We start from the raw sequence: 57671 nt of genomic DNA on the forward strand, positions 1-57671 counted from the left end.
AATCCCCTTACCCCGACCATTTTTGTAAGCTTGAAAGTGCCTGGACCGAAGAGTAAACCTTCAAGTCCGGGCTTTTTTTTGTCTGCTGCTTTTGTCTTTCTTGATCCACCGCTTGCGCCGCCGTCAGTCATACCTGCTTCTCCGAGCCAACACGAAACTTGCGGGAGCAGCCGGAGGCACGAGGGTCGCGAGGGTGGTGGATTAGGCGACTTACCCGGTGGCAGGGTGCACCGCCTGTCACCCATCACTGCCTCCAGGACGCTTCGATCTGGGTTTTCAGGTCACTGGGGATAGGGGCGAAGTCCAGCGCGCGAGCCTGTTCCTGACCGCTTTCCAGGGTCCAGCGAAAGAAGTCCTGCACCGTTTTCTGCTGGTTGGGGTTCTTGGGCTGTTTGTACATCACGATGAATGTCGCGGCGGTCACGGGGTAAGCGTTTTCGCCTGGGGCGTTGAGCATCGAGACGTCAAAGTCCTTGGCGTTCTTCCAGTCTGCGGTAGCCGCTGCGGCCTGAAACGACTCGGTACTCGGTGCCACGAACTTGCCCGCGGCGTTCTGTAACAGTCCGAAATTCATACCTTGCTGCTTGATGTAGGCGAACTCGACATAGCCGATCGAGTTCGGCATTTTTTTCACGTACGATGCCACCCCCTCGCTGCCTTTACTGCCGATGCCGACTGGCCACTTAACCGACGTCCCTGCGCCGACTTTGCCTTTCCATTCTGCGCTGACAGTGGACAGGTAGCTGGCCCAATTGAAGGTCGTGCCTGAATCGTCCGAGCGATACACGACGTTGATGGCACTGTCCGGCAGTTTCAAATCGGTGTTAAGCGCTGTCAGGGCCGGGTCGTTCCACTTCTTGATGTTGCCCAAATAGATGCCGGCCAACACCGAACCCGTCAGCTTCAGCGTTCCAGTTTTGATCGACGCTACATTGATGACGGGAACGACCCCACCGATCACCGATGGGAATTGCTGCAGGCCCAACTTCTCCAGTTCGGCTGAATGGATCGGCATGTCTGTTGCGCCGAAATCCACGGCGCCATCTTTGATCTGAGCGACACCCGCGCCTGAACCCACGCTTTGGTAATTCACTTTCACGCCGGTTTTCTGATCGTAATCGGTGGCCCACTTGAACAGGACCGGATAGATGAACGTGGAACCGGCGCCCGTGACTTCCTGGGCTGCAACAGCGCTGGCGGACAGGGACAGATTGAGCGCAATGCCTAGACCGCTGGCCAGCATCATTCGGGACAGTTGAAACATGGATGACTTCCTGTGATCGAGCGACATCGGGTGTGATGTCTTAATGGGATCACAGTAATCAGCACATTTTTATGACAAGGCGTTGCCGGAAGCCGCTGTCCGCGCGGGATGCGCATTCCCATGACCCGGTATAGACTCCAGACAGTCTTTTCTGGGGCGGCGGAATTTATGAAAGCGTCAGTTTCTCCGTATGAAAAAGAGCGCCTCGAGGCGCTGCACAGTCTGGAAATACTCGATACGCCCGCCGAAGCTTCTCTTGATCGGATCACTCGGCTGGTGGCAAGGGTGCTCGATGTGCCCATCGCCCTTGTGTCGTTGGTGGATGACGATCGGCAGTGGTTCAAGTCCCGCCAGGGTCTGGACGCGACGGAAACGCCGCGAGAACTAGCCTTCTGCGCCCATGCCATTTTGCAGGCCACGCCGCTGGTGGTTCCGGATGCGGCCGAAGACGAACGCTTCCGCGACAACCAGATGGTCACTGGTGCCCCTCATATTCGCTTTTATGCCGGCGTACCCATTCGCACCAGCAAAGGCTTCGCGCTCGGTACGCTGTGCGCCATCGATGAACGACCCCGGCAACTGACGCAAGACGAACTGGAGATCTTGCGTGAGCTGGCTGACATCGTCAGTCGTGAAATGCAGTTGCGGGAAAATCTGATGCTGGCGCGTTTGCAAAAGAACCGTTCTGACGCGCTGATGAGAGCCAGCGAAGCCGGGTATCGGTCGATGTTTGAGCTGGCCTCAGTGGGGATCGCACTGGTGGCCCCCGACGGCGGCTGGATCAGCGTCAACTCGGCCTTGTGCGAGATCATTGGCTACACGCCCGATGAGCTCAAAGACCTGACGTTTCAGGACATCACCCATCCGGACGACCTGAACACCGACATCGAATTGCTCACCCAACTGATCGACAACAAAATCGATCGCTATCAGCTGGAAAAGCGCTACCTGCGCAAGAACGGTCAGCCGGTCTGGATCAACCTTAGCGTCACCAAAAAGCTGTCTGAAGACGGGGATCTCGAGTATTTCATCTCCATCATCGAGAACATTCAGTCACGTAAAGAGCTAGAGCAGGAGGCGCGCCATGATGCGCTCACCGGCTTGTTCAACCGCCGTGCGCTGGACGCCATTCTGCCGATTGCCCAAGCACGCTCGGACCGATCAGGCTTGCAACTGGCGCTGATGTTCATCGACCTGGATGGCTTCAAGGCTGTGAACGACACCTTCGGCCACGACGCGGGCGACGATCTGCTGCGGGCCGTCGCGACGCGCTTGCAAAGCTGCGTACGTCGTACCGACAGCCTGATACGCCTGGCGGGCGATGAATTCATCGTGATTCTCGAAGGCATCGTGCCGGGCGTTGACGAGGCGAGGGAGGTGGCGAAGAAGCTGATCGCCGCGATTGCTGAGCCGATCATCCTCAAAGGTGGCGTGATTCGCACCAATGCCAGCGCCGGGTTTTCGATGTACGAACCCGGCTCCGGCAAAGCCCCCGACGAACTGATGCGCGAAGCAGACCGCTGGATGTACAAGGCCAAACATTCGGGGAAAGGGCAGGTGATGCCGTAAGTCGGTATGTGCTCGTCCGAGGTATGGAGCAGTGCCGCATCGCGCTACCTCGGCAAGCCTATGCCTTCGGCAGAAGCGCGTCCGCCGCATATGCGCGGCGGACCCTGGACCAACATCAGTGCAGCTTCATCCTTGGCTCGGTTCCGCGTCCGATTCGGCTGCCGAGCATCAGCATCGCCGTGCGGAACATTCCGTACAACGCCATCTGGTGCATGCGGTACAGCGAGACATAAAACATCCGCGCCAGCCAGCCCTCCAGCATCACGCTGCCCGTGAGGTTGCCCATCAGATTGCCCACTGCTGAAAACTTCGACAGCGAAATCAGCGAGCCGTAATCCTTGTAACGGTACTCCGGCAGCTCGCCACCTTCTATGCGCAGCCTCAACGATTTCACCAACAACGATGCCTGCTGGTGTGCTGCTTGAGCGCGTGGCGGCACGTTTCGGTCCGAGCCTTTTTGCGGACAGGCCGCACAGTCGCCGAACGCAAAAATATTGTCGTCGCGGGTGGTTTGCAGCGTCGGGCGCACCTGCAGCTGATTGATCCGGTTGGTCTCAAGCCCCGCAATGCCCTCCAGAAACGCGGGAGCGCGAATCCCTGCCGCCCATACCTTCAACGTCGCAGGAATGACCTGGCCGGTTGCGGTCACCAGACCTTCCGCCGTCACTTCACTGACGGCTGAGTTGGTCAGTACGGTGACGCCCAGTTTCTCAAGGGTTTTATGCACCGGGCCGCCGATACGCTCGGGCAACGCGGGCAATACGCGAGGGCCTGCTTCGATCACGGTGATGCGCAGGTTTTCCGGCTTGATCTGCCCGAGGCCATACGCTGCCAACTCGTGGGCCGCGTTGTGCAGCTCGGCGGCGAGTTCAACCCCCGTCGCGCCCGCGCCGACGATGGCCACGTTGATTTCTTCGGTGGCTGCGAGCTCAGTGGCGTGGGCGCGCAGATAGCGGTTCAGCAACTGCTGGTGAAAGCGTTCGGCCTGCTTGCGCGTGTCCAGAAACAGGCAGTGCTCGGCCGCACCTTTGGTGCCGAAATCGTTGGTCGTGCTGCCGACAGAAATCACCAGCGAGTCGTAACCCAGACTGCGCGCCGGGACCAATTCGTTGCCGTTTTCGTCCAGAGTGGCAGCGAGGTGGATCTGTTTGTTCTCGCGATCCAGGCCTTGCATCCGACCCAACTGAAACTGGAAGTGGTTCCACTTGGCCTGCGCCACGTAGTTCAGCTCGTCCTCGTAGGAATTGAGCGAACCGGCGGCGACTTCGTGCAGCAACGGTTTCCAGATGTGAGTCAGATTGGCGTCCACCAGCGTGACGCTGGCCGTGCCTTTCTTGCCGAGGGTTTTACCCAGACGGGTAGCCAGTTCCAGACCACCGGCGCCTCCGCCGACGATCACAATACGATGAGTCATGGGGATATCTCATAAGGCTTAAGGAATTCTCAAATGGGGTTATCCGCGCGAGCGCCAGGCAGCTCATAGCGACAGACAGCTCAGTAAATGGCTCGACCGGCCCAACCCGATTACCACGACGAGCACCACCCCAAGGAGCAGCCAAGGCCCAAAGGCCGGCGCTCGACTTGATGCTGAGGCGCTTCACGGTACTGTTCGACATGTGTCTGGTCGTCGGGGTTCAGGTGACGGTTCATAAAGCCTCGTCATGACGTTGACCGACGTCATTCGACGGCGGCCTGCAGTGCGGTAACTTCGCCGAGGGCCGCAGCCCTCAACGGTGATCAACGAGCAATGCCGCTTTGTAACATTCATGCGGACATTGCGCCATCACAGGCTGATCCCCACATCGAACACCACGCTACGCCCGAGGTTCGTGCGCAGGAAATCAGGCGCATCGGGGTGCGCGAACAGCACGCGGGCGAAGGTCGGGCCGACCAACGAGAGCGACCGCCAGCCCTGGCGCAAATATTCGGTGGGGGGAGGGAAGTGGCTGTTCAGGTCCAGCACCTCGCGCTTGAGGCTGGCGAACGCGATGATGTCCAACTCGCCCAGGTCCAACCCGCGCTCCCGATAGTTGTGGGCTTTTTTGCGCAGCGTCGGTGCCAGACGACGCAGCAACTCAGAGGCAGGAATGCGCTTGGGCTTGGCTTCGCGCCGCACCAGTTGACTCAGCGAAAACGCACTGCGCCGCCGTTGCAACTCCTCGCGCCACTCATCATTGAGCCGCCGCCCCTCGTCGAGCACGAAAAACACCTCAAAACACGCATCGCGAAACAATACGTCGGGCGGTTCCTGCCCGGCCGGCAGAAAGTCGTCAGCACGGTGGGGAATGTTCAGGCCTTGCAGCAAGCGTTGGCACACCCAACGCTCACGTTCCCATTTACGCGCATTGGACAGGAACGCATTGGCCTGCTCGGCCTGTATCGTCAGTAGACGGAGGTAATCGGAGTCGTCCATGGGGGAGAGCTTAGCGCTCTGGTGTGAAGATGAAACGTCCGGTGGAACATAAAGTTGAAGGCTCTGGTTCTGGCTTTCGATTCTGGCCGAACGCCGTGGGATCAAGCGTGCTCCCGCGCCCTCTGCACAGAAGCCTATCGCGTGCGCCTAAAATCAGGATTACACATCCCGCTGTTTCCTGAATTGCCCCGGCGGCATCCCATGGGCGTGACGAAACCGCCGTGAAAAGTACGCCTTGTCTGCAAACCCGCACAGTCGCGCAACTTCACCGACGGGTTTGCTGCCGTTGAGCAACAAGGTGCGTGCCAGGTGCATGCGGCGTTCTAGCACCAGTTCGCTGAAGGTCTTGCCGACCTCTTTGCGTAACCAGTGGGTCAGGTAATTGGGTGAAAGGAACGCGGCTGACGCGGCTTTTTTCAGGCTCAGGTCGGGGTCGCCGAGGTTTTTGCGCACGTATTCGGACATGCGCGCCAGTGCGTCGCGCCGGCTGCGCTCGGCGGCGTTATCGTCGGCCAGCAGTTTGATGGGCTCGGCGTAGAGCGCGCAGACCGTACCGATCAATTGCAGCAAACACCCCTTGAGGATTTCCCGCGTGCCGAATTGGCGGTTCTGGTCCAGCGTACGCATGCGGTCAAGCAGGTGCTGAATCTGCACGAAGTGATCAGCGTCGAGAGTGAAGTCCAGATGCTCTTGAAATCGAAACGGCGACAGCTCGGGCGCCAGTGCAATCGCCACGTCTTCGAGGTCCAGCGGATCGCATTGCAACTGGGGCAGCAGAAACGTCTGAGCAAAGTTGATCAGCAGAAAATTGCCTTCGGGCGGGTGCGGAATCAGGTGCAGTTTGTGCGGCAGGATGAACGCCAGCGTGTTGCGTGGAAACGGCCGGACGACGCCGCCAATGTGCTGCACCGTGTCGCCTCCCAGATTGATCTGAATCTGGAAATACTCGTGCCGGTGAGGCGCGGTTTCCGGCTTGCCTTCAGTCTTGCCCCGGATGTAGAAATCCGGCCGCTCGCTGCGTTGCTGCATGCCGAAAGTGGGGATGCGATTAGCAGAGTCCATCGTGGTAGTCCTCAATCGTCTGCCATCATTGTCAGTTGTCATACGACAGCATTCAAAATCTTTCTGTTCATGAACCCGGATATTTTTGTCCAAAAAAAGCCTTCCGCATCAGGCAAAAAAAACCGCTCTATCTCAAGGGTTTCGTCAGTCTTCGCACGAAAGTTTTTGGTCGCGGGCGCTCACTTTTTTTTGGACATTTCATTACGCGGGCGCTCTGAAATCCAAAAACGTTCTAAGCCGCGTCTTGTTTAAAACATGTCGTACGATAACTTAGGAAGCGCGCTTCATCACTCGATTCCAATAAAAACAATGAGGAATTCTCATGTCGAGCAACCCTGATATTCAGGCGATCGATGCTGCCGTGGCCGCGCCGATGGCCGCCGCTCCCGCACGTCCCACCTCCCATCGGCGCTGGTTCATGCTCTCGCTGTTGTTGATCGCGACGATCATCAACTACGTGGACCGGGTCAACATTTCCATCGCTGCGCCCTTCATGGCCAAGGACCTGGGACTCGATAAAGTCCAGATGGGCCTGATCTTCTCCGCGTTTGCCTGGACTTACGCTTTCGCGCTGGTACCGGCCGGTTTCATCGCCGACCGCTTCGGCTCCCGACTGACGTACGGCGTCTCACTGATCTCCTGGTCTGCCGTCACTGTTTGCCAAGGGTTGGCAGGCGGTTTCACATCGCTGTTCGGCCTGCGACTGGTGATCGGCGCCATGGAAGCCCCGGCGTTCCCGGCCAACAGTCGTGCCGTCACGGTCTGGTTCCCGGCCCGGGAAAGGGGCATGGCCAGCAGCATCTACGTCTGTGGTCAGTATCTGGGAACAGCGCTGTTCACCGGCCTGCTGCTATGGCTGGCGACGACCTACGACTGGCGTCACGTGTTCTACAGCACCGGTATCGTCGGGATTCTTTTTGGCATCGCCTGGTTGTACCTCTACCGCGATCCGCTGAGCTGCAAAAAAGTCAGCAAGCAGGAACTGGAGTACATCGAAGCGGGCGGCGGCCTGGTCAAAAGCAGCCAGGACAAAAATAAATTCAAATGGGCGCAGATCGCCGAGCTGTTTCAGTACCGGCAAGTGTGGGCCATTTGCATTGGCAAATTCGCCAACACCTCGGTGCTGTATTTCTTCCTGACCTGGTTCCCGACGTACCTGATCGAAGAGCGTCATCTGACCATGGTGAAAGTCGGGATCTTCGCAATTCTGCCCTTCATTGGCGCAACGGTCGGCGTGCTGTTGGCAGGCATCGTTTCCGACTGGCTGATTCGCCGCGGTGTCTCGCTGTCCTTTGCCCGCAAGCTGCCATTGGTAGTGGGTTCGGCGCTCGGCATGTCGATCATGCTGGTGAACTTCACCGACTCCAACACCGTGTGCATCGTGCTGTTGACCGTCGCGTTCTTCGCCCAGGGCATCGCGTCCGCTTCGTGGGCGGCGGTCTCCGAAATCGCGCCTAAAGAGCTGATCGGCCTGACCGGTGGCGTCACTAGCTTGGCGGCAAATATCGGTGGCATCGTGACGCCGATCGTCATCGGCCAGATCCTTCACGTGACAGGTGGTTTCGCCTGGGCGTTCTGGTTCATCGGCGGTCTGGCGTGCATGGGCTCTCTGTCTTACTCGCTCTTGCTGGGCCGCATTTATCGCATCCAACTCAAGGCTCGGTAAGCGTTACGAATGTGTGTGTGACCTTCTGCCGATCTGGGCAAAGGCGTACGTGAGTGCGCCTTTTTTATGCCCGCGACATTGAGGGTTTTAGTCCAGCGCTAACACGGTTTTGTCCAACTTTCAGGCGTTTCGATCCCGTAGTCTCTGGTTAAAACGGTAATCCCTGTAGCAGTGAGCTTGCTCGCTAAAGCGGCGTAGAGGTCGATGCATGTGGACACAGTCAGATGGCATCGCGAGCAAGTTCACTCCTGCAGGGCGTCATGAAAACCGACGATCACCCCCTCCGGGCCCAAGGGAATTTCCATGAACAACTTTGTCTTTGACCCCCCGCGTATTCACAGCCTGCCTGTGAGCGGTAGCGACGCGCGCTTTCCTGTCGCCCGCGTGTTCTGCCTGGGCCGCAATTATTACTGGGGCGACACCCTCAACGCCGTGCGCGAAGTCCCGGCATTCTTCATGAAGCCCGCGACGTCGGTAATCGACGCCGTCGGTGAGCTGGATTTTCCGACCCAGACCGAGCAGTTCTGTCACGAAATCGAACTGGTGGTCGCCGTCGGCAAAGACGGCTTCGAGATCAGCGAGGCGCAGGCTCTGGACCACGTCTGGGGCTATGCCGCAGGCCTGGACCTGACCCGGCGCGATCTGCAAATGGCGGCCAAAGCGGTCGGCAACCCGTGGGAGCCTGCGAAGGCGTTCGACGGTTCTGCGCCGATCACGCCGATCAAGCCCGCCACTGCTGACGGCCATCCGACACAGGGCGCGATCTGGCTCAGGGTCAACGGCGTCGAACGTCAGCGCTCGGACCTCGACAGCCAGATCTGGTCAGTGAGCGAAATCATCAGCCAGCTTTCCCATTCCGTCGGCCTGCGCGCCGGAGATTTGATCATGACCGGCACACCGCCTGGCGTCGCAGCGCTTCAGACGGGGGACGTGATCAACGCGGGCATCACCGGCATCGGCGAACTGGAAATGCGCGTCGGCAGCCGTCGCTGACTGACCCGCGCCACACGCAATCAGACACGCAACAGGAGAACAATAATGACTGAACAATCCCTCGCAAAAATCGCTTTGGTCACCGGCGCAGGCAGTGGCATCGGTCGCGCCGTGGCACTGGGGCTGCTGGAAGACGGCTACAAGGTCGTCGTCACCGGACGCCGCATCGAACCGCTGGAAGAACTCGTGGCCCTCGCCCGCGAGCAGGGCGGCGAAGCGCTGGCGGTCTCCACCGACGTGCGCGATCCGGCCAGCGTCGACACGCTGTTCGCGACCATTGACGAGGTTTACGGCCGACTCGACGTTGTCTTCAACAACGCGGGTGTCAACGCTCCTGCGGTGCCGATGGACGAGTTGCCGGTCGAGAAATGGCTGAGCGTGATCGACACCAACGTCACCGGCGTTTTCCTCTGCAGCCGTGGCGCGTTCGGCTTGATGCGCAAGCAGTCGCCGCAAGGGGGCCGGATCATCAACAACGGTTCGATTTCCGCCCATGTGCCGCGGCCGTTCACCGCGCCGTACACGGCCAGCAAACACGCGGTGTTGGGCCTCACCAAGAGCCTCGCGCTGGATGGCCGCGAATTCAACATCGCTTGCAGCCAGATCGACATCGGCAACGCATTGACCGAGCTGTCGGTGCGCATGACCAAGGGCGTGCGCCAGGCCAATGGCTCGATAGCGGTAGAGCCGATGATCGACGTCAAACACATCGCCGACGCCGTGCGCTACATCTCGGCGCTGCCACTGTCGGCCAACGTGCTGAACATGACCGTCATGGCGACCAACATGCCTTTCGTGGGCCGTGGTTGATCCTTTTTGCCTTCTGATGCAAGCGAGACTTCGATGAAACCTGAAATCCTGCAACTGAGCCCGATCCTCATCCCCGACATCAACGCGCGGTTGAATGCGCTCTACACCGTGCGCCCGTATTTTCAACAAACCGACAAGGCGGCGTACCTGGCCAAGCACGGCGCTCACATCCGCGGCGTTGTCACGGGCGGACATACGGGCATCACGCGGGCGGTGATGGAGCAACTGCCCAAGGTCGAGGTGATCGCGGTCAATGGCGTTGGAACCGATGCCGTCGATCTGGCGTACGCCCGTGATCGCGGCATTCGCGTGACTGCAACGATTGGCGCGCTGACCGAAGACGTCGCGGACCTCGCCATCGGCCTGTTGATCTCGGCCTGTCGCGGGTTGGGAACAGGCGACCGCTACGTGCGTTCCGGCGAGTGGGCCAGAACCGCTACGCCACTGGTGCCGTTGCCTTTGGCGCGTCAGTTCAGCGGCATGCGCGTGGGCATCGTGGGGCTGGGGCGGGTCGGGCGTGCCGTGGCCACCCGAGCCGCGGCGTTCGGGTGCCCGATCCGCTACACCGACCTCAATGCAATGAGCGACGTGCCTTACACCTTCGTCAGCGATCTGGTGGAGCTGGCCCGTCAAAGCGACGCACTGATCGTCGCAGCGGCAGCCGACAAAGCCAAAGGCATCATCAACGCCCGGGTGCTGGAAGCGTTGGGCGCGCAGGGGTATCTGATCAACGTCGCGCGGGGCAGCCTGGTCAACGAGCCAGACCTCGTCGCCGCCTTGCAATCGGGATTAATCGCTGGCGCCGGGCTGGACGTGTTCGTCGATGAGCCAAACGTGCCCGACGTGTTGTTCGGGCTGGAAACCGTCATCCTCCAACCCCATCGCGCCAGCGCCACCGTGCAGACGCGTACCAAGATGGGCGAGATGGTATTGGCGAGTCTGGCGGCAGTTCTGGAGGGTAAGGAGCCGGTTGGCGCCGTCGCATAGATTTTGCCGACTCCGCTGGTCATTCCGGAGCCGGCTTGCTGGCGAAATCGGTGCATGAGTCATCTCAACTGTCACTGGCTCGCCGCATTCGCCAACACGCCGGCCCCGACGCCCTTCGGGCAGAATCAAAACCTCGCCGACCCCAACGCCAGTTCCGCGACCAGAAAATCAATGAACGCCCGAGTTTTCAATGGCACTCGGCGCGCCGAGGGGTACACCGCATTCACCGAAATCGCCGGGGCCTGCCAGTCGGTCAACACCGCCTGCAAGCGCCCCTCCGCCACGGCTCGTTCGACGATGAAGTTGGGCAACAACGCGATGCCCATTCCCCCCACCGCCGCCTGAGCCAGAATGTCGCCATTGTTCGCGTGCAACGGCCCACTGACCGTGACACGTTGCGTCTCTTTGCCGTTGCACAGTTGCAGGCTGATCCCGCTTTGCAGGTAGCCGTAACTGAGAAAAGGGTGATTCGCCAGGTCTTTCGGCGTCTGCGGCGCGCCATGTTTGGCGAGGTATCCAGGCGACGCGACCATCAGCCGAGGCGCGGGCGCCAGCGATCGCGCCACCAGCGAGGAGTCCGGCAGACTGGCGATGCGGATCGTCACGTCAAAGCCGCCTTTCACCGGGTCGACCTGTTGATCGCTGAGCACCACCTGCAACTCGACATTCGGGTGCAGCGCATTGAACCGCGGAATCAACGGCCCCAGCCGACTCAGTCCGAACGACATCGGCGCGTTGACCCGCAACACCCCGCGAATCTCGCCCATGCCCGTGCGCGCCCGTTGTTCGGCTTCGTCCAAAGCCGCAATGACATCGCGACAGGCGTCGTAGTACTCCGCCCCGGCTTCAGTCAGATGCAGGCTGCGCGTTGTGCGTTGCAGCAACTGCACGCCAATCGCCTCTTCCAGCGCCTGAATCTGTTTGCTGACTTTCGAGCGCGGTACGTCCAGCGCGCGGGCAGCTGCAGCGAACCCGTTAGCACCTACGGTGGCAACAAACGCGCGCATGCATTCGATGCGATCCATGAGCGTTCCTATTTTGGAAACAATGAGTCTCAATTCTAAGGGATTGTCCCGATACCGCCCAGTCCGTAGATTGGCCCCCAAGCCAGCAAGCAAACAGCGCAACGCGCTCTAGCGGCTAACCCTACGACCCTTATCGAATCCAGAGGAACATGCCATGTCTATCCGCGAACTGCTGAACCCGACCAATGCTGCACTGATTCTGATCGACCACCAGCCTCAGATGGCCTTCGGCGTGCAGTCGATCGATCGCCAAACCTTGAAGAACAACACCGTGGGCCTGGCCAAAGCCGCCAAAATCTTCAACGTGCCAACGATCTACACCTCGGTCGAAACCCAGAGCTTCAGTGGTTACATTTGGCCAGAACTGCTGGCCGTGCACCCGGACCAACAGCCTATCGAGCGCACCTCGATGAACTCCTGGGAAGACAAGAAACTGGTCGACGCCGTCAAAGCGACCGGTCGCAAGAAGCTGATCATCGCCGCCCTTTGGACCGAGGTCTGCCTGAACTTCCCAACCCTCGACGCACTGGCGGAAGGCTACGAGGTTTACATCGTCACCGATGCTTCGGGCGGCACCACCAAAGAAGCCCACGACATGTCTGTGCAACGCATGATTCAGGCAGGCGCGGTCCCAGTGACCTGGCAACAAGTGCTGCTCGAATTCCAACGCGATTGGGCACACAAAGAGACTTACGAAGCGGTCATGCAACTGGTGCTCGAACACAGCGGCGCCTACGGCATGGGTGTCGACTACGCCTACACCATGGTCCACGGCGCACCACAGCGTCAGGTGAGCTAACTCACACGGTTTGGTGAAGCTTCCTACCCGATGGCGCGAATGAACCTGCGCCATCGTCACAGTGGTGGTGTCCAGCTTGGAGCCGATTCTGTAGGAGGCGCCGGAGGCACGACGACAGCGATCTGGTCCACGGCGCACCACAGCGTCAGGTGAGCTAACTCACACGGTTTGGCAAAGCTTCCCACCCGATGGCGCGAATGAACCTGCGCCATCGTGGCAGTGGTGGTGTCCAGCTTGGAGCCGATTCTGTAGGAGACGCCGGAGGCACGACGGCAGCGATCTGGCGCGAAGCGGCAGCAAATCCAGCGAATACGCTGCCTCTGACACCCCTGCGATCAATGCTGCTTCGGCTCGAATTCTCCGGAAAACAACTCATCCTCCGCGTCCGGCGCCACTGGAATCGCATGCTCTTCCGACGCCCACGCGCCCAGATCGATCAGTTTGCAGCGGTCAGAACAGAACGGTCGAAATTTGCTCTCGGGCGTCCATTCGACAGGCGCCCCGCAGGTTGGACAATCGACGGTCATTGGTTGGCTCATCATTGGCCTCCACGCAAAGTCAGGTAAAAGTGATGCAGTCGCTCGACCTCGCTTCTCAGCCAGATCGGGTCGCGGTCGTTGACGATCACATCGTCTGCCCGACTCAGTCGCTCCTCGCGACTCGCCTGCGCCTTGAGGATCGCCCGGACCTGCGCCTCGTTGGTCTTGTCGCGAAGCACTGTGCGCTCGATCTGCACCGCCTCCGGCACATCGATCACCAACACACGTTGCACCATCTGATGCTGCGTTGTTTCAAGCAACAGCGGCGACACCAGAATCGCGTAGGGCGACTCAGCGCGGGCCAGGTATTGGCGGATTTCCTCACGAATCAACGGGTGTAGGAGCCCTTCGAGCCAGACCCGCTGCTGAGGGTCATTGAAAATCAGCTCTCGCAACGCGCCACGGTTCAGCGTGCCATCGGCCTGCAGCACACCTTCACCGAAATGCTCGGCAATCTGCGCCAGGGCAGGGCGCCCAGGCTCAACCACCCAACGCGCGGCATTATCGGCATCCACCAAATGAACGCCCAGATCGACGAAACACTGCGCCGCCGCACTCTTGCCGCTGCCAATGCCACCCGTCAGGCCTAGGATCCAGGGGGTTGCAGGTTGCTGCGTGTGAGGAGAGGTCATCTGAAGCCAGCGATCTGCAAATATGAAGTCGTTATTTGATCACCCCAGAGCAAGGCGATCCACCCCGCAATCGCCAGATACGGCCCGAACGGGATCGGCGTACTCGTCTCGACATTGCGCAAACGCAGCAAAATCAGGCCTAACACCGCGCCGACAATCGACGACAACAAAATCGTCAACGGCAAAATCTGCCAGCCACCCCAAGCGCCCAGCATCGACAGCAACTTGAAATCGCCATAACCCATGCCTTCCTTGCCCGTGATCAGCTTGAACAGCCAAAACACCCCCCACAACACCAAATACCCCGCCACCGCGCCCCACAGCGCATCGGAAAGCGAAGCGAAAAGCCCGAACGCATTGACGATCAACCCCAACCACAGCAGCGGCAACACAATTGCATCCGGCAGTAATTGGTGATCGGCGTCGATCAAACTCATCGCCAACAACCCCCAACTTAACACCAACACTGCGCCCGCCTGCCAACCGAAACCGAAATGCCAGGCGACATACGCCGACATTACCCCGCACGTCAGCTCGACCAGCGGATAGCGTTTGCTGATCGGCGCCTTGCAGCTCGAACACTTCCCGCCCAAAACCAGGTAGCTAATGACCGGCAGATTCTCCCATGCGCGGATCTTGTGCGAACAATGCGGGCATCGGGAGCGGGGGAGGAGGAGGTTGAAGGTTTCCGGCGTGGGTTCTGGAGGGAGCTCCAGCACTTCACGGGCCTGGGTTTTCCAGTCGCGCAGCATCATTTTTGGGAGACGGTAAACGACGACGTTGAGGAAACTGCCGACGAGAAGACCAAGGATTAACGCACAAACGGCGAAGGCCAGCGGGGAGCTGGCCAGGAAGTCGGGGAGGGACATGGTTAGACGACGTTTCCGAGCTGGAAGATGGGGAGGTACATGGCCAGAACAAGGCCACCGACGACCACACCCAACACCGCCATGATCATCGGCTCCATCAGGCTTGTCAGGCTGTCGACCATGTTATCGACTTCGTCTTCGTAATAAGTAGCAACCTTGTCCAGCATCGAATCCAGTGCGCCCGATTCTTCCCCGATGGAGGTCATCTGCACGGCAAGCATCGGAAACACGCCAACACTGCGCATCGAAAAGTTCAGTTGCATGCCGGTGGAGACATCTTGCTTAACCTTGATCACTGCATTTCTGAAGACAACGTTGCCAGTTGCTCCTGCTACTGAGTCCAAGGCTTCGACCAGAGGAACGCCAGCGGCAAAAGTTGTGGCGAGTGTGCGCGCGTAGCGAGCTACGGCGGATTTGTAAATCAACGGCCCGATGACGGGAACTTTTAAGAGCGCTTTATCCATCCAGTCCCGAAACTTCTCGGAGGTTTTATAGGCTCTCCCAAAGGCGAATATCACAAATACAAGCCCAGCCAAGATGAAATACCAGCTGTCTTGGACAAACTGAGAAAGAGCGACAACCATCTTTGTAAAAGCTGGCAGATCTGCGCCAAAACTCGTGAAAATCGCCTGAAATTGAGGGACAACTTTGATCAGCAGAATTCCCGTAACGATGACCGCAACGATAAGAACGGCGATTGGGTAAGTCATGGCTTTTTTGATTTTGGCCTTGAGCTTTTCCGTTTTTTCTTTATAGGTCGCTACGCGGTCCAACAGTGATTCCAATGCACCTGCCTGCTCGCCTGCGTCGACAAGGTTGCAAAACAGATCATCAAAATATTGAGGTTTTCTTCTTAACGCCGTTGCGAAACTATTACCCGCTGCCACTTCCTGTTTCAGATCATCAACCAGCTTCCGCATGTTTGGGTTTTCGGAGCCTTCGGAAATTATATCGAACGACTGGAGCAGCGGAACGCCTGCCTTCATCATGGTTGCCATTTGACGACTGAAGAAGGCAATGTCCAAGGGTTTGATTTTTTTGCCTGCGCCAAAAATCGAAACCGACTTTTTTCTGACCTTGGTGGGGTTGATGCCCTGCTTACGCAGCTGGGCTTTGATGAGTGCCGGATTATGCCCCGACAATTCACCGGTGACCTTGGTCCCTTTTTTATCCAGACCTTCCCAGCTATAAACACTGGCTTTTACTACCTTGGTAGCCATGCTTAGTCCTTGGTCACGCGGTTGATTTCCTCAAGGCTGGTTAGCCCCTGCATTGCCTTTTTGAGACCGGACGTGCGCAAATCGTTAAAGCCGTCTTTCCGCATCTGTGCGGAAATCTCGATCGAGTTGCCTTCTTCCATGATGATTCTTTCAAGGGCAGGGGTATTCTTCACCACCTCGTAAATACCTACCCTACCCTTGTAGCCACCATTGCAGTGCTCGCAGCCAACGGGCGAATACAAAGCGAACTTGCCAATTTTGTCTTCCGGAAAGCCTTCGGCAATCAGCGTCTCGCGAGGCACATCTATCTCTTTCTTACAGTGAGGACAAAGCTTTCGGGCCAGGCGCTGCGCGATGATCAAGTTGATAGCGGTTGCGATATTGAAGGCTGCAATACCCATGTGATGCAAACGGGTCAGCGTCTCGGCCGCGCTGTTGGTGTGAAGTGTTGAGAGCACCATATGCCCTGTCTGCGAGGCCTTAATAGCGATTTCCGCCGTTTCCAAGTCTCGAATCTCACCGACCATAATCACGTCAGGATCCTGACGAAGAAACGCACGAAGCGCTTGCGAAAAGTCCATCCCCTGACGGGGGTTAACGTTCACCTGGTTGATGCCCTCGAGGTTGATTTCGACCGGATCTTCCGCAGTTGAAATGTTGATATCCACGGTATTGAGGATGTTCAGGCCTGTATAAAGCGATACGGTCTTACCCGAACCCGTAGGTCCCGTAACCAAAATCATGCCTTGAGGCTGCCGCAGCGCCTGCAAATACAGTTCTTTCTGTTCCGGCTCATAGCCCAAGGCGTCAATACCCATTTGGGCACTGGTCGGATCAAGAATCCGCATAACGATTTTTTCGCCCCACAATGTAGGGAGCGTGTTCACCCGAAAATCAATCGCGCGGGTTTTGGATATCCGCAACTTAATGCGACCGTCTTGAGGCTTCCGGCGTTCTGAAATGTCCAGACCAGCCATGACCTTCAATCGTGCTGCAATGCGGCCTGCAAGTTGGGTAGGTGGTTTGGCGACCTCATGCAGTACGCCATCTGTACGCAAGCGGACCCGGAATGTTTTTTCGTAAGGCTCGAAGTGGAGGTCTGATGAACCAAGACGGATAGCGTCCATTAGCATTTTGTTAACGAAGCGGACTACGGGAGCGTCTTCCGAATCCACCTCTTCCAAGGTCGCTTCTTTGGCCTCGACCATGGTTTCGATTTCTAGGCTGAGATCGACATCCGCCATTTCGCTCAACCCGCCATGGGTATCGAACATCTTGTCGATGGCAACGCTAAGTTTGTCGTCCTCCACCAAAATCGCTTCAGTATTCAAGCCAGTACTGAACTGAATATCAGTGATCGCTTGGTGATTGGTTGGGTCCGACACGCCCACGAACAGCTTATTACCGCGCCGCCAGAGCGGGAGTGCAGAATGCTGGCGAACGAGCTTTTCGCTGACGAGACCCTTGGGCTGGCTCTCGCGGTCCAGCGTGGTGAGGTCGAGAAAAGGCAGCCCAAACTGGTCTGATGCCATTTCGGCAAGCAATAAGCTTTTAACTAGTTTGTTTTGAACCAGATAGCTGACAAGGGAAATCTTGTCGCGGCGTGCTTGCTGGTAAGCCTGCTGAGCAGATTTTTCATCGAGGAGTTCGGCGACGACCAGCTGCTTAGCCAAACCAGTGAGAACAACATCAGTCATAGAGCCACCAAACGCCGACAGTGGGGTGGTTTATAGCGTAGTCAGGCTTTGCTGCCAAATATCCACATTGAAAGTGACAAAAAACGTCAGTTTGTGCGCGGTCGAAAGAGTTGTGCGAAGCGGATGTGGTTTGCCGACCACGATTTTAAGCAAATCAGGATTTGGCACGGCATGTGCTCAGGATTTCGTAGGGGCACACATAATTGACGCCTGGAGTAGTAATCATGAATGCACAAAAAGGTTTCACCCTGATCGAACTGATGATCGTCGTTGCGATCATCGGGATTCTGGCCGCTGTCGCCATTCCCCAATACAGTGACTACACGTCTCGTGCCAAGGCAGCTGCCACGATTTCTGACATCGGTGTTTATCAAAACGCTGTAAGCCTCTGTGCTCAAGAAACTGGATCGTTGACAGCATGCGCTGCTGGCAGTAACGGAGTTCCAGCAGCAGCTGATACTCCGAATGCGACAGGGTTGGCGGTTTCAGCGGCCGGTGCGATTACTGCAACCAGTACAGCTACGACGTCTACTGGCACTAAGCTGACAGTTATCCACACTCCAACGCTCACTACTGGAGCTGCGGCCATTGCTTGGGTTGAGTCTGGCACTATCTGTAATAAAGACCGCGGTATGAAGCCGGGTCAAGGTGGCTGCGCAGTTGCGGCTGCCTCTACAGGTACAGGAGGTCAATAACACTTAGCGCCGAAATAGCTCAGTCGGTAGAGCAGCGCACTCGTAACGCGAAGGTCGTAGGTTCGATTCCTATTTTCGGCACCAGCAACACCCAAAGCCCGGTCCCAGTGACCGGGCTTTTTCATGCGAGGTGTCTGCCTCATGTCCAGCCCCGCCCACGCTGTCAGCGGCGTCATACCTCGATTGTCGGGATTTGCTTGGCTTCAAAGAGACGCGTCCTACTGCGCTTCTCCTCCAATGCGTTGACAATGCACCCCTTACATCCACAATGGTTTTTTCCAGCCAGCCCGAATCAAGGAGAGTGAATGAACGCAGACGCATCACCCAGCTCTCTGATCGGTGTCGGGGTCTACACCCCAGCTGAAGCGGCCCTCTACACCGACATTCCGTCAAAAGACATCCGACGCTGGATATTCGGCTACAAATCGGAGGGGGTTGAGTATCCGGGGCTTTGGCTCCCTGAGCTTGGACGCAGCGAAGAAAAGCTGCTCGGTTTTCACGACCTGCTCGAAATCCGGTTTGTGCATGCTTTCCGCAAGCATGGTCTCAGCCTCCAGACCATTCGTGCTGCATCGACTCAGGCGCGGGAGCTCTTCAATCAGGCGTATCCCTTCACCTGTAAGCAGTTTCAAACGGACGGCAGGAGCATTTTTGCCACGGTCTTCGACCAGACTGGCGATGAGGCAATTCTGGATCTTGCCAAGCGTCAATACGCGTTTCGACAGGTCATTGGTCCTTCGCTTTATGAAGGGATCGACTACACGGGAGAGGGAAGGGCCCTGCGCTGGTATCCAGTAAAGCGAAGCAAGGCGGTGGTGCTTGATCCGAGTCGCAATTTTGGCAAACCTGTTCTGGCATCCACTGGTGTAGACACTTCGACGATTTATCACGCGTATCTCGCCGAAGGTCGAGATGCAAAGCGTGTCGCGTCAATTTTCGAAATTCCTATCGCAGCAGTGGGAGCTGCGGTCAGTTTTGAGAACAGGATTGCCGCTTGAGCTTTCTGATCGACAATAACTTGCCCCCTGCACTGGCAAGAGCCCTTCATGAACTTTGCAAGGCCGATGGACACAGTGTTGTTGCCCTTCGAGAGAAGTTTGACCAGCGCTCAAGCGATGTCTCATGGATCTCGACTTTGAGGTCTGAAGGAAAGTGGTCGGTGGTGTCGCAGGATAAGTTCACCAAGGGTGACGCTGAACGCAGAGCCTTTCGTGAGTGTGGTCTCCCGATTTTTTGTTTGGCCAAGCAGTGGGGGCAGGAGCCCTATTGGAGCAAAGCGCAGAACCTCGTCAAATGGTGGCCTGCAATTTTGCATCACGCGGAGCTGGCGAGTGACGGAACGGCTTTCCGGGTCGCGTGGCGGTTCTCAGCATCGAACAGGTTTGAGCTCATTAAAATGTAAAAGCCCGGCTTTCTATGCCGGGCTTTCTGCTGATAAGAAGGTGAAGCCGGTGCTCGTTATGCAGGCCTGACGATCGACAACTTCGCCATCAAAGCGTCCAGTAGCTCACAACCCTGTCCTTACCGAAATGAATACTCAAACTATTCCCGTGGTTCTCGACGTTACCGTTCACCTTGCCGGCGGCGGTTGAGGCGGCGTTGGAGGCTTGGTTGGCGGAGCTGGCCACGCCCAAGGCGCTGCCGACGGCACCTGCGCCAGGAATGTAGCCGACCAGGTTAGAGGCGGCGCTCAGGTTGCCGGTTTTGTCGTAACTCCAGCGGTAGCTGCCATCTGAATAGGTGGTCTGGCTGTCGGGCACGCCGTAGAGGCTCTGGACTTGGGCTTGTGTGGTTTTATGCGGAATGAGGTGGGACTGGACGTAAGAAGCGCTGAATTTGTCTTCGCCGCCCATGGAGGCGCAACCGGAAATGAGGGTAATAGCCAGCGCGCACAGAAGTCTTGTTTTCATTGAGAATCTCCTTCCCTGAGTAATGATCCAATTATTAGAATTTGTTACAAATCTGAATAATTCGCGATTGTAGCGAGAGAAGTGGGTTTTTCAACTGCAAAAAGGTGCGTCAGTTCGCATTTTTCGCCCCGCTGAGAACCATTCGTCATGAGCATAGTTCTGCGAGGAAGACGGGCGCCGGAAAGAGCGACGCCCGATGGCGACGTTATCGCGCCAGTCAGATACTCAACCGCATCGACAAATCCACGGCCTTCACATCCTTGGTCAACGTCCCGATCGAGATGTAATCCACCCCCGTTTCCGCAATCGAGCGCAGGGTCGCGTCCGTCACGCCGCCGCTCGCTTCAAGCTTGGCCTTGCCCGCTGTCAGGCGGACGGCTTCGCGCATGTCGTCGTGGCTGAGTTCGTCGAGCATGATGATGTCGGCGCCGCCGGCGAGGGCTTGGTTCAGTTCGTCGAGGCTTTCGACTTCGACTTCCACCGGTTTGCCGGGAGCGATTTTGTGGGCGGCGGCGATGGCGTCGGCGATGCCGCCGCAAGCTGCGATATGGTTCTCTTTAATAAGGAATGCGTCGTACAGGCCGATGCGGTGGTTGTGGCAGCCGCCGCAGGTGACGGCGTATTTCTGCGCCAAGCGCAGTCCGGGCAAGGTTTTGCGGGTGTCGAGCAATTTGACGTGCGTGTCGGCGACCATGTCCGCGTAGTGCCGGGCGCGGGTCGCGACGCCGGAAAGCAACTGCAGGAAGTTGAGGGCGCTACGTTCGCCTGTCAGCAGCGAGCGCGCGGGCCCTTCGAGGTGGAAGAGGGGCTGATTGGGTTTGACCCGGTCGCCATCGGCGACTTGCCAGTGCACCGCGACGCGCTGATCCAACTGCCGGAATACGCTGTCGACCCAAGCCGTACCGGCGATTACCGCGTCGTCGCGGGAAATCACGGTGGCCTTGGCCAATCGTTCGGCGGGAATCAACTGAGCGGTGATGTCGCCGCTGCCCACGTCTTCAAGCAACGCTCGGCGCACATTGGCTTCGATTTCCGCAGTCAGCGATGCGAGGCATAGGTTCGGCATATCAGACTCCACTTACTAAGTGCGCGGAGTATAAGGCAGTCACCTGTACCAACCCACCTGTCTCATGCCATTCAATTGAGTGCAAGACCTGCACTTTGTCGGTTTTTTCGTTACAGATGCGATGGAACGGCATTTTTGCGGTCCTACGCCTCACGTAAGCCTTCGCCTACTCCTATATTTCTGAAGTGTGCGAAGACTCTGCTGGCGAGCAGACAAATTTTGAAAGATACTTCGCCTTGTATTTGACGTCATAGGTTTGACGTTCTGCCTGTACACCTCAGGGACTACACATTTTGAGATTCCGCCATGTGAGGGCTTCGCGTTCGCTGGCGCTCAAGGTGTGGCTGATGCAGTGGCTGATTGAGTGAGTTTGACGAGGGGTCCTTGATGCAGAACGACAGCAAAGTAGTGCCTTTGGGCAAGTCAGGTCCGGATCAACCGGGGTCTTCGCCTGTCGCCCGGCTGCCTGTCGTCCTTTTGCAAGTGCGCGACAGAGCCGCGCAGCAGCTTAAGGAGAGTCTGCAAAGCCTGTTCGATAACGCCGATGACACGCTGTTCGAAATGGCAGACCGGGCGCACAACAACGCCGAGCAGAACGTCTTTTTCGAAGCCATGCGCGACTTGCGGCTCAAGCGCAAAAGCATTGAGCGCAATTTCCTCGACAAATTCTTCGAGGCGTTTCTGCGCCTTGGTCAATACGAGATCGCCGAGCCGATCCTCAACGAACCCGTTTCTTTCGACAAACTTGCGCTGGTCCATAACGACGACCTGGAGCGCACGGTCGCTGTCGACGCGATGGTGACCAAAGTGGTCAACCGCGATGGCGTCGCGTTGAGCCAGCTGACCACCCGCCTCAACGAGCTGATTCCCCAGCCACTGACCGACGAAACCAACCCGCTGGGTCCTACGCTGCTGTGCGATTTTTTCTTGCAGGCAGGGCGGAATCTGGGCGTCGAGATCAAGGTCAAGCTGATCATTCTCAAGCTGTTCGAGAAGTACGCCCTCGCCGACGCCGATCAACTGTATGAAGCCGCCAACCAGCTGCTGATTGCGGCAGGCGTATTGCCGGATCTGAAGGTGCTGCCTTCGCGTCGCTCGACGGACAGGTCCTCGAGCAATGCGGCTGCGCGTGAAGCTCAGCGGGCCGACAATGCGTCGTTGGTGCAGGCGACCGAAAAACTCGATCAAAGCGTGCAGGAAGTGTTCTCGGCGCTGCAGGAATTGTTGGTCTATGTGCGCGGCAACCTGACGCCACGCTCGGACAGCGCGGCAGCCGATGCGCGTCCGATTTCCAGTCAAGACCTGCTGCGTCTGCTCTCGCATTTGCAGCAGTATGTCCCGCGCGCCGACACTCCTGATGACTTCGACCTTCGTACCCAACTCGAGCAACTGATTGGCCGGGTCAGTGCGCGCAGCGGCAAATTCCGCACCGTGGGCACAGTCGATGAGGACGTGATCAACCTCATTTCAATGCTGTTCGAATTCATCCTCGATGACCGCAACCTGCCGGGCTCGCTTCGTGCGCTGATTGGCCGCTTGCAGATCCCGATGCTGAAAGTCGCGGTGATCGATAAAAGCTTTTTCAGTCGTGGCAGCCATCCGGCGCGCCGTTTGCTGAACGAGATCGCGTCGGCCGCGCTGGGTTGGGGCGGGCGTGATGACAGTCAGCGGGACTCGCTCTACACCCGCATCGATCAGATTGTGCAGCGCCTGTTGCACGATTTCGTCGATGATCCGGCGATCTTCACCGAACTGTTGGTGGATTTCCTGGCGTTCACCAGCGATGAGCGTCGTCGCAGCGAACTGCTCGAACAGCGCACCCGCGATGCCGAAGAAGGCCGGGCGTTGGCCGAGTTGGCGCGTGAGCGGGTGCAACAGGCGCTCAACGACCGCTTGCTTGGCAGGACCTTGCCGGAAGTGGTCGTGCGTTTGTTGCAGGAAGCCTGGAGCAAAGTGCTGTTGCTGACGTGCCTCAAACACGGTGAGCAGTCGAGCGAGTGGCAGGCCGGATTGCAGGCGATGGACGACCTGATCTGGAGTGTCGAGCCTCACGACGAGCCCGATGCCCGCCAGCGCCTGTTGGAGCTGGTACCGGGGTTGCTCAAGTCGCTGCGCGATGGCCTGAGCAGTGCAGCGTTCGACCCGTTCGCGACCAGTGAATTTTTCAGTCAGCTCGAAGCGCTGCATGTGCAGGCGTTCAACCACGTTGCGCGCAGCCCTGAAGAGATCGCGTCAACTGAACAATTGGCGCCGGCCGACCCTGAATCCTCGGTTGGCCCTTCGATGATGGCGGTCGTCGAAGAGATCGTGCTGGTTGCGCCGGGTGAGCAGGTCATGAGTGAGCCTTCGCTGCACTTGCCAGAGAACGACGAAGGCCTGTTGCAAGTCGACAAATTGCGTCTGGGCAGTTGGGTCGAGATTCAGGAAGACGAAGACCACAAATTGCGCTGCAAGCTGGCGGCCATCGTCGAGCCGAGCGGGCGCTATGTGTTCGTCAATCGCACCGGCATGAAAGTGTTGGAGAAGACACGTATGGGGCTGGCGGTCGAGTTCCGCCGCGGCGCGATTCGCGTCCTGGACGATTCGCTGTTGTTCGACCGGGCGCTGGAGTCGGTGCTGGGGAATCTGCGCAAGCTGAAGGGTTGATGGCGCCGCTTGCACGCCTTTTGGGGGAGTGAGCTTGCTCGCGATGACTGCTCTTCTGACGCCATAGCTCCCGTGGGTGTAAAGGCCTCTTCGCGAGCAAGCTCACTCCTACAAGGGCGCATGAGATTCATCCGGATGCAGGTTGCCTCTCCAGACTCCCACATCCTCTCCCATCGCGGGCATACTGGCCGCTGCCGATTCACGCTTTAAGGATCTTCCATGCAAATGGACCCCGCCACGGGCTGGTGCCACGGCGCGCACCTTTGCCCTTCACCCAATTTCAATGCCCGCCCTGAGGCGGAAATTTCGCTGCTGGTGATCCACAACATCAGCCTGCCGCCCGCGCAGTTCAAAACCGGAAAGGTCCAAGCATTTTTCCAAAACCGGCTGGACGTCACAGAGCATCCTTACTTTGAAGGCATCGCCGAGCTGCGGGTCTCTGCGCATTTTCTGATCGAGCGTGATGGTGAGCTGACTCAGTTCGTCTCGTGTCTGGATCGCGCCTGGCACGCCGGGGTTTCCATGTTCGAGGGGCGCGAGACGTGCAATGACTTTTCCATCGGCATCGAGTTGGAAGGGACTGACGATCAGCCCTTCACCGACGCGCAGTACGAAACACTGACAGCGCTGACCCGGCAATTGCAGCAGGCCTGGCCCGCAATCACGACCCAACGGATCACCGGCCACAGCGACATTGCGCCGGGCCGCAAGACCGATCCCGGCCCCTGTTTTGATTGGGCGCGGTTTCGTTCGGCATTGCAGGATTGAATCTAGGAGCAAGTGATGAGTTTTTTGGTGTTGCTGTTGGCCGTGTGGATCGAGAAGTTTTCTGCGTTGCGCCAGCGTGTTCAACGGGATGCCCCTTGGCTCAATCAGCTGGGGCGGCTTGAGTCCAACCCGCGCACGGCCAAACGTCCTTGGTGGATTCTGACGTTGACGGTGCTGCTGCCGTGCCTCGTGTTGGCGCTGCTGTTGGTCATCGTCAGCTCGGTTGCGTACGGCTGGCTGGCGTTGCCGATTCACCTGCTGGTGCTGATTTACAGCCTGGGGCGTGGCGATATCAAAGCCAACCTGGGCTCCTTCCGCGATGCCTGTCGCCGTGGGGATCAAGAAGCCGCTGTGCTGGTTGCCGATCGGGATTTGGGTGTGCAGGCCGAGAACGAGGAAGAGCTGCTGGGCGGCGCGCAGACGTACCTTTTGTGGCAGGTCTATCAAGGGTTCTTTGCAGTCATCTTCTGGTATTTCGTCTTGGGCCCCGTTGCGGCACTGGCTTATCGGCTGCTGGCACTGGCGTCCGAGCGCGGCAGAACCGCTGCGCTGGTCGAGCGCGCCACGCAGCTGCGTCACGCCTTCGACTGGGTGCCGGTGCGTTTGCTGGCGGCGAGCTTTGCCCTTGTGGGCAATTTCATGGCGGTCAGCCGCGTCATGCTCAGCGAGCTGTTGAACTGGAACATCAGCGCGTCGGAATTGATCACCCGCGTCGGCTGCGTGGCAGGCGAAGTGCCTGCCCCGGTGGTGGGCGTCGAAGGGGTGAACAGCCTGGACGTACTCTGGGAATTGCTCATCCGAGCGGCCATTGTGTGGTACGCCGGGTTTGCGCTGTTCACGTTGTTTGTTTGACTGGGTGGATGATCGAAAACACTTTGTGAGAGGGTGGCGGGCGGGGGCAGTGCTTGTCAGTGCGCGTGCAGTCTGGGTTATGTGTCTCGCTCGCGATTAGCTTCTGGCCGAATGCCGTGGAAGCCGGCTTGCTGGCGAAGGCGTCAGGTCAGCCAATGCGATGCTGAATGCTCCATCGCTTTCGCCAGCAAGCCGGCTCCCACAAAGATCCGTACCGACCTGTTACGTGTGCCAATACGATCAATCCAAGGAGACCCGCATGTCCCATCCGCGTATCGAAAGCATCCTGATCACCAACGACGACGGCATCGACGCGCCGGGGCTGGAAGTGCTCGAAGCGGTCGCACGGGAGTTGGCCGATGACGTCTGGGTCGTCGCTCCGGAGCAGGACCAAAGCGGGATCTCCCATGCCCTCAGCCTGCATCACCCGCTGCGGGTAAAGGCCCGGGGTGACAAGCGTTTTTCGGTATCGGGCACCCCGGCTGATTGCGTTGCCATCGGCTTGCGCCAACTGATGGAAAAGCCGCCGCAACTCTTGCTGTCGGGCATCAACAAAGGCGCCAACCTAGGCGTCGAAACCATGTTCTCGGGCACCGTGGGTGCCGCAATGGCGGGCCTGCTGCTGGGGGTGCCTTCGATCGCCTTGAGCCAGTTTTTCACCCGCCGAGACGCCGTGAAATGGGGCACTGCCAGAGCCTTGGCCCCGGATGTGATTCGTCGCCTGATCAGCATGGAATGGGCAGCCGACGTGTGCCTGAACGTGAATTTCCCGGACGTTGACCCGCAAGCGGCAGGCCCGCTGCAGATCACCCGCCAGGGCATCGGTCGCATGGACGGTCTGAACATCACCCAGCGCACCGACATGCGCGAACAGGGCTACTCCTGGCTGAACATCGACCGTCACGAGCGCACCGACTTCGAAGACAGCGAAACGTATGTCGTCACCCACGGCGGGATTTCGGCCACGCCTTTACGTTTCGAGCGTACGGACCTGAATGTGATGGCGCGTCTGAAAGACACCCTTAAATCGCAGTAGCGCAAGGATGTGTGGGCGGGGGCGCCACTGGAATCGCCGCCGGCCATCTCCTATCCATGCGGACAGATTTGACCTGTTTACTGACGCGCGTTTTCTTGCTAGTTGTTTTTAAGTCAAGCGAAAGATGGCTTTTGGCTACTTATCTAACAACTGAATATTCTTGCTTAGTCACAAACTTTTGCTATAGCTAAAGGCCTCTCGGTTTATGTGAGCGGGGCAATGGAATGTCAGTCGCAAAGAAAATGAGCGTAGGCCAGCTGACTATGTTGACGGCGGTCAACATGTTGGGATCCGGCATTGTGTTATTGCCCACCAAACTCGCTGAAGTGGGCGGCATTTCCATCCTCTCCTGGCTGATCACGGCCACCGGCTCACTGGCGCTGGCTTACGCATTCGCCCGCTGCGGCATGCTTAGCCGCAAGACCGGCGGCATGGGCGGTTACGCCGAATACACGTTCGGCAAATCAGGGAACTACATCACAAATTACACTTATGGCTTGTCGTTATTGATCGCCAACGTAGCGATCAGTATTACGGCGGTGGGGTATATCCAGACGCTGTTCGATATAAAACTCGGCTCGCTGCAAGTGGGTCTCGCGACCATCGCACTGTTGTGGATTACCACCTTTGCCAACTTCGGGGGTGCAAGTATTACCGGCAAGATTGGCGCGGTCACGGTGTGGGGCGTAATTGCGCCGGTGGTGCTGGTTTCGACCATCGGCTGGTTCTGGTTCGACAGCAGCGTCTACGTGGCTGGCTGGAATCCCCACGACAAAACCTGGTACGAAGCCGCAGGCGCGTCGGTGGCGATCACACTGTGGGCGTTCCTCGGGCTGGAGTCGGCGTGCGCCAACGGTGACGCCGTCGAGAACCCCGAGAAGAACGTGCCCATCGCCGTGCTGGGCGGAACGCTAGGCGCGGCAGTGATCTACATCGTGTCCACCAACGTCATCGCGGGCATCGTCGACAATGCTGAACTCGTCTCGTCGACGGCGCCCTTTGGGCTGGTGTTCGCCAAGATGTTCAATCCCCTGATCGGCAACGTGGTCATGGGCCTCATGGTCCTGGCGTGCATTGGTTCGCTGCTGGGCTGGCAATTCACCGTCGCGCAAGTGTTCAAGAGTTCGGCAGACACAGGCTATTTCCTGCCGATCTTCGCGAAGGCTAATAAGCATGGCGTGCCGATCATCAGCATGTTGATCTTGTTGGCCCTGCAGACGGCCATGGCGCTGCTGACCATCAGCCCCGACCTGGCCAAACAATTCGACACTCTGGTGAATCTTGCAGTAGTAACGAATCTGGTGCCGTACATCCTGTCCATGGCCACGCTGATGACCCTGCAAAAAGTCTCCAACGTGCCCGCCAACAAAGCACTTATCACCAACATCGTTGCCTACATCGCTGCGGCTTACAGTTATCTGGCGCTCTACAGCTCCGGTGAGCAGGCGTTAATGCTTGGCGGCGTGGCGACCATCGTCGGCTACACGCTGTTCGGCTTCGTCAATACCCGGCTGATCAAACTGGAGGCGCTGAACAACAGCGTGCCGACCCAAACCGTGTCGGCGCAGCACATCGTTGGCGAGCCGATTCCGGTGAACAACCTGCCCCTTGGCAAGGCGAATCAGGCCACATTGGAGACTCAACCATGACGGAATACAGACACCTGCTCGGCATGCTGGCACTTTTGGTGACCAAGCAGCCCGACAAACGCAGCGTGTTCGGCAGGGCCTTGATCCAGCTGATCAGCGATGTCGAGGAGCGCTCCATCAGCGTGCTGACCTCCGAAAGCCTGAGCGACGCCAAATCCATCCTCAGCACCGATCCCGCGATTCAATGCGTGCTGCTGAGCTGGGAAATGGACGACAGCCCGGATCACCAGGAATGCATCGACCTGCTCACCACGCTGCGCGAGCGCAATACCCGCGTGCCGGTGTTCTTGATCAGCGACCGCAGCACGGCGTCGAGCGTGCCGTTGATCGTGATGCAGCATGCCGACGACTTCATTTGGCTGCCGGAAGACACCAGTCGTTTCTTGAGCGGGCGGATCATGGCCGCCATCGAGCGCTATCGTCAGGCCGTCTTGCCACCGATGTTTGGCGCGTTGCTCAAGTTCGCCCGCAGCTACGAATATTCCTGGCACACGCCGGGTCATGCCGGCGGCACGGCATTTTTGAAGAGCACCGCAGGCCGCGCGTTTTATGAGTTTTTCGGGGAAAACCTGCTGCGCTCCGACCTGTCGATTTCGGTTGGCGAACTGGGTTCGTTGCTCGACCACAGCGGCCCCATCGGCCAGGGCGAACGCTACGCGGCCAAGGTCTTTGGGGCCCACCGCACGTACTACGTGACGAATGGCTCGTCGATGTCCAACCGCGTAATTCTGATGGCCAGCGTCACCCGCGATCAGATCGCCCTGTGTGACCGCAACTGTCACAAGTCCGCCGAGCACGCGATGACCCTGTCCGGTGCGATCCCGACGTACCTGGTGCCGACCCGCAACCGCTTCGGCATCATCGGCCCGATTCTGCCGCAGACCTTGAGCGCCGAGGGCGTGAAGGCGGCCATTGCCAATAACCCGCTGGTGACGAACCACATCGACCCGACGCCGGTGCACGCCATCGTCACCAACTCCACTTATGACGGCCTGACCTACAACGTCACCCGCGTCGAAGAACTGTTGGGGCAGAGCGTCGATCGGCTGCACTTCGACGAGGCCTGGTACGGCTACGCGCGGTTCAATCCACTGTACAAAGACCGCTTTGCGATGCATGGCAATCCGGACGATCACGACCCGTCCAAGCCGACCGTGTTCGCCACGCAATCGACCCACAAGCTGCTGGCGGCGCTGTCTCAGGCATCGATGATTCATGTGCGCAACGGGCGAAACCCGATCCCCCATGGGCGCTTCAACGAGTCGTACATGATGCACGCCTCGACCTCGCCCAATTACGCGATCATGGCCTCGTGCGACGTCAGCTCGGCCATGATGGAAGCCCCGAGCGGGCAGATTCTGACCAACGAATCCATCGAAGAAGCCATCGCGTTTCGGCAGGTGATTTCACGCATGCAGAGCGACATGCTCAGCAACGATGACTGGTTCTTCTCCTGTTGGCAGCCGCCGACGGTGCCGGTCGGCGAAACGTCGATTCCGTTTCACGAAGTCGACCCGCTCACGCTCAAGACAGACCCCAATTGCTGGGTCTTGCACCCTAATGAGGTGTGGCACGGCTTCGGCGATATCGAAGACGGCTACTGCATGCTCGATCCGATCAAAGTGTCGATTCTCAGCCCAGGCGTGGGCGATGACGGCAACCTGCTCGACTTCGGGATTCCCGCCTGTGTACTCAGCGCCTACCTCGGGCGACAGGGAATCGTGGTCGAGAAAACCACTGATTTCACCATTCTCTTTCTGTTCTCCATCGGCATCACCAAAGGCAAGTGGGGCACGCTGGTCAATGCGCTGTTGGACTTCAAACGCGACTACGACAGCAACCTCGAACTGGAGCTGTGCCTCCCTGACCTGCTGACCGCCAATCAGCAGCGCTATGCGGGCATGGGACTGAAGGACTTGTCCGAAGAAATCTTCGCGGCCATGAAAAAGAACAAAACCACGGCGGCCATGGCGAAGGCGTTCGGTACGCTGCCCAAGGCGGAATTCAGCCCGGTCGAGGCCTACGAAAAACTGGTCAGAAACGAAGTGGAGCAGGTGACGCTGGAAGCCGCTGCTGGCCGCATCGCCGCGACTGGCATCGTGCCCTATCCGCCAGGCATTCCACTGCTGATGCCGGGCGAACACGTGGGCGCCTCCGATGGCGCCGTGCTGAACTATCTCAAGGCGCTGGAGAGCTTCGACACCTCATTCCCGGGCTTCACCCACGACACCCACGGCATCGAGAACGAGGCCGGTGTTTATCGGTTGTTGGTGTTGAAATAGGTCCAGCCAGACACGGCCTTTTTCTGGACCTCGGGTAACGCCTGCGACCTATGGGGGTGAGCTTGCTCACGATGAGACCGGTACGTCTGGCGTCTTTGGTGACGGATACTCACCTTTCGTGAGCACGCTGACTCCCACAATAGATGTGCTGTGGTGCGGCTATCTCAATTGCTCTGAATCTTCTGCAGCGCCTGCTGCGTCAGCGCGACACACTCCCGGGCGCCGTCGTCGTTGTGCCGCGCAAGAGCCGATTCAGCGCGGTGGACGGTGGTGTCGACGTCGCTCTTGATGGCATCGCTCAGGTTAGGCCTGGCGACTTTCGCATCTCGAACTTTGCTCAGATTCATTTGGCACTGGCTGTTGTCGTCGTTAGCAGACGCCGCGAAGGGCAGGGCGAATGCAGTCAGGAGCAGGCCGGTGAGCAGCGCGTGTTTCATGGTGTTTTCCGCACAAGGGTAGGAAGGAGGTTCGTGATCGGTACGAACCTGCTGCATAAGACAGCGGATTTCAGATTTCTACCAGATGGCCAAACGCTTTAAGCGCTCAACTCCCATGACTTCCCGCTGGACGGCAGGCACTGCGCCACGATATCGCGCCCGGATGGGTATTAAGGGAAAGAGGGAGGGGAGGGAGCTGCAGGGACTTAAAGCAACAGGCCATTGACGGGGACGGCGTCGAGCGGCGGCTCGATACCCATCGGCGTCAATGGCCTGTGATCACAAACTGCGCGACTGAACGTGCGGACGATTCCGCTTGGGCGGCCGCGCGGCTTCGATTTCCAGTAGGTGGGTGTTCAACACATCCGTCAGAAAACGAAATTGATCGTTGAAGCCCACCACTTCATTACTGAAGTGGTTTTCCGCCGCCGGCATCATGAAGCCATCGAATCGAACGTCTTCGACCAAACCGTGGCGATCTTTACGGGTGATGACATGTTGTGAGTAGTAGTTCTTGCCGAATGTCGGAAAACTCACGTGCAAGGTCACGTCTCGGGTCATGTCGATTACTCCGCATCAAACTGAACATCGAAGGTAAAAGCTGCTGATAAGTGTCAGCTACTGGGCCTCAATGGGCCGGTGCCATCACACGATTGGCCTTTTCGTCCGCCGTGTTTTCCACGGATTCCAGCGCGAAAAGTTTGAGGGCGACGACGTAGCTGGTAAGCGACGTAAGCGTCAGGCAAGTCAGAAGATGAATCACCATGTTTCTTGCCCTCCTTCGTGTGTGGGTGTGAGGGCGATGTTACGCCCCTCAGCGTTGAGCGAAAGGCAATCGCGGAAATGTTGGTTATCGATAGGAATGATGGTTGGCGAAGGAACTTGGTTTGAAGCTAACCCTGTGGGACCAGTCGAAGGTTACGACGGCCGCGATGCGCCATGTCTGACGCACCGCATTCACTTATCTGCAGCTGCTCGCCGCTTAATGGACACTCAGGCGCGAATGGTCTCGCCATAGCGATAGGTCGCAACACAGGCCAGCGCCAGGCCGCTGAATGCGACGAGGCCGCCGACCAGGCCGATATTGGCGATGCCCAGCTGACTGATCACCATGCTGCCCAGCAACGCGCCGCCGCCGATGCCGATGTTGTAGATGCCCGAATGAAGCGACATCGCGACGTCTGTGGCATCCGGCGCCATGGCCAATACCTTGGCCTGCATGACCAGACCGAAGCACATGATCGCCATGCCCCAGATCACGCTCAGCGCCGCGATCCACGAGGCCTTGCCCGACAACGGTAGCAATAGCACCAGACACAACGCCAGCGCGCCAATGGCGGTAATCAGCAGCCCGCGTGGATAGCGATTGTTGTAACGGCTGAACACGATCGAACCCAGAACACCTGCGCCGCCAAACAACAAGAGGACGATGGTGACCATGTCGCCATCCATTTTCCCGACCAGTTGTGCGAACGGTTCGATGTAGCTGTAGGCCGTGAACTGCGCGGTGATCACCAGCGCCGTCAGCACATACAGCGACACCAGCGCCGGACGTTTGAACAGCATTGGCAGACTGCGCAGCGACCCGGAGTTCTGGCTCGGCAGCAGCGGCAGCGATTTCATCAACGCCAGCACCGTCACCGCTGCTGCCCCGCCGATGGCCAGGAACGTCGAGCGCCAGCCCAGCGCCTCGCCCAACACACGCCCCAGCGGAATGCCCAACACCATCGCCAGCGACGTGCCGGTTGCCAGCAGCCCCAGTGCCTGAACCTGCTTGCCCGCAGGCGCTACCCGAACGGCCAGCGATGCCGTGATCGACCAAAACACCGCGTGGGCCAACGCGATACCGACACGACTGACCAGCAACATTCCGAAACTCGACGCCACGCTCGACATCACGTGACTGGCGATGAACAGCATGAACACGAACATCAGCAACTTGCGCCGCTCGATGTTACGGGTCATCAGCATCATCGGCAGCGACATCAACGACACGATCCACGCGTACACCGTCAACATCAGCCCGACCTGCGCAGTCGTCATGTCAAAGCTGTGGCCAATGGCGCTCAGCAACCCGACCGGCACAAACTCCGTGGTATTGAAAATGAAAGCCGCGAGGGCCAGCGCAACCACGCTGAGCCAACTACCTGTGCGCGCATCGGTGGTGTTCATGAAAGGACGCATCAGCCTCAAAGGAAAAATCCGACAACAAAGCCGCCGTTCTCACACAAAAAACTGACAAACAAAAACGCCGCACAGGGTGGAAAACCGAGGCGGTGCGTGCAGTCAGGAAAATATTATGGGTATGGGAGGGGGCGACCAGATGAGGCGAAGTCTACGCGGTTGTTAACGTTGTCACAATGTGTGTCGGGTGCGTCAGAGTGCCTCAAGCGTGGGGTATCCCAGTTGGTTTCCCGGAACAGGACAGCGAAGCCCAACGTCCAAACGACCTTGAGCGCCCGACCGCCCGTTGGATATGCGAACACGTGGAGCGTCAGAAGCCTGATGGTGGTTGCGTGGGAAACCATCCACAGCGCTGACGGGCATTTTCACGCTTCAGAATGACGATCCTGGTCCTCCCTATGAAGCTTGGTCACCAACGCTGCCGCTTCTTCTTCCGATTCCAGATACACCACCTGACCGTCCTCGGCAGTGATCATAAACACCACATCCAGCTGTCTGGCTCGAAATTCATCGGGGAGTTCGTCTTGCGTTAGCTTCTTCAATGTGACCGCCATGATCGCCTCGATGAGTGGGGTGTGAGGCTGTGACCCAGGGATGTTCCAGGACGTTCGGAAAATCTTGCCCAGTGCACCGGAGCCTGTGAGTAGGTTGGATTGCCAAGGGCCGCTGCGAAGGAAGGCTTAGGTAAATGCTTGAAGGGCTGTCAAAGACCGGTAAGCTCGCCTGACCGGGCCATACCCCACACACCATGAAATGTTCACGCCCACATCGGAGACAGAAATGCGCGCCGAAGACGTTCTTGCTGATAACACCAATGAAGCGGATTTCAACGGCCTTACCGTCCGCAAGGGAACAGTTGGCGCGTTCCTGGCCAATGTGCACATATGGCGCAACGCCGAAGCAACTCACCAAGATCGCCAAATCGCAGAGCGAGACATCCTCGACGCCGTCCCGGCGCTGCGAGCCATCGGGCTATTTGACGTCCTCCAACCGATTGATCCGCAACTGAGTGAATTGATTGCCAAGGGGTGAATGCCAGGCAGTCACTGACGAAAGTGACCCGCACCGTACGTAATGTTTCCAGCGAGGATGAAGTGCAACGATGTCAATACCGGATTTCCAGAGTGTCATGCGGCCTGTCCTGGCCACCGTAGAGAACGGTAGTCCGATACCGCTCAGCGACGTGCGCGAGCGGATAGCAGAGCAATTTCAGCTAACCGATGACGAGCGCAAGGAGCGATTGCCTTCCGGCCGTCAAACGGTGATCAACAATCGGGCGGGGTGGGCGCGTACTTATCTGAATAAGGCAGGGCTGCTGTGCATCCCGGCTAAAGGGATGGTGCAGATCACGCCGAGGGGCCTTGGTGCCTTGGCCAATGGCCCGGAACGGATCACCGTGAGTTGGTTGAAGCAGTTTCCCGAGTTTGCGGACTTTCATACGGCAAAACCGCACGAGGTCGAGGCGCCCGCTTTGCTTGAGATTGACATTGTTGAAACCACCCCTGACGAGCAATTGGCAGATGCACATCAAGCTTTGGTGCAGTCACTAGCAGACGAACTTTTGGTTCAAATTCGCGCGGCTACCCCCAGTTTTTTTGAGCAGCTTGTCGTCGACTTGATGATCGCCATGGGCTACGGCGGCTCACGCAAGGAGGCGGGCAAGGCGACCCAGGCCACCAATGACGATGGGATCGACGGGATCATCAAAGAAGACAAACTCGGTTTGGACGTGATCTATCTTCAGGCCAAGCGTTGGGCCAACACAGTGCATCGTCCGGAACTCGACAAGTTTATCGGGGCCTTAACCCGCCAGCGCGCCCGTAAGGGCGTGTTCATCACCACCTCGGACTTCTCGGATGGCGCTCGGTCAGCTGCACTCGGGCTGGACATCAAAGTAGTGCTGATTGACGGAGTCGAACTGGCGCGGCTGATGGTGGAGCACAACCTGGGTGTGAGCGTGAAGCAGGTGTATGAGGTGAAGCAGTTGGATAGTGATTACTTTGCGGGGGAGTGAGTTGGTCTGGGGCTGAATAGCGTTGTGCTCAACTCTTTCGTTTGTGTAGGGTTTTAGGCACAAAAAAAGACGTCCGTGGACGTCTTCTCTGTCAGATTTGGTGGGCCGGGGTAATCTGAAAACTGTTTTGGTTAGTAAAAAATTGTTTGGTCAGTTTACTTGGAATACCAGTTGGAACGCTGGGTGCTTTGGATTCTGATGGACGGTGTATTTTGAGCTAGGCCCCATCAGTGATTCTGCATCGAATTCATCAAGAAAATGGTAGTGAAAAAATTAGACATGGCTGTTTAAAAGTTGCTTTTGATCGTAACGCGCCACCCCCGCCAGACTGATTCGCAAAATCTTTTGGAGGGTTTGGAAATTGGCTGCTGCAAGGTGACTAAGCTCAGCTTAGTGTAGGCTGATCCATGGGGCCGAACGAGTCGGAGTAATTGGGCCAAGAGACGTACTTTTGAGTGCAGTCCGGGATCGTTTCGAGAAGCCAGTTCATCCCCGTTTCTGGTCCGCGTATCCCGCACTCCCAGAGCTCGATCACTCGCCAGCCTGACCTCAGCAGTTCATCTCGGTTTCTGATATCACGCTTCACATTTTGATCGAATTTCGTCTGCCAAAAGTCCTCACGGGTCTTAGGTGTCGTTGCGTATCTGCAGCCCAGATGCCTGTGCCAGAAGCAGCCATGAACAAAGATACAGACACGATGACGAGCGAGTACGAGATCGGGTCTGCCGGGAAGATTTCGCTGATGCAAGCGATACCTGAAGCCTTGTCGATGAAGCAGCTTCCTGATCTTCATTTCTGGCGATGTATTGCTACCGCGTATGCCCGCCATCATTCGAGACCTGACTTCTCTGCTGACTATGTCCATGCCCCCCCCCAAAAAAAAATGATCTTGTTCCTGCCGCAGGATACCTCCCTGGAAAAACTTTTCCGCTTGGGGAGCCAATTTGAATCTTGGATTCCTTTGCAGTTCTGTAGGGCTCCGTGAAGGCGTTGTCTCGTCAGGCAATGGTAAACGACTAGAGATCGTCGTATAGGTCGGGACGGGCCCCGTTACCCGTGAAACTTGACGTTAAAGGTATTCTTTCTCTTGTTGGGGCTGGCTATGAAGGTTCACCCAGCCTGCGCAAGGGACACCGCGCAGCATTTTCATTACACTCTGACACGATGTAACATTTGGCGCCCGGTTAATGATCCGTCAACCGGACTGCGCCGCGTGGCCTAAACAGGCCTGAGCCGCCGTCCTTCTGCGCTCCGTGCAGCTGGTCTTGGCGCATGTTCCCTATGAGAGATACTGGATGTCCATCCAAATCGAGCTGCTCAATTCGCTGCACAGCAATACCTATGAAGAGCCAATTACACCGGCTGAGGCCTTGTCCCCTTCGAGTGGTAAGAATTCCTGCGCGTCTACCCCAGACGACGAGCTTATCTGCAGCAAGCTGCAGCGTATTCAAGAAGGCGGCGAAATCCGCTACATGGACATGTTTGCAGGCTGTGGCGGCATATCTCTTGGCTTCCTGACCGCAGGATTCAAACCGGTCGCATCGATCGAAATGGACCCGTGGGCTGCGAAGTCGCACGGAGCCAACTTCGGCTCGCGCTCAGTTGGGGGTGATAAGGAAGCGCACCACTCTCCGCGGGACGCAGTAACCGAGACTGCTGATTCCGTCTTCGGCGACCTCGAGCTTCAGGGCGCCACGGATCGTCAGATCGATGTCCTCGTTGGCGGGCCACCCTGTCAGGCGTTCGCCCGTGTAGGTCGGGCGAAGCTCCGCGAGCAAGCGCGCCTCCGCGAAGAGGTGACCGCAGATCAGGCCTTCCTGGTGGACGGACGGGTCAGCTTGTGGGAGCGGTACGTCGCATTCATCCGGGCGACGAAGCCTGTTGCGCTTCTGATGGAGAACGTGCCAGACATCCTCAATCATGGCGGCACCAATGTTGCTGAGCTCGTTTCCAAAAGCCTTGCCGAGGAGGGCTACGACGTAGCCTACACGCTGCTGAATTCCGTCTGGTATGGCGTTCCGCAGGTACGGGAGCGCATGATTCTAGTCGGCTTCCATCGTTCGACCGGTATCAAACCAAGATTCCCGGTGCCAACGCACCATTTGGTTCTGCCATCCGGCTACACTAGCTCCAAGAATGCTGCAAGGCGGGTTATCAAGGCCGAAGGCTCGGAGCATCACCGCTGGATTCCCGATCCAGCTCCCGACTCTCCCGCGGCCACATCGGCTTCTGATGCGCTGGCAGATCTGCCGCACTTGTACGCCGAAGAAATGCTTCGCTCGGGTGCGATTCGTCGCGGGGCGAAAGACCCGTCAGAACCTGTCGAATACACAGCGAAAAATCCGTCGACTGCCTATTCGCGCCTGATGCGGGAGTGGCACGGATTTACGACCAAGTCTACGACTGGCCATGTATTCCGGTATCTGCCGCGCGACTACAAGATCTTCGCCGAGATTCAGCCTGGCTGGGAGTACCCACAGGTGCATGCTTATGTAGAGCAGAAAATTGCGAGCTGGCTTGCCGACCGCAGGAAACTCGGTTTGCCCACCGACCCGAGACACGCAGACGTCAGCACATACATTTCTTCTTGGCGCATCCCTTATGACCCGGGAAAGTTTCCCAACAAGTGGTGGAAGCTTCGGGCCGATGCTCCGGTACGTACGCTGATGGCGCACCTTGGCAAGGACTCTTATTCCCACATCCACTTCGACTCGGAACAGGCACGCACCATCACCGTCCGTGAGGCTGCGCGGCTCCAGTCCTTCCCGGACGGCTTTGTCTTCAAAGGATCGATGAACCCGGCATTCAAGCAGATTGGCAACGCCGTACCACCACTGTTTGCCTATGCAATCGCTCGTGGAATGAGGGAGTGCTTGGGGGCACCGGAGACACAGGATATGCGGGTGGCTTTGTTCGATTTGGAGCAATCACAGATCAAGACGACAGAGGGTAGCAAGTGAAGTTCACCATTCTCCGACTGCTTACTCATTCTGAACTCGGCATGTTTCATGAGTACCGCCGCCAGGGGAAAGAACGCGCCAAACAGCGTTCCATCAATTTCGACTGGGACGTCGTCGGCAAGGTTTTTCCTTCAGCAGAAAGCCCGGACACCATTCCAATCACCTGCCGCCGTCTCGAAGACGAAGGCACGGTGGTTGAGATCGATTCATGGCTCAAGAGGCAGCACAAAAATTGGAGATTCGAAGGCGATTGCCCGAAGAGCTCCTTCTACAGTTTCGTTGACCCAGGTGTCTTGTTCGCGATGGTGGTTGACGCCTCGAGCACCCCAGCCAAGGCATCTTGGGTTGTCATCCCGGCAGATCACCCAGCTCGCTCTTCGATCCTGAACCATGGAGAGAGCGCCCAGCTTGGCAAATCCGCAATGATTGCGTTGTACGGCGAGGAAGGCCAGCACTGCCAAGCAGTGCTCTCGGATCAATTCCCGGAGCTATTCAAGGAGGCAGAAAAAGTGTCCGAGACGTCACAAAATGAAAACGACAACATCCGCAACGATGACGACGCCGCACCGGACCCGCTCGGTCTCTTCAAGATCCTGGCTCGTGCCGGACACAGCCTGCCAAGCGCCGTGGCCGATCTGGTGGACAACAGCCTGTCGCATGGCGCTCGGGAAATCGACATCACCTTCCCGAATCCCAATACGAGCGGCCGGTGGATGTGCATTCGTGACGACGGCACGGGTATGACTTCATCGGGTCTGCGCGACGCCATGAAGATCGGGCACCAGCGTGAGTATGACGACGGCGATCTGGGCAAGTTCGGCTATGGGCTTAAGGGGGCAGCTTGGTCCCAGGCTGATCGACTGACGGTCGTCTCTAAAGCTTCCGGAAGCGAGAGCACGACACTCACGTGGGACAAGGAGCATCTTGCTAAGACACGCCGCTGGGAGCTTCTGAGCGACCCGGTAGCTCCCGAGCATGCCTCGGCAGTGCACATCGGCGACTCGGGCACGGCCGTGCTGCTTACGCAGATGCGCCCCTCGATGGAGCCTGTGAGAGGCAAAGCAGATTCTCTATATGCGCAGGAGCTCGCTGCCATCAAGTCGCACCTCGAACTGGTCTTCCACCGGTATCTTGAAGGCAAGGCGCGCGGGCGCGAGAAGGTAGTCATCCGGATGAACGATGACGTTCTGCGTGGCAATAACCCTATGGGGCACCCGCTGACGAAAGAGTTCGACCAGCATCGCATCGAGCTTCCCGGCCCTTCTCCGGACAAGACGCCTGTCCTCTATGTTCGTGCGTACGTCACTCCAAACGAGGCAGAGCTTGACGAGTACACCACGGACCTGTCTCCGTTGGTACAGCGCGTCGAACGAGACCGCCACTCCCTCAATGGCCGCGCAAACGATGCTCAAGGCCTATACTTCTATCGACTTGACCGCCTCATCAAATGGGGCGGCTGGGAAGATCTCTTCGCCAAGGATGAGCACACCAAGCTGATTCGTGTCGCAGTCGACTTCGACAGGCTGGCAGATGAGCAGCTGCAGGTAGATATCAGCAAGCAGCTCATTCGCCTGCCCTATGCGATCACCAAGCCCCTCGGAGATCTGCTCAAGGCCCCTCGTGCAGCAGCCCGCGCCCGTTACAACAAGAAGGAAAAAACTGCGCCGACTCCGAAAGGTCTCGGAAAGACTGTCTTGCCCGCCGACACACCAGCGCCAGGCGGCTTCTTGCCTCCAACGACAACAGCGGGAGGCACTCCCGTGGCCGCACCTGTTCTGGCCTCGGCAATAAAGAAGGACAGAGCTTCAATCCGCCTTGTCAGCAGCGGCGACAAACCATGGCAGCGCAAGACCGGGTTCAAGGGGGAGGAAGTTGAGGTCACCCCACTGATGCCGACGCTGGTCACGCTCGTGCAGCTCATCGACAAGAATGCCGAGGTCAAAACGGCTCTGTCTGAGTTCCTTCGCGCATTGGAGTCGGCCGGAGTTCCGGACCAGCTGACGGACAAGGTCTTATGAACGTCCGGCTTCCGTTTCCCCTTACACTGAAGCCCAGGCTGGCACTGTGGACTGATGCAACCACCTGGACCAATTGGTCTCGGCATGAATCCTATCTGCGCGCCCAGCCCAAATGGAAGCCGCACCAGATTGCGTCGGTCGCAGAAGAGTCACTGCGGATCATCTCGAAGACCACACCGGTAGATCGCCCGGAGTTTCAGTGCCGCGGTCTAGTCGTCGGCTACGTTCAGTCCGGCAAAACCGCCAACTTCACGGCCGTCGCAGCGCGCGCAGCCGATGTCGGCTACCGCCTGATCATTGTTCTTTCAGGCATTCACGATTCACTGCGGAACCAGACGCAGAAACGCCTGGATCTGGAGCTGACCGGGACCGGAGTAGATTGGATCTCGCTGACCGATGAGGCATCAGACTTTCGTGAGCCGGAGGTGGCCGACGGATTCGCATCTACCGGTACCGTTCTGATCGTTGCGAAGAAGATCACGCCCATCCTTAAACGGCTCAACCAGTGGTTCGGTAAACTCGAAGGCCGGCTCGCTGATGTACCGGTTCTTCTCATCGATGACGAAGCCGATCAGGCCTCCATCAATACACGCGGAAATCGGCGCGACCCCAGTATGGACACCGACACCGAAACTGATGACGACACGGCCCCGTCACTCACCAACGCCCTGATTCGCGACATCCTCAGAAAGATTCCGCGGGCTACATACATCGCCTACACGGCTACACCATTCGCCAACATTCTCATCGACCCAGACGCTAGTGATAGCCAAGTAGGCGAAGACCTGTTTCCCAAGGACTTCGTCGTGCAGCTTCCGAGGCCTGACGGCTACACGGGCACGGAAGAGCTTTTCGGCGTCAGCTCGCAGGGGCGCGATGTCATGCGCCCCGTAGACGCGGCGGATGTGAAAGCTTTGAAGCCGAAGCAGCGCAAAAGGAGCGAAGCAATTGTTGCTCGCGGCCCGCTGGATCTTCCACAGTCGCTTGCCGATGCCCTCCTGACCTTCGCGCTTGCTGGCGCCATCAGACTGCAGCGCGGCCAAGTGGGTAAGCCGAATACTATGCTGGTGCACGTATCGCGGCTCCAGCAGGACCAATTGAGTGTTGGGGAGGCGATCGAGGAGCAGATTCGTAACTGGTTCCAGCATGAGAACGCCGAGCCCGGTGTGCTCAAACAGATGTTCCGATCAACGCTCGCAGGGCTGGGGCAGGTAGATCTGCCTTGCAGCGTAGAGGTTCTACTAGAAGAGGCAGTGACTAACTTGGCCCGGTTAGTGGTCGTTGTGCTCAATAGCACGACGGGCGATGAACTTGATTACGAAGCCAAGCCTGGACGGCAGCTCGTTGCGGTAGGTGGCAATAGGCTGTCGCGCGGATTAACGCTTGAGGGACTAACGATTGCATACTTCCTGCGGACTACAGCGCTGGCAGATGCTCTGCTGCAGATGGCCCGCTGGTATGGTTTCAGGGCTGGCTATGAAGACCTGATCCGTATCTGGACCACCGAAGGCATCGCTCAGTGGTTCGTGGAGCTGGCGCTGGTCGAAGAATCCCTGCGGGACTCCATTACAGCACTCAACAAGGCCGGCCGCAGACCTGACCAGATGGCCATCCGGATGCGCGCCCATTCAAAGCTACTGCTCACGAGTAAGAACAAGAGCGGGATGCAGATGGACAATGCGCGGTCATGGTCTGGCGAGAACCCGCAGACGATCCTGTTTCCGATGCAAGTTCGGGAAATGCTGGAGCGGAACGTGGACCTTGCGTCTGCCCTGCTGCGACAGCATCCCCCGACACAGGATGCATACGGCGGCGCCATAGCACATGATGTACCGGCCGAGCACATCGCACTGTTCCTGAGGCGTTATGAAGGGCACCCGAACAGCATTGCATTTCAGGGCGCGGAGATTGCCGACTGGATCCTGGAGCGAGGTGAAAAGGGAGAGCTCACGAACTGGACCGTGTTCGTAGCCAACCCGGATCGGGAACGACAGGTACTCCTGGGTGGAAGGCCTTTCGGCCTTGTTCGGCGTTCGTTGCAGGCCAACGAGTCGATCGGCATCCTGATCGATCCACGCCATGAAGGTGTCGACCTGCATGGCGGACCGGAGAACTACCGCGTTGGTTCAGGCTTCAATGCACGAGCAATGCGCGAGGACCGACCCGTACAGCAGGGCCTGCTCCTGCTCTACCCCCTTGATCCCGAACCGCTCCGCGCGCCAACGCAGACAGTGCTGGGCCTTGCACTGTCGCTGCCACGCACTACGGACGGTGATCAACGGTTTGTTGTAAACCGTGGGGTACGCAATGTTTAAGATCACGCAGGACCGCTGGGCAAGTCTGCGCGAGCAGCGCCTTCCACACGAGGATATTTACGAGCAGGCCGCTGAAGACCTGGAGGCGGCCCTGATAGGAGTGTCAGACGACGGACGTCTGCACCTGGTGCTGGCCATCGATATTGCCCCGCAGAAACTGCCGCCGGATCTGCAGAGTCTTCAGGTCCGCATCCTGGAGGGCGGACAGATTTGGTTGGACGTTTCCGCACGCAGCCACCACGAAGAGCTACTAACGCTGGTAGCCAATAAGGTCATCCACGCTATTTGCATTGAAGGCCGCGATCCTGCTATCTCGGTTGAACGTATCATCGACGATATGCGTGCGGCTTTGCGCCCGCTTGCACTTGAGCTGAGTGCGGCAGAGCAGATCGGTCTTTTCGGCGAGCTCTGGGTGCTGTCCAATGTGCTGCTCCCGACCATCGGGCCGCGCGTCAGTCACCTTTGGAGCGGGCCTGAAGGCGAACGTCATGATTTCATCGGCCAGGGAGTTCACGTTGAAGTGAAAACGACCACGCGATCAGAACCGAAGCACGAAATATCCCGTCTCGATCAGCTGAAAGCGCCCGCCAGCAAGCGCCTCCTGTTTGTCAGCGTTATGCTGGAGCGCAGTCTGGGTGGCGATGAAACGCTTGCAGACCGCGTCGATGAAATTCGGAAGAAGCTGGTGTCCGATGGGCATGCTCTAGATGTTTTCGACTCACGCTTGGCAGAACTCGGCTGGCACGAGGGCCTACGACAGACAGGTGCTCTTCTCCGGTTCACATTCCGCGATGTCCATGTCTTTGAAGTTGCCGGAAACTTCCCCAGGCTCCCCGATGACTACGTGCCGCCACTCGGTGTGTCCGGCATTAAGTACAGCATCAATGTCGGCAGCCTGCCTTCCCTCGGCGTAATGGAAGTTCAGGAGGTTCTTCTAACCGCCTGATGGGCGCGAGGGCAGCGGGCAACTGTCAACGTTGCCGCAACCAAGCATGTGGTGGGGAATGAATGGAACCTAATCCTTGTTTCAGCTTGGGATGCTGACAGCCATGCGGAGCAAGTATTCTGGCAGCAATCCCAAGCTATTTAATGTGGCAGATTAGTCGAGCAGCTCGCCGCTGTAGGTCTTACGGTGATATTCCTGAACTCCGTCTACCGAGTTCAGATAGTCGATTAGCTCTTTTAGAATGATGACATAGAATTTAGTTGTTGTGGAGTTTAAGGTGTGAGTAATTCCATGGTAGTCTCGCAGGTGTAGGTTGTCCAAGTCTAATAAGGAAACGACATCGTAGTTGCGGTGACACTCCGAGCCTAACTCCCAGGCGATCGCGAGATGGATTTCTTTTTCGCTTTTGTATTCGGACTCAAATTCGCGAATTAGCGCATCAATATTGAATTTGTACTCAAGGATTTTTGGAGGGCTAGTGTACTCTTTGTTGTACTGAAGCTGTTGAACTCCCAGTGGGTTGTTTTCTTTGTCATACTCATGGTTGGATAAAGGGTCTCTAATGATAAACTTAAAAACTCCATCGTATTGCTGGGTCTGGCTGGTGGCCAATAATTTTATCCCACGAATAACTCCGCCAGCAACTAACTGATTGAATAGTACAATCACGTCTTGCTCTGATACAGGCTCGGATGTTATTGAGATTTCATTTGTGGGTGCAAAGAAATTCTTGTTTGTGAGGCTCAATGATCGTTCTATTTCATGGACTTCTTGCGCTCGTACCCAGTCATGAAGGGACCCTTCCCTAGTTATATCGTTCTTGGCGCCTGTATCTATTCTTAGGAGGCGACGCCATTTCTGGAAACGTTTCACTATCTCAACTGAAATATGTTCTGCAGCCTCTTTCAGTTCAGGTTGAAAACCTTTCCTTCCTAAATCTGGATCAGCATCTACAAAGTGAACAATGACATGGCACTGGTTCTGGTGGCCAATGTTAGAGGTCAGTGGGATTGTGATCAATTCACCCTGTATCATCTGATTGTTAGCAAGCTGTAGGCCACCTTTCAAGACTCTGTACTGTTTTCTTAGCTTTGCAAGCTCGTCATTGAATTGATCCCAAATAGACGTAGAATAAGCAAAGTAGCCGTATGCTGAAATCTGATACTGATTGATTAGAGAGTTAAACTTATCGCTGGGTGATAACAGGGAAAGCAAATCGTCGGGGCTAAAGAATTCATAAATTCCATTCGCCTTCAGATATTTCACAGGAAGGTTGGATGAATCTTTTCCCAGGGCTTGAAGCTTTTTCTGAACTTCCAGTACTTCTTTTAGATTGACGCTGGCGCTTAATCTTGTATGTGGATATACATAACTGCAGCTTTGCTCGGATAGAGCTGAGACTTCGCCCTGCTTGTTTCTGACTGTGAGCTGGAATTTAATCTTTGAGCTTTCTGATGCAAATGTTATTGCGCCGAGTGGGGTTTTTATAAGCAGTAGGTACAACCATTGTTCGGCAGTAGTGGCTGAGTACCAGGATAGATCTTTCGGTCGAGTGCTGGATCCTCCAAATTTTATTTTGAACGTAGATCCCCTTGTTATTTCTGCGAACGCTGGGTCAGTAATCTCCGAGGATGTAACCATTGGGCGCGTAACCGTGCCGTGAAAGTCTTCTACCCAGTCTCGACCCTTCAAAAGCTCTCCATGGAACGTATGGCCGGAAACTTTTGTGCCAAACTGTAGGTAGTCGAAGCCATAGCCTATGTAGGTAGCTCCAACTCCTTTATTGCCCCTTGTTTGCCCGCCATTTTTAAATGAAATATTTGGAGCAAGGAATGATTTAAATTCTTTTTCGTTGAATCCAATGCCATTGTCAGTTATGGAAAAGGAATTCTCCTCAAGATTTATGGTCAGCCAAAGCTTGGGGATGTAGCCTGGCTCTTCAAGCTCAGTTGCGCGGCGGTCCACGGCATCCATCGCATTTTGAATAAGCTCGGAGAAAGAGTCATACATACCAACGTAAGACTTTAGAATATTCTTGATTTCACGCTTCTTCGCAGCGAATAGGATCTCTGCATCCACATCTTGACCGCTGGTCAGCGGATCCCATGATTCTAGCCTCATAGCAGTCCCTTTAGGTCAGCAAGTGATCGGATTCCGTCTCAAAGCCCAACTTGAGAGCCCTGAAAGTTTCATTAGCCGGACATTACCAGCGGGCTGGATCCTCAATTATTAAAAAAATTAATCAGAATTGGCTCTATCTATAGAATGAATTGCGAGATGCCGCTGGTTTCTTAGGTGCGTTCTCACCTATCTATGGTCGCAGGATGCCCTCCATGAAGGGCAGCCCAGGTGGCGACAGCAGACAGTTTCAGTCAGAGGTTGAAAACCCATAACTTGTGTAGACAACGAGCGAGTAGCCGGACAGTCAGCAAGTAGTATCGCGTAGCGTCGCTGCGATGGGACATGCGATTTTCGAGAAACCAAGCCAAATGTTTTCTTTGCCAAGCCCAAGGTGTTTCTCGCTGCCAGCGCTTTGCGATGTCAGCCTTGATGATATTCGCTTGCTTCAAATGACGTTGGCGTGTTGCATGCCACCCCGTCAACATCGCAACCAAGAACACCTCCATATCGAATGAATTACTCATGCCCGTCCTCCGAAATAGACAGCCGCCACATCGATCCGACCGTGCCCCAGCTCATAGCTGATTTGCCTTCGGGCCTCACGATCTAGGTGCCTGTCTACCTAGCAACATTGGCCGCCGTTGATAGGCGCACGGTGATGGGTGATTTGCTCAAAGCGCTCACAAGCGAATGCCGCTCGTAGCTCATGGTAGCCCTTGATGTTCTGTGCCTGCAGGATTTCCCGCGCAGGGCGGATGATTTCTTGCAGAAAATTCAGGTAGCTTTCGTCTGGCGCAATCAGGTTGCGGCTACCCGCAGGCGACACTTGCCGTGCAAACCCAAGTGCACCTCGAACATGGTCATCCACCGCAATCCAACGTGGCGCCGAGGCGCCAGCTCGGCCGCCTTTGGTGCCATCCTGGATGTTGATCCTGCCTAGGCCGTTAGCCTCACGACTAAGTCGAGGCAGGTCAGCCAAGATGGCCTCACGCAAGCGCATGCCGGTGGCTCGCGCCAACAGTACGATCGCTGCGGCCCGTCTCTGGTCACGGCTGCAAAGCGCATCGACGATCTGCTTCACCTGTTTGCGGTCTTGGCCCTGTGGCACCGACTGACGAACCCCAGTGCGCTGCATACCCAACGCCTTGCTCGGACTTGGTAACTTAACGTACTGATCACCGCGAAGCGCCGCCATGGTCCTGTTAACGCTGGATAGCCGGTTTTGTGCGGTGCTGACGGCAAGGTCGCCGCGCCTAACCATGTCGCGCAGATACGCTGCGTAGTCGGCCAACACCTTTCGATCAATCTGCCGCGCATCATTGATACCGGGCCCCTGTTCGGAGCGGCACCACTTCACGAATGCTTGCCACCTATCACTGTGCGCCTTGACCGTGCCGTAATGACCACCGCTGAACATGTCTTTCAGCGCCTGAGGTCCCGCGTAGCTCAGTTGCCTGCCGTAGCCGAAATTGCGGCCATCGCGTTTACCCACCAATGCCATGTTGGTCACCTCATCTGCTGTGCTCCGACTCTCGCCCCACGTCATCCCGCCAAGAATGTTGAGTGTTATCAGGGATCAAGGCCCCTGCGACCTGTGGGGTGTCCTCTAACGCGGGACTGGCGGCTCCTTACGACCGGGAGCAAGGGCATCTCATGATCTGGCCTCCTGAGCACCGATACTGGTGGGCGGGTGGAGGCAGCATTGGCTGACGAAACCAGCGCCGCGAGATCCTGAGTTGGGTGAAGGCAGCGATGTGATGACCGGGGCATGCCTGACTGTCAGTCAGGTGCAGTCCATTCCCTGGTCTGCGGCACCATCATCTACATCGCTGTTGCTGGCGACATCGGCGTTTGTCATGTCGATTGTCACGAGTGGAGTTGCCGCAAAGCCAAGTGCGATGAGGGCTGCAGCAGTGTTAGAAGCGCCCGTCTCTTTCCAGGAGAAAGAGACGGGCGCAGGTTGGCGCAAGATTCGGCCAAGCGGATAGGTTGCTGCAGGGCAGCGAAGTAGGAGGTGTTGCCTGGCGCACGAGGGCCATGATCTGAAGTAGGCATCCATCACCGGGGAGGTGACCTGGCGAGCTGCCGGATGCGAATCGCCATTTGGGGAAGAACCACCGCGAGAGCGGCGTGACCTTCAAGGCTCGGGCCACCTGGGTTGCTGTCATCGACAGCGCTTGCACGACCTGTTCTACGCCCGTGGATAATCGCGGTCAAGGTTTGAAATTCAGCGCCACTTTGGACTTTAAGAGCGGTTATCCACCGCTGGAATTCCGTGGTAAACCCTGGACAACGTAGTCGCTTTTAGCTCTTCAAAGTGAGGTCCTTCCAAACAGGGCGGCTTTGCAGCCCTGTTTGGAAGGACCCGTGCTGAGAAGCGAATAAGCGAGGCTGCTTGCCCTGAATCTTGAACGTTCAGTAGTTCGGCAATTATTGCGCCTGCAAAGCGCTAGCGAATCGGCACCACGTTCTTGTCTCTGACTTGGCCGTACGCTGAGGCGAGCAGGCTGCCGGTGGCGGCTTTCTGGATGTACTCACTCCACCAGGCCATCATCGGTCGCCTGCGTTCGATGTAGTCGGCTCGGTTGTAGGCGCTGCGTACCTCATCCTTGTCAACATGCGCCAGTGCGACCTCAATGAGCTCCGGGTCCCACCCATGTTCATTCAAGATGGTACTGGCCATCGAACGCATGCCGTGGCTGACCAAGCGATCCTGGAAGCCCATGCGTTTCAACACCATGTTCGCGGTCTGGCTATTCGCGTGGTTGCGTGGATTTCTGTCTGCCGGGAAGACGTATTCGCGATGGCCGCTGTGAGGCTTGAGTGACTCCAACAGCGTGACTGCTTGATCACTCAACGGGATGCTATGTGGGCGGCGCTTCTTCATCCGCTCCGGAGGGATAGTTCAGACACGCCTTTCAAAGTCGATGTCTGCCCAGCGAGTAGTTGCCGCCTCGGCGGGGCGCGTCATCGTGTGCAACTGCCATTCGATCAGGCAGCGGGTGGTGCGTTTGATACTGGCGTTCGCGATCTCCAGCATGAGCTCGGGGAGCTCTTCTGGCGGAAGCGCAGCCATGTTCTCTTTCTTGGGCTTCTTGAAGACTGCCCTGATGCCGGTGAGCGGGTTGGCGAAGATCAGGCCGGAGTTGACGCCGTAGGTCATGATCTCGTTTAGCCGCTGGCTGAGACGCTTGACCGTTTCCAGGCTGCCTTTCGCTTCGATTGGGCGAAGCAGTCCGATCACCATCGGCGCAGTGATTTTCGCGAGTGGGGTCGTCTTCATATCGGGGAACACGTGCAGCGTGAGCGACCGCCAAATGTCCTCGGCGTAGGCCGGGGTGACCGAGTCTTTCTTGAGTTCAAACCAGGCGGTGGCCACATTCTCGAAGGTGTGTTCGGTTTCCGCGCGTTTGGCTTCATTCAGCGTATTGCGCTGCACCTTCGGATCGATGCCTTGGGCGAGCAGCTCGCGTGCATCGACTGCCATCTTTCGTGCATTCGCCAGCGACAGTTCGGGATAGGTCCCGAAGCCGATGTTGATGCGCTTCTTGGTCACCGGTTCGCGGTAGTTGAAATTCCACAGCAACGAGCCGTTGCTGCGTACCCGGAGCTGCAAACCATCGCCGTCAGTGAGGACGTAATCCTTGGACGCGGGTTTGACTCCCTTGAGCTGTCGATCGGAGAGGCGGATGTTTTGAGCAGGCATGAGATTGTCCTCAGGCACTGATTCGGTATTCCAAAGCTTAGCACCGGGTGAGGTGGAATACCGCCTGGAATACCCGAACTGCTGGAACTCAAAAACTATCAAAAGACCGCAAAAGCGCTGGAGGCCGCGTATTTGCTGGATCGCAGGCACAAAAAAAGACGTCCGTGGACGTCTTTGTTTGATCATTTGGTGGAGCCGGGGGGATTTGAACCCCCGTCCGCCAGTACTCCGCTTTCGGGCCTACATGCTTAGCCGTGTCTATTAAGTTAACCCTCAGCGACCCGACGGGCAGGGTGCTTTGGGCGAGCTGTGTAAGTTTTAGCCGATTCGTCCACAGCGTACTGCACGGCGATCCTGTTCTGTATGACAATCATTTCGGGTTTACAGGCATCCCCTGATGATTGCTGGAGCCGAAGCTACCAGAAGGAAGGCTAGCGCCGCTTACGCAGCGAGAGCTTGTTCCCCGTAGGTTTCGTCATTGGCAACTATAGAAAGTTGCAACAGTGGATTTACGACTTCTGTTACCAAGTCGGCATGCCCCTAGAGTTTCATCACCGGCGTCGAATCCTAATCGGCCCCAATTCTGCTGCTCTAGCAGTCAGGCCGCGGAGTGTACCCGAATCAATGAGATACGTCGACTCCGAGGCTTGGCCAGCGTCACCAAGCCAGCCCGAAGGCTGGCTAGCGTGCCGCAGGGTCTTACTTGGCGTTACCGCCGTCAGAGCCATCGCCGCCGGTTTTCAGGGAGGTGATTTCTTTGGTAGTGAGCTCGATGCATTTCTTGTCATCGCCTGCTTTTTGCGCGGCGGTGGCGGCAGTGAGGGTTTTTTCCAGCTCGTCTTTGGTGTCTGCGCTCATGTTAGTGCTCGTGGACGTATGAGCATCCTTCAGCGTTTGCAAGTTGGCGCCACACAGGTCATCGGCGGCGAACACCGGGGAACCCAACAGTGCAGCGGTAAGAAACAGACCAGTCAGTGCTGTGCGCTTCATGTGTATCTCCTTGAGCCTGTTGACTCGGTATGGCCGCTCAATTGGGGCCTTTTTCCGAGATAGAGGAATAAGCGCTGATGGGGTTGTAGCGCTTAAAGACATGGACTGCCGCCCACCGCAGGGGTTCTATTTATTTTGCAAATGGTGTGAAAAAGCCATGTTGCAGCATGTGTCAGGGAAATGGAGCGATCATCGCCCCATTTGTGTGCATCAGTCAGCTATTGGTCGAGTGACGCGATCCACCAGATACACCAGGCTGTGGTAGTCAATTCCGCCGTGTTGCGACAAGCCGATCTCACAGGTGCGGCTGGTTGAAATGCCCTCAGAACAGTCATGGACGGCGCCTTTCAAGGTGCGCAGTGAGTGAGCATTCAGCTCAGGTGTGGTGAAGCCTTTGTCGCCCGCGAACCCGCAGCAGTGGATGCCTTCAGGGATGACCACGTTGACGCTGCACAGGCGGGCGAGATCGATCAGTGCCTGGCTTTCTCCCAGGTGTTGAGTGCTGCAGGTGACGTGGACAGCGATGGCTTCCTGTTGCGGCGTGAACTCCAATTTGTCGAGTAGGTGCGTGCGGATGAAACGCACGGGGTCGTATAAATCCAGGCGCGTGCCTTTGAGGTCCTGCAGCAGACGCAGCGTGCAGGGGCTGGTGTCGCAGTAGATCGGGTCAACGCCGCCACGACTGGCTTCGGTCAGTGCCGCGAGGAGTTGTTGGCGCTTCGCCTCGGCCTGGTCGGGATAGCCTTTGGAGGCGAACGGTTGACCGCAGCAGAGCGCGTCCTGATTCTCGGGGAATACCACTTGATAGCCTGCTTTTTCCAGCAGTCCACGGGTTTTGTCCATCAGCGACGTTTGCTCTCGGTCGGTCGCTGCCGGGCCCATGACGCGTGAGACGCACGCGGCCAGGTACACCACGCGGGGCCGTTGATCTTCAACGGGCGGCGTGAAGCGAATAGCGTGTTGCGGTTGTGGCATGGCCGGGGTCCATTGCGGTACGCGCCTCGATGAGGCCTTGGTGAGCGCGGCGGAAACTTTGGCCAGCCGTGGCGCCCCGAGCAGCATGCGAGCGCCGTTGACGGCATGCAGCGTGAAGCGCGCGCCGTTGAGTGCAGCCGTGAAGTGCTCGGCCAGCCACCCAGCGGTTTTGCCGTGACGCGCTTCCTGTGCTCGCAGCTTTTTAACCAACTCGCCGGTGTTGATGCCCACCGGGCAGCGTTGCGCACACAGCCCTGTCGCCGCGCAGGTGTCGATGCCTTGGTAGTGGTAATCGCGTTCCAGTTCGGTGGTATCGGTGCCTGCACGTTTTTTCGCTTGAATGTGACGCCATATGACGATGCGCTGGCGCGGACTGAGGGTCAGTCCTCTGGATGGGCAGACGGGTTCGCAAAACCCGCACTCGATGCATTTGTCGACGATCTCATCGGCGGCAGGCATGGGTTTGAGGTGCTTGAGGTGGATCTGCGGGTCTTCGCTCAACACTACGTCCGGGTTAAGAATGCCGTTGGGGTCGAGCAGCCGTTTGAGTTCCCACATCAATTGGTACGCGTCGCGGCCCCACTCGAGCTCAACGAACGGCGCCATGTTGCGCCCGGTGCCGTGTTCGGCTTTGAGCGAGCCGTTGAATTCGACGGCGACGAGTTGCGTGACGTCATCCATGAACGCCGAATAGCGCGCCACTTCCTGCGGGTCGTTGAAGCCTTGGGTGAAGACGAAATGCAGGTTGCCCTCCAGCGCGTGGCCAAACAGGATCGCCTCGTCGTAGTGATGCTTGTCGAACAGCTCGATCAGGCGACGCACGCCGATGGCCAGTTGTTCGACCGGAAAGGTCACGTCTTCGATGATCACCGTTGTGCCGGTCTCGCGCACCGCGCCGACGGCAGGAAAGGTGTCCTTGCGGATGGCCCATAGACGGGCGTTTTCCAGCGGGTCTTCAGTGAAATCGACCTGCTTCTCGACCGGGAAATGCGCGATCGAAGCCATGATCTGCGCCAACTGTTCATGCAGCAAAGGCTGCGTCGCGGCTCGGGCTTCGATGAGCAGGGCGCAGGCGTTTTCCGACAGCTCACGCACGAACGCCGGCATGCCGGGTTTATTCTGCACCGAGCGCATGCTGCGTCTGTCCAGCAGTTCAACGGCGGACACGGGCTGGGTTTTCAGGACGGTCACGGCGTTGCAGCAAGTTTCCACATCCGGAAACACAATCAGCGCCGAGGCTTTGTTGGGATGATCGGGCACGGTGTCGTAGGTCACGGCGCTGATGAACCCCAGTGTGCCCTCGGAGCCGACCAGCAGATGGCTCAGGATGTCCAGCGGCTCGTCAAAATCGATCAGCGCGTTGAGCGATAGACCGGTGGTGTTTTTCAGGCGATATTTGTGGCGAATTTTTGCGGCCAGCACCGTGTTGGCGCGAGTCTCGCGACCCAGTTCGGCGAGACGTTCCAGCAGATCGCCGTGACTGGCACGGAACGCCGCAATGCTCTGCGGATCTTCGGTGTCCACGCCCGTGCCATCTGCCAGCACCAGCCGCATCCCGGCAAGCGTGTGATAGGTGTTCTGGGCTGTGCCGCAGCACATGCCGCTGGAGTTGTTGGCGACGATGCCGCCGATCTTGGCCGCGTTGATAGAGGCGGGGTCCGGGCCGATCTTGCGCCCGAACGGCGTCAGCCAGGCGTTTGCCTGTGCGCCGATCACCCCCGGTTGCAGGCGAATCTGTTCACCTTGGCCGCGGATTTCTCGGCCGTTCCAGTTATCACCCAGCACCAGCAACACAGAATCGCTGATCGCCTGGCCAGACAGGCTGGTCCCTGCCGCACGAAAGGTGACGGGCACCCTGTCGACTTGCGCCAGCTTGAGCAGTGTCGCGACTTCATCTTCGGATTCAACGCGAATCACCAGTTTCGGGATCAGCCGATAAAAGCTGGCGTCAGTGCCAAAGGCTAGCGTCGAGAGCGGATCGTCAAACATGCGTCCGGCAGGAATCAGGCGCTTCACATCGGCCAGGAATGAGGCGGGGAGGCTCATAGAATCTTCCTCATCTGCCGCGACGTCTGATGCGCCGCGTGCACGAACTCGAAGGGCGCGGAAGCGCCCGTTTCACTTAGGAAATCAGCGATTCACGCACGAGGGAGTCTCGGGTGATTTCACTGATGGATTTGGCGCCGGTCAGCACCATCGCCACGCGCATCTCTTTTTCGAACAAATCGAGCAGATGCTTCACACCCGCTTCGCCATGGGTGGCGAGGGCGTAAAGAAAGGCGCGACCGATCAGCACGGTATCGGCGCCGAGGGCGATCATCCTCACTACGTCCAGGCCGCTGCGAATGCCGGAGTCGGCGAGGATCTTGATCTCGCCTTTCACAGCATCGGCAATGGCAGGCAAGGCGCGGGCACTGGAGAGCACGCCGTCGAGCTGACGACCGCCGTGGTTAGAAACGACGATGCCGTCAGCGCCGAATTTCACCGCATCGCGCGCGTCTTCCGGGTCCAGGATGCCCTTGATGAGCATGGGGCCGTCCCAGAATTCACGAATCCATTCCAGGTCCTTCCACGAGATCGAGGGGTCAAAGTTGTTGCCCAGCCAGGCGATGTAGTCAGTGAGCCCAGTGGGGTTGCCACGATAGGCCGAAACGTTGCCCAAGTCGTGGGGACGGCCGTTGACGCCGACGTCCCACGCCCATTGAGGGTGGGTCATGGCCTGCAGCACGCGACGAATCGGGCCGTTTTTGCCGCTCATGCCGGAGTGCAGGTCGCGGTACCGTGCGCCCGGGACGGGCATGTCCACGGTGAACACCAGGGTCTTGACCCCGGCGGCCTTGGCGCGCTCGAGGGCGTTGCGCATGAAGCCGCGATCTTTCAGCACGTAGAGCTGAAACCACATGGGGCGGTCGATGGCAGGCGCGACTTCTTCGATCGGGCACAGCGACACGGTCGACATCGTAAAAGGGATGCCCTTGGCGGTGGCGGCACGCGCGGCCTGAACCTCGCCACGGCGGGCGTACATCCCACAGAGGCCGATCGGCGCCAACGCGATGGGCATGCTCAGTGTTTCGTTGAACAGCGTGGTTTGCAGGCTCAATTCGGACATGTTTTTCAGCACGCGCTGACGCAGCGCGATACCCGCAAGGTCCGACACGTTGTGACGCAGGGTGTGTTCGGCGTAGGCGCCACCGTCGGCGTAGTGAAACAGAAAGGGCGGCAATTTGCGTTTGGCGGCGGCGCGATAATCAGTGGCAGCAGAAATGATCATGGTGTCTCGCAACGTTGAGTGAGCGCAGCGGCGGCCGGGCGTGAAACGTCACACCCGGCGCCTCTCGTATTAATGAACCAGCATGCCCGTCAACCAATACGCCTGAACGTAGGTGACAACGCCGACGATCGCGGCGAAGAACAGGCTGTGTTTGAGGGTGAAGCGGAACAGATCCGACTCCTTGCCGACCAGCCCGGTCGCCGCACAGGCGACCGCGATCGATTGCGGGGAAATCATCTTGCCGGTCACGCCGCCGGTGGAGTTGGCGGCCACCATCAGCACATCACTGACCCCGACTTGATGCGCGGTCGTCGCTTGCAACGAACCGAACAGCGCGTTGGACGAGGTGTCGGAGCCGGTCAGAAACACGCCCAGCCAGCCCAGGAACGGCGAGAAGAACGGGAAGGCAGAACCCGTTGCGGCCAGCACCAGCGCGAGGGTTGTCGACATGCCCGAGTAGTTCATGACGAAGGCGAAGGCCAGCACCATGCCAATGGAGACGATGGCCCAACGTAGTTCGACGAGGGTTTCCTTGAAATTGGACAGACCGGTTTTCACGTCAATTCGCAGCACGATCATCGACAGAATTGCCGACAGCAGAATCGCACTGCCCGAGGCGGCCAGCAGATCAAACTTGTAAACGGCGGGCATCGCGGTCGGGTTCGCGACGATGGGGGCCATCTTCATGACCAGTTGATCCAAATGCGGAACCGGGAAGTTCATGGTCAGCGCTTGCAGAGGCCCGCCAGCAGCAAACAGCGCCTTGAAGGGCTTCAAGGTCCAGATCGTCACGACCACGGTGAGAATCAGAAACGGCGACCACGCTTTGATGATCGTACCGGCCGAGTAAGGGGAGGCTTTTGTCGTCCGCGGCTGATTAAAACCGCCCGACCCACCCATCACGGCGGCGCCGCCAGGGGCGGTTGCGACCTGGAATTGCTCAGCGCGCGCAGGCTGCCAGACTTTCAGGAACAGCGTGAGCGATACCAGGCTGACTAGCGCCGAAGTGATGTCTGGCAGCTCTGGACCTATGAAGTTCGAGGTCAGGTATTGCACGACGGCGAAGCTGCCACCTGCCACCAATGCCGCAGGCCAGGTTTCTTTCACGCCTTTGACGCCGTCCATGATGAACATCAGCCAGAACGGCACGAACACTGACAGCAGGGGCAATTGACGGCCCGCCATAGCGCCAATTTTGAACGCGTCGATGCCCGATACCTGACCGGCCACGATAATCGGGATCCCCAAAGCGCCAAACGCCACTGGGGCAGTGTTTGCGATCAGACACAAACCGGCTGCATAAAGGGGGTTCAGCCCCAGGCCGACGAGCAGGGCCGCGGTGATCGCCACTGGCGCACCAAAGCCTGCCGCACCTTCCAAAAATGCGCCGAAACAGAAGCCGATGAGCAAGACCTGCAAACGCTGATCGTCGGTGACCGACATGATCGAGCTGCGGATGATCTCGAATTGGCCACTTTTGACAGTGAGTTTGTAGAGAAACACCGCCGCGATGATGATCCACGCGATGGGCCACAGACCGTACAGGAAGCCATACATTGCCGAAGCGATGGCCATGTCTGCGGGCATGTGGAAAGCGAAGATCGCGATCAGCACGGCCAGTAGGAGGGTGATGGTGCCTGCGATGTGGCCCTTCATCCGGAAAACGGCCAATGCCAGGAAGAAGAAGGCAATCGGAATAAGCGCAACGAGCGCCGATAGGCCCAGGCTGCCGAGTGGTGTGTAGAGCTGTTGCCAGGTTTGCATGTGGGAGGCCCCTAGTTGTTGTTTGATTAGGCCCGGTGTCCATGTCCTACGTGCGCGGCTCCTGCAAGCGACAGCTGTCGTCCTGCCGATGCTGACGAACGAATCGCACAGCTCACCAGCTCAAGCCCTTCTCCGCCAGAAAGGCTAGCAACGCCTCGGGTGTACCCGACGCGTCGGCATTGTAAATTGGTAATACCAATTTACAATGTCTTGGCGCTAGGTTAGAAGCCTTAGCGTTGATGTGTCAATTTGTGACCTTAGAACTTTTGTAGCAGTTGTCAGGCATTTCCTCTGAGATGGCGACTTTTCCTGCATCTGCTGGGTGAATGTCCGACTGCAATCAGTGAGAATGTGCGCCCTCCGCCATATGGCAGGCAGGAGAGTGAGAAAGGTGAAGTGAGGCGGTATGGGTTTTGATCAGGTGCGTCAGCGTCGGTTGTCTGACGATATTGTCGAACAGCTCGAACGAATGATTCTGGAAGGCACGCTTAAAGCGGGTGGCCGCTTGCCTGCCGAACGGGCGCTGGCCGAGCAATTCGGCGTGTCGCGCCCATCGTTACGCGAAGCCATTCAAAAGCTCACTGCCAAAGGGCTGCTGATCAGCCGGCAGGGCGGGGGCAATTACGTGGTTGAAAGCCTGGGTTCTACGTTCAGCGACCCCCTGCTTCATCTGTTGGAAAGCAGCACCGACGCGCAGCGGGACTTGCTGGAGTTTCGGCACACTCTGGAGGCGTCTTGTGCCTATTACGCGGCTGTCCGGGCGACGGATGTTGACCGCGTGCGTTTGCGTGAGGCGTTCGATGCTCTGCAAGATTGCTACAGCCGGGCCGATGAAGTCAGCCGCGCCGAAGAGGGCGCCGCGGATGCGAATTTTCACCTGGCTATCGCCGAGGCCAGTCACAACGCCGTATTGCTGCATACCATTCGCGGTCTCTTCGACTTACTGAGGCGCAATGTCGTGACCAATATCGGCGGCATGTACAAGCAGCGCACCGAAACCCGCGACATGCTGATTACCCAGCACCGGGAGCTGTACCTGGCGATCATCGAAGGGCGAGCGGACGATGCCCGCGAGGTATCGAGCCGTCATTTGCTGTATGTGCAGGAAGTGCTGGAAGAGGTGCGTCAGCAGGTGGAGCGTACGGCGCGGGCTGAGCGGCGGAACGGGATGTGAGAAGGGGTGTTGACTAACCCTGTGGGAGCCGGCTTGCTGGCGAAAGTGGCGGATCAGTCAACGCATCAGCAACTGACCTATCGCCTTCGCCAGCAAGCCGGCTCCCACAAGGATTGCGTCCGGCCAGGGCCATCCGCTGTCGAGGAGGATTAATCTTCCTTGCCCTTGTTCCGTACGGCGCGCTGGAGTTCGCGATTGGAGTCGCGTTCGCGCTCGGTGTCACGCTTGTCGTATTCCTTCTTGCCTTTACCGAGGGCGATTTCGCACTTGATCAAGTGCGCCTTCCAGTAAAGGGCGAGGGCAACGGCGGTGTAACCTTTTTGCGCCACTGCGGCGTTGAGCCGTTC

General features: G+C 57.8%; 47 protein-coding genes, 1 tRNA gene, 1 other RNA gene and 3 pseudogenes (1 of these 52 cut by a window edge). 23 read left to right on the forward strand and 29 right to left on the reverse strand.

The genetic code is table 11. From position 1 onward, the window contains the following. Positions 1-244: 244 nt before the first annotated feature. Complete coding sequence (gene pstS, locus B3N48_RS02105) at positions 245-1246, reverse strand: phosphate ABC transporter substrate-binding protein PstS (protein WP_414704184.1); 1002 nt, start codon at positions 1244-1246, stop codon at positions 245-247. 186 nt (positions 1247-1432) lie between these two features. On the opposite strand from pstS, the gene B3N48_RS02110 reads away from it, so the two are divergent. Continuing rightward, a complete protein-coding gene (locus B3N48_RS02110) occupies positions 1433-2833 on the forward strand; it encodes a diguanylate cyclase domain-containing protein (RefSeq protein WP_296178878.1) in 1401 nt (466 codons plus the stop codon). A 115-nt stretch (positions 2834-2948) separates the two neighbouring features. Here B3N48_RS02110 and B3N48_RS02115 read toward each other — a convergent pair whose 3' ends face one another. The 4 genes and pseudogenes from B3N48_RS02115 to B3N48_RS02130 all read right to left on the reverse strand — a co-directional run bounded on the left by B3N48_RS02115 (position 2949) and on the right by B3N48_RS02130 (position 6308). Further along, a complete protein-coding gene (locus tag B3N48_RS02115) occupies positions 2949-4247 on the reverse strand; it encodes an NAD(P)/FAD-dependent oxidoreductase (protein ID WP_296178879.1) in 1299 nt (432 codons plus the stop codon). A gap of 63 nt (positions 4248-4310) precedes the next feature. After that, positions 4311-4483: pseudogene (locus B3N48_RS02120) on the reverse strand (DUF3094 family protein). Between the two features lie 133 nt (positions 4484-4616). After that, entirely contained in the window at positions 4617-5246 is a 630-nt protein-coding gene (locus B3N48_RS02125; protein ID WP_296178880.1) for a DUF1780 domain-containing protein, read from the reverse strand. A 159-nt stretch (positions 5247-5405) separates the two neighbouring features. Continuing rightward, a complete protein-coding gene (locus B3N48_RS02130) occupies positions 5406-6308 on the reverse strand; it encodes a helix-turn-helix transcriptional regulator (protein WP_296178881.1) in 903 nt (300 codons plus the stop codon). A gap of 373 nt (positions 6309-6681) precedes the next feature. On the opposite strand from B3N48_RS02130, the gene B3N48_RS02135 reads away from it, so the two are divergent. From B3N48_RS02135 to B3N48_RS02150, 4 genes are all read left to right on the forward strand, one after another. After that, the gene (locus B3N48_RS02135; protein WP_414704185.1) at positions 6682-7974 is read left to right on the forward strand and encodes an MFS transporter; all 1293 of its coding nucleotides are present in this window, start codon (positions 6682-6684) and stop codon (positions 7972-7974) included. A gap of 297 nt (positions 7975-8271) precedes the next feature. Continuing rightward, entirely contained in the window at positions 8272-8967 is a 696-nt protein-coding gene (locus B3N48_RS02140; protein ID WP_296179133.1) for a fumarylacetoacetate hydrolase family protein, read from the forward strand. 45 nt (positions 8968-9012) lie between these two features. After that, the gene (locus tag B3N48_RS02145) at positions 9013-9777 is read left to right on the forward strand and encodes an SDR family oxidoreductase (protein ID WP_296178883.1); all 765 of its coding nucleotides are present in this window, start codon (positions 9013-9015) and stop codon (positions 9775-9777) included. A 33-nt stretch (positions 9778-9810) separates the two neighbouring features. After that, entirely contained in the window at positions 9811-10764 is a 954-nt protein-coding gene (locus B3N48_RS02150; protein WP_296178884.1) for a 2-hydroxyacid dehydrogenase, read from the forward strand. A gap of 125 nt (positions 10765-10889) precedes the next feature. On the opposite strand, the gene B3N48_RS02155 is transcribed toward B3N48_RS02150, so the two are convergent. Then, entirely contained in the window at positions 10890-11789 is a 900-nt protein-coding gene (locus tag B3N48_RS02155) for a LysR family transcriptional regulator (RefSeq protein ID WP_296178885.1), read from the reverse strand. A 154-nt stretch (positions 11790-11943) separates the two neighbouring features. Between B3N48_RS02155 and B3N48_RS02160 the strand changes: the two genes are divergently transcribed. Continuing rightward, complete coding sequence (locus tag B3N48_RS02160; RefSeq protein WP_296178886.1) at positions 11944-12588, forward strand: hydrolase; 645 nt, start codon at positions 11944-11946, stop codon at positions 12586-12588. Between the two features lie 335 nt (positions 12589-12923). Here B3N48_RS02160 and yacG read toward each other — a convergent pair whose 3' ends face one another. Genes yacG through pilB form a run of 5 tightly spaced genes read right to left on the reverse strand, consistent with a single transcriptional unit; the run spans position 12924 to position 17545 of the window. Next, the gene (gene yacG, locus B3N48_RS02165; protein ID WP_296178887.1) at positions 12924-13127 is read right to left on the reverse strand and encodes a DNA gyrase inhibitor YacG; all 204 of its coding nucleotides are present in this window, start codon (positions 13125-13127) and stop codon (positions 12924-12926) included. Beyond that, the gene (gene coaE, locus B3N48_RS02170; RefSeq protein ID WP_296178888.1) at positions 13127-13759 is read right to left on the reverse strand and encodes a dephospho-CoA kinase; all 633 of its coding nucleotides are present in this window, start codon (positions 13757-13759) and stop codon (positions 13127-13129) included. Before coaE ends, yacG begins: the two co-directional genes overlap by 1 nt. Beyond that, complete coding sequence (locus B3N48_RS02175) at positions 13756-14628, reverse strand: prepilin peptidase (protein WP_296178889.1); 873 nt, start codon at positions 14626-14628, stop codon at positions 13756-13758. Before B3N48_RS02175 ends, coaE begins: the two co-directional genes overlap by 4 nt. A 2-nt stretch (positions 14629-14630) precedes the next feature. Further along, on the reverse strand, positions 14631-15848 hold the full coding sequence (locus B3N48_RS02180; RefSeq protein ID WP_296178890.1) for a type II secretion system F family protein: 1218 nt from the start codon (positions 15846-15848) through the stop codon (positions 14631-14633). Between the two features lie 2 nt (positions 15849-15850). After that, the gene (gene pilB / locus B3N48_RS02185) at positions 15851-17545 is read right to left on the reverse strand and encodes a type IV-A pilus assembly ATPase PilB (protein WP_296178891.1); all 1695 of its coding nucleotides are present in this window, start codon (positions 17543-17545) and stop codon (positions 15851-15853) included. Positions 17546-17769: 224 nt separating this feature from the next. Between pilB and B3N48_RS02190 the strand changes: the two genes are divergently transcribed. The 4 genes from B3N48_RS02190 to B3N48_RS02205 all read left to right on the forward strand — a co-directional run bounded on the left by B3N48_RS02190 (position 17770) and on the right by B3N48_RS02205 (position 19642). After that, positions 17770-18240 carry a pilin gene (locus B3N48_RS02190; RefSeq protein WP_296178892.1) on the forward strand — a complete coding sequence of 157 codons (471 nt, stop codon included), beginning with the start codon at positions 17770-17772 and terminating at the stop codon, positions 18238-18240. Positions 18241-18248: 8 nt separating this feature from the next. Further along, positions 18249-18324 (forward strand) — tRNA-Thr (locus B3N48_RS02195). A 326-nt stretch (positions 18325-18650) separates the two neighbouring features. After that, positions 18651-19238 (forward strand): DUF433 domain-containing protein, encoded by a 588-nt coding sequence (locus tag B3N48_RS02200; RefSeq protein WP_296179134.1) that lies wholly within the window; start codon positions 18651-18653, stop codon positions 19236-19238. Further along, a complete protein-coding gene (locus tag B3N48_RS02205; RefSeq protein ID WP_296178893.1) occupies positions 19235-19642 on the forward strand; it encodes a hypothetical protein in 408 nt (135 codons plus the stop codon). The genes B3N48_RS02200 and B3N48_RS02205 overlap by 4 nt, the downstream gene beginning before the upstream one ends. Positions 19643-19730: 88 nt before the next feature. On the opposite strand, the gene B3N48_RS02210 is transcribed toward B3N48_RS02205, so the two are convergent. Then, positions 19731-20150, reverse strand: a complete 420-nt coding sequence (locus B3N48_RS02210; RefSeq protein WP_296178894.1) for a hypothetical protein — start codon at positions 20148-20150, stop codon at positions 19731-19733. Positions 20151-20367: 217 nt separating this feature from the next. Then, a complete protein-coding gene (gene nadC / locus B3N48_RS02215; protein WP_296178895.1) occupies positions 20368-21216 on the reverse strand; it encodes a carboxylating nicotinate-nucleotide diphosphorylase in 849 nt (282 codons plus the stop codon). A gap of 387 nt (positions 21217-21603) precedes the next feature. Between nadC and B3N48_RS02220 the strand changes: the two genes are divergently transcribed. The 6 genes from B3N48_RS02220 to B3N48_RS02245 all read left to right on the forward strand — a co-directional run bounded on the left by B3N48_RS02220 (position 21604) and on the right by B3N48_RS02245 (position 30449). Next, on the forward strand, positions 21604-23862 hold the full coding sequence (locus B3N48_RS02220; protein ID WP_296178896.1) for a DUF1631 domain-containing protein: 2259 nt from the start codon (positions 21604-21606) through the stop codon (positions 23860-23862). A gap of 219 nt (positions 23863-24081) precedes the next feature. Beyond that, positions 24082-24630: a 1,6-anhydro-N-acetylmuramyl-L-alanine amidase AmpD gene (gene ampD, locus B3N48_RS02225; RefSeq protein ID WP_296178897.1), complete on the forward strand. Its 549-nt coding sequence runs from the start codon at positions 24082-24084 to the stop codon at positions 24628-24630. 15 nt (positions 24631-24645) lie between these two features. Further along, the gene (ampE, locus tag B3N48_RS02230; RefSeq protein WP_296178898.1) at positions 24646-25482 is read left to right on the forward strand and encodes a regulatory signaling modulator protein AmpE; all 837 of its coding nucleotides are present in this window, start codon (positions 24646-24648) and stop codon (positions 25480-25482) included. Between the two features lie 259 nt (positions 25483-25741). Continuing rightward, on the forward strand, positions 25742-26518 hold the full coding sequence (gene surE, locus B3N48_RS02235) for a 5'/3'-nucleotidase SurE (protein ID WP_296178899.1): 777 nt from the start codon (positions 25742-25744) through the stop codon (positions 26516-26518). Positions 26519-26742: 224 nt separating this feature from the next. Beyond that, positions 26743-28167 carry a putrescine-ornithine antiporter gene (gene potE, locus B3N48_RS02240; protein WP_296178900.1) on the forward strand — a complete coding sequence of 475 codons (1425 nt, stop codon included), beginning with the start codon at positions 26743-26745 and terminating at the stop codon, positions 28165-28167. Continuing rightward, on the forward strand, positions 28164-30449 hold the full coding sequence (locus B3N48_RS02245; RefSeq protein WP_296178901.1) for an Orn/Lys/Arg decarboxylase N-terminal domain-containing protein: 2286 nt from the start codon (positions 28164-28166) through the stop codon (positions 30447-30449). Before potE ends, B3N48_RS02245 begins: the two co-directional genes overlap by 4 nt. A 164-nt stretch (positions 30450-30613) precedes the next feature. Here B3N48_RS02245 and B3N48_RS02250 read toward each other — a convergent pair whose 3' ends face one another. From B3N48_RS02250 to B3N48_RS02270, 5 genes are all read right to left on the reverse strand, one after another. Next, positions 30614-30886, reverse strand: coding sequence for a hypothetical protein (locus B3N48_RS02250; protein ID WP_296178902.1), 273 nt, complete (start codon positions 30884-30886; stop codon positions 30614-30616). A gap of 279 nt (positions 30887-31165) precedes the next feature. Beyond that, the gene (locus tag B3N48_RS02255) at positions 31166-31447 is read right to left on the reverse strand and encodes a hypothetical protein (RefSeq protein WP_296178903.1); all 282 of its coding nucleotides are present in this window, start codon (positions 31445-31447) and stop codon (positions 31166-31168) included. A 67-nt stretch (positions 31448-31514) separates the two neighbouring features. Beyond that, complete coding sequence (locus tag B3N48_RS02260; RefSeq protein WP_296178904.1) at positions 31515-31652, reverse strand: hypothetical protein; 138 nt, start codon at positions 31650-31652, stop codon at positions 31515-31517. A gap of 227 nt (positions 31653-31879) precedes the next feature. Next, positions 31880-33058, reverse strand: a complete 1179-nt coding sequence (locus B3N48_RS02265; protein WP_296178905.1) for a sugar transporter — start codon at positions 33056-33058, stop codon at positions 31880-31882. A gap of 377 nt (positions 33059-33435) precedes the next feature. Beyond that, a complete protein-coding gene (locus B3N48_RS02270) occupies positions 33436-33624 on the reverse strand; it encodes a hypothetical protein (RefSeq protein ID WP_296178906.1) in 189 nt (62 codons plus the stop codon). Positions 33625-33850: 226 nt separating this feature from the next. On the opposite strand from B3N48_RS02270, the gene B3N48_RS02275 reads away from it, so the two are divergent. Next, a complete protein-coding gene (locus tag B3N48_RS02275) occupies positions 33851-34102 on the forward strand; it encodes a hypothetical protein (RefSeq protein ID WP_296178907.1) in 252 nt (83 codons plus the stop codon). A 70-nt stretch (positions 34103-34172) separates the two neighbouring features. Continuing rightward, positions 34173-35084, forward strand: coding sequence for a restriction endonuclease (locus B3N48_RS02280; protein WP_296178908.1), 912 nt, complete (start codon positions 34173-34175; stop codon positions 35082-35084). 385 nt (positions 35085-35469) lie between these two features. On the opposite strand, the gene B3N48_RS02285 is transcribed toward B3N48_RS02280, so the two are convergent. Next, on the reverse strand, positions 35470-35949 hold the full coding sequence (locus tag B3N48_RS02285) for a very short patch repair endonuclease (protein WP_296178909.1): 480 nt from the start codon (positions 35947-35949) through the stop codon (positions 35470-35472). A gap of 430 nt (positions 35950-36379) precedes the next feature. On the opposite strand from B3N48_RS02285, the gene B3N48_RS02290 reads away from it, so the two are divergent. The 4 genes from B3N48_RS02290 to B3N48_RS02305 are packed head-to-tail and all read left to right on the forward strand — an operon-like array spanning position 36380 to position 43323. Beyond that, positions 36380-38044, forward strand: a complete 1665-nt coding sequence (locus B3N48_RS02290) for a DNA cytosine methyltransferase (RefSeq protein WP_296178910.1) — start codon at positions 36380-36382, stop codon at positions 38042-38044. Then, the gene (locus B3N48_RS02295) at positions 38041-40062 is read left to right on the forward strand and encodes an ATP-binding protein (protein ID WP_296178911.1); all 2022 of its coding nucleotides are present in this window, start codon (positions 38041-38043) and stop codon (positions 40060-40062) included. The genes B3N48_RS02290 and B3N48_RS02295 overlap by 4 nt, the downstream gene beginning before the upstream one ends. Next, a complete protein-coding gene (locus B3N48_RS02300; protein WP_296178912.1) occupies positions 40059-42377 on the forward strand; it encodes a Z1 domain-containing protein in 2319 nt (772 codons plus the stop codon). Before B3N48_RS02295 ends, B3N48_RS02300 begins: the two co-directional genes overlap by 4 nt. Next, positions 42370-43323 carry a PD-(D/E)XK motif protein gene (locus tag B3N48_RS02305; protein WP_296178913.1) on the forward strand — a complete coding sequence of 318 codons (954 nt, stop codon included), beginning with the start codon at positions 42370-42372 and terminating at the stop codon, positions 43321-43323. The genes B3N48_RS02300 and B3N48_RS02305 overlap by 8 nt, the downstream gene beginning before the upstream one ends. A gap of 153 nt (positions 43324-43476) precedes the next feature. Here B3N48_RS02305 and B3N48_RS02310 read toward each other — a convergent pair whose 3' ends face one another. The 9 genes and pseudogenes from B3N48_RS02310 to B3N48_RS02350 form a co-directional block, all read right to left on the reverse strand. Then, complete coding sequence (locus B3N48_RS02310; protein WP_296178914.1) at positions 43477-45444, reverse strand: hypothetical protein; 1968 nt, start codon at positions 45442-45444, stop codon at positions 43477-43479. A 251-nt stretch (positions 45445-45695) separates the two neighbouring features. Next, a complete protein-coding gene (locus tag B3N48_RS02315) occupies positions 45696-45968 on the reverse strand; it encodes a hypothetical protein (RefSeq protein WP_296178915.1) in 273 nt (90 codons plus the stop codon). After that, positions 45965-46945 (reverse strand): annotated as a pseudogene (locus B3N48_RS02320) (integrase domain-containing protein). Before B3N48_RS02320 ends, B3N48_RS02315 begins: the two are co-directional and overlap by 4 nt. Positions 46946-47893: 948 nt before the next feature. Next, positions 47894-49150, reverse strand: a pseudogene (locus B3N48_RS02325) (integrase domain-containing protein). A gap of 187 nt (positions 49151-49337) precedes the next feature. Then, positions 49338-49729: a transfer-messenger RNA gene (ssrA, locus tag B3N48_RS02330) on the reverse strand. A 120-nt stretch (positions 49730-49849) separates the two neighbouring features. After that, positions 49850-50140 carry a hypothetical protein gene (locus B3N48_RS02335; protein ID WP_296178916.1) on the reverse strand — a complete coding sequence of 97 codons (291 nt, stop codon included), beginning with the start codon at positions 50138-50140 and terminating at the stop codon, positions 49850-49852. 210 nt (positions 50141-50350) lie between these two features. Then, positions 50351-53161 (reverse strand): FAD-binding and (Fe-S)-binding domain-containing protein, encoded by a 2811-nt coding sequence (locus B3N48_RS02340; protein WP_296178917.1) that lies wholly within the window; start codon positions 53159-53161, stop codon positions 50351-50353. Positions 53162-53237: 76 nt separating this feature from the next. Continuing rightward, positions 53238-54386 carry an FMN-dependent L-lactate dehydrogenase LldD gene (gene lldD, locus B3N48_RS02345; RefSeq protein WP_296178918.1) on the reverse strand — a complete coding sequence of 383 codons (1149 nt, stop codon included), beginning with the start codon at positions 54384-54386 and terminating at the stop codon, positions 53238-53240. A gap of 69 nt (positions 54387-54455) precedes the next feature. Beyond that, positions 54456-56150: a lactate permease LctP family transporter gene (locus tag B3N48_RS02350; protein WP_296178919.1), complete on the reverse strand. Its 1695-nt coding sequence runs from the start codon at positions 56148-56150 to the stop codon at positions 54456-54458. 406 nt (positions 56151-56556) lie between these two features. On the opposite strand from B3N48_RS02350, the gene B3N48_RS02355 reads away from it, so the two are divergent. Further along, positions 56557-57324 carry a GntR family transcriptional regulator gene (locus tag B3N48_RS02355; RefSeq protein ID WP_296178920.1) on the forward strand — a complete coding sequence of 256 codons (768 nt, stop codon included), beginning with the start codon at positions 56557-56559 and terminating at the stop codon, positions 57322-57324. 149 nt (positions 57325-57473) lie between these two features. Here B3N48_RS02355 and smpB read toward each other — a convergent pair whose 3' ends face one another. Then, positions 57474-57671 carry the final stretch of an SsrA-binding protein SmpB gene (smpB, locus tag B3N48_RS02360; RefSeq protein WP_062389795.1) on the reverse strand. It continues 285 nt past the right edge of the window, so only the last 198 of its 483 coding nucleotides appear in the window; the start codon falls outside the window, past its right edge; the stop codon is at positions 57474-57476.

Origin of the sequence: Pseudomonas sp. UBA1879 (assembly GCF_002338065.1) — a bacterium.
GTDB lineage: Bacteria > Pseudomonadota > Gammaproteobacteria > Pseudomonadales > Pseudomonadaceae > Aquipseudomonas.

Coding starts and splice junctions, on each gene's coding strand:
- pstS (WP_414704184.1), bottom strand. CDS start 1,246: ATGATGCTGGCCAGCGGTCTAGGCATTGCGCTCAATCTGTCCCTGTCC.
- B3N48_RS02110 (WP_296178878.1), top strand. CDS start 1,433: ATGAAAGCGTCAGTTTCTCCGTATGAAAAAGAGCGCCTCGAGGCGCTG.
- B3N48_RS02115 (WP_296178879.1), bottom strand. CDS start 4,247: ATGACTCATCGTATTGTGATCGTCGGCGGAGGCGCCGGTGGTCTGGAA.
- B3N48_RS02125 (WP_296178880.1), bottom strand. CDS start 5,246: ATGGACGACTCCGATTACCTCCGTCTACTGACGATACAGGCCGAGCAG.
- B3N48_RS02130 (WP_296178881.1), bottom strand. CDS start 6,308: ATGGACTCTGCTAATCGCATCCCCACTTTCGGCATGCAGCAACGCAGC.
- B3N48_RS02135 (WP_414704185.1), top strand. CDS start 6,682: ATGGCCGCCGCTCCCGCACGTCCCACCTCCCATCGGCGCTGGTTCATG.
- B3N48_RS02145 (WP_296178883.1), top strand. CDS start 9,013: ATGACTGAACAATCCCTCGCAAAAATCGCTTTGGTCACCGGCGCAGGC.
- B3N48_RS02150 (WP_296178884.1), top strand. CDS start 9,811: ATGAAACCTGAAATCCTGCAACTGAGCCCGATCCTCATCCCCGACATC.
- B3N48_RS02155 (WP_296178885.1), bottom strand. CDS start 11,789: ATGGATCGCATCGAATGCATGCGCGCGTTTGTTGCCACCGTAGGTGCT.
- B3N48_RS02160 (WP_296178886.1), top strand. CDS start 11,944: ATGTCTATCCGCGAACTGCTGAACCCGACCAATGCTGCACTGATTCTG.
- yacG (WP_296178887.1), bottom strand. CDS start 13,127: ATGAGCCAACCAATGACCGTCGATTGTCCAACCTGCGGGGCGCCTGTC.
- coaE (WP_296178888.1), bottom strand. CDS start 13,759: ATGACCTCTCCTCACACGCAGCAACCTGCAACCCCCTGGATCCTAGGC.
- B3N48_RS02175 (WP_296178889.1), bottom strand. CDS start 14,628: ATGTCCCTCCCCGACTTCCTGGCCAGCTCCCCGCTGGCCTTCGCCGTT.
- B3N48_RS02180 (WP_296178890.1), bottom strand. CDS start 15,848: ATGGCTACCAAGGTAGTAAAAGCCAGTGTTTATAGCTGGGAAGGTCTG.
- pilB (WP_296178891.1), bottom strand. CDS start 17,545: ATGACTGATGTTGTTCTCACTGGTTTGGCTAAGCAGCTGGTCGTCGCC.
- B3N48_RS02190 (WP_296178892.1), top strand. CDS start 17,770: ATGAATGCACAAAAAGGTTTCACCCTGATCGAACTGATGATCGTCGTT.
- B3N48_RS02210 (WP_296178894.1), bottom strand. CDS start 20,150: ATGAAAACAAGACTTCTGTGCGCGCTGGCTATTACCCTCATTTCCGGT.
- nadC (WP_296178895.1), bottom strand. CDS start 21,216: ATGCCGAACCTATGCCTCGCATCGCTGACTGCGGAAATCGAAGCCAAT.
- B3N48_RS02220 (WP_296178896.1), top strand. CDS start 21,604: ATGCAGAACGACAGCAAAGTAGTGCCTTTGGGCAAGTCAGGTCCGGAT.
- ampD (WP_296178897.1), top strand. CDS start 24,082: ATGCAAATGGACCCCGCCACGGGCTGGTGCCACGGCGCGCACCTTTGC.
- ampE (WP_296178898.1), top strand. CDS start 24,646: ATGAGTTTTTTGGTGTTGCTGTTGGCCGTGTGGATCGAGAAGTTTTCT.
- surE (WP_296178899.1), top strand. CDS start 25,742: ATGTCCCATCCGCGTATCGAAAGCATCCTGATCACCAACGACGACGGC.
- potE (WP_296178900.1), top strand. CDS start 26,743: ATGTCAGTCGCAAAGAAAATGAGCGTAGGCCAGCTGACTATGTTGACG.
- B3N48_RS02245 (WP_296178901.1), top strand. CDS start 28,164: ATGACGGAATACAGACACCTGCTCGGCATGCTGGCACTTTTGGTGACC.
- B3N48_RS02250 (WP_296178902.1), bottom strand. CDS start 30,886: ATGAAACACGCGCTGCTCACCGGCCTGCTCCTGACTGCATTCGCCCTG.
- B3N48_RS02255 (WP_296178903.1), bottom strand. CDS start 31,447: ATGACCCGAGACGTGACCTTGCACGTGAGTTTTCCGACATTCGGCAAG.
- B3N48_RS02260 (WP_296178904.1), bottom strand. CDS start 31,652: ATGGTGATTCATCTTCTGACTTGCCTGACGCTTACGTCGCTTACCAGC.
- B3N48_RS02265 (WP_296178905.1), bottom strand. CDS start 33,058: ATGAACACCACCGATGCGCGCACAGGTAGTTGGCTCAGCGTGGTTGCG.
- B3N48_RS02270 (WP_296178906.1), bottom strand. CDS start 33,624: ATGGCGGTCACATTGAAGAAGCTAACGCAAGACGAACTCCCCGATGAA.
- B3N48_RS02275 (WP_296178907.1), top strand. CDS start 33,851: ATGCGCGCCGAAGACGTTCTTGCTGATAACACCAATGAAGCGGATTTC.
- B3N48_RS02280 (WP_296178908.1), top strand. CDS start 34,173: ATGTCAATACCGGATTTCCAGAGTGTCATGCGGCCTGTCCTGGCCACC.
- B3N48_RS02285 (WP_296178909.1), bottom strand. CDS start 35,949: ATGGACATAGTCAGCAGAGAAGTCAGGTCTCGAATGATGGCGGGCATA.
- B3N48_RS02290 (WP_296178910.1), top strand. CDS start 36,380: ATGTCCATCCAAATCGAGCTGCTCAATTCGCTGCACAGCAATACCTAT.
- B3N48_RS02300 (WP_296178912.1), top strand. CDS start 40,059: ATGAACGTCCGGCTTCCGTTTCCCCTTACACTGAAGCCCAGGCTGGCA.
- B3N48_RS02305 (WP_296178913.1), top strand. CDS start 42,370: ATGTTTAAGATCACGCAGGACCGCTGGGCAAGTCTGCGCGAGCAGCGC.
- B3N48_RS02310 (WP_296178914.1), bottom strand. CDS start 45,444: ATGAGGCTAGAATCATGGGATCCGCTGACCAGCGGTCAAGATGTGGAT.
- B3N48_RS02315 (WP_296178915.1), bottom strand. CDS start 45,968: ATGAGTAATTCATTCGATATGGAGGTGTTCTTGGTTGCGATGTTGACG.
- B3N48_RS02335 (WP_296178916.1), bottom strand. CDS start 50,140: ATGAAGCGCACAGCACTGACTGGTCTGTTTCTTACCGCTGCACTGTTG.
- B3N48_RS02340 (WP_296178917.1), bottom strand. CDS start 53,161: ATGAGCCTCCCCGCCTCATTCCTGGCCGATGTGAAGCGCCTGATTCCT.
- lldD (WP_296178918.1), bottom strand. CDS start 54,386: ATGATCATTTCTGCTGCCACTGATTATCGCGCCGCCGCCAAACGCAAA.
- B3N48_RS02350 (WP_296178919.1), bottom strand. CDS start 56,150: ATGCAAACCTGGCAACAGCTCTACACACCACTCGGCAGCCTGGGCCTA.
- B3N48_RS02355 (WP_296178920.1), top strand. CDS start 56,557: ATGGGTTTTGATCAGGTGCGTCAGCGTCGGTTGTCTGACGATATTGTC.